At 64.0% G+C, this 54687-nt stretch carries 60 protein-coding genes, 3 tRNA genes and 1 rRNA gene; 7 read left to right on the top strand and 57 right to left on the bottom strand.

What is annotated here, in order from left to right; translation table 11 throughout:
* The first annotated feature begins 160 nt into the window (after positions 1 to 160).
* A complete protein-coding gene (locus HWX08_RS28125) occupies positions 161 to 1294 on the top strand; it encodes a lipid II-degrading bacteriocin (protein WP_174922963.1) in 1134 nt (377 codons plus the stop codon).
* A 76-nt stretch (positions 1295 to 1370) separates the two neighbouring features.
* Positions 1371 to 1754, top strand: a complete 384-nt coding sequence (locus HWX08_RS28120; protein ID WP_069255560.1) for a hypothetical protein — start codon at positions 1371 to 1373, stop codon at positions 1752 to 1754.
* A 72-nt stretch (positions 1755 to 1826) separates the two neighbouring features.
* Here HWX08_RS28120 and HWX08_RS28115 read toward each other — a convergent pair whose 3' ends face one another.
* The 3 genes from HWX08_RS28115 to HWX08_RS28105 all read right to left on the bottom strand — a co-directional run bounded on the left by HWX08_RS28115 (position 1827) and on the right by HWX08_RS28105 (position 9086).
* The gene (locus HWX08_RS28115; RefSeq protein WP_069255559.1) at positions 1827 to 3293 is read right to left on the bottom strand and encodes a glutamate synthase subunit beta; all 1467 of its coding nucleotides are present in this window, start codon (positions 3291 to 3293) and stop codon (positions 1827 to 1829) included.
* A gap of 85 nt (positions 3294 to 3378) precedes the next feature.
* Positions 3379 to 8082 carry a glutamate synthase-related protein gene (locus HWX08_RS28110; protein WP_174922962.1) on the bottom strand — a complete coding sequence of 1568 codons (4704 nt, stop codon included), beginning with the start codon at positions 8080 to 8082 and terminating at the stop codon, positions 3379 to 3381.
* 290 nt (positions 8083 to 8372) lie between these two features.
* The gene (locus HWX08_RS28105; RefSeq protein WP_069255557.1) at positions 8373 to 9086 is read right to left on the bottom strand and encodes a transposase; all 714 of its coding nucleotides are present in this window, start codon (positions 9084 to 9086) and stop codon (positions 8373 to 8375) included.
* 193 nt (positions 9087 to 9279) lie between these two features.
* On the opposite strand from HWX08_RS28105, the gene HWX08_RS28100 reads away from it, so the two are divergent.
* Positions 9280 to 10011, top strand: coding sequence for an OmpW/AlkL family protein (locus HWX08_RS28100; protein WP_069255556.1), 732 nt, complete (start codon positions 9280 to 9282; stop codon positions 10009 to 10011).
* 169 nt (positions 10012 to 10180) lie between these two features.
* Here HWX08_RS28100 and ugpQ read toward each other — a convergent pair whose 3' ends face one another.
* The 12 genes from ugpQ to HWX08_RS28040 form a co-directional block, all read right to left on the bottom strand.
* A complete protein-coding gene (ugpQ, locus tag HWX08_RS28095; RefSeq protein ID WP_174922961.1) occupies positions 10181 to 10951 on the bottom strand; it encodes a glycerophosphodiester phosphodiesterase in 771 nt (256 codons plus the stop codon).
* Positions 10952 to 10978: 27 nt separating this feature from the next.
* Positions 10979 to 12064 carry a sn-glycerol-3-phosphate import ATP-binding protein UgpC gene (locus HWX08_RS28090; RefSeq protein ID WP_069255554.1) on the bottom strand — a complete coding sequence of 362 codons (1086 nt, stop codon included), beginning with the start codon at positions 12062 to 12064 and terminating at the stop codon, positions 10979 to 10981.
* A gap of 32 nt (positions 12065 to 12096) precedes the next feature.
* Positions 12097 to 12942 carry a sn-glycerol-3-phosphate ABC transporter permease UgpE gene (ugpE, locus tag HWX08_RS28085; protein ID WP_069255553.1) on the bottom strand — a complete coding sequence of 282 codons (846 nt, stop codon included), beginning with the start codon at positions 12940 to 12942 and terminating at the stop codon, positions 12097 to 12099.
* Complete coding sequence (ugpA, locus tag HWX08_RS28080; RefSeq protein WP_069255552.1) at positions 12939 to 13823, bottom strand: sn-glycerol-3-phosphate ABC transporter permease UgpA; 885 nt, start codon at positions 13821 to 13823, stop codon at positions 12939 to 12941. The genes ugpE and ugpA overlap by 4 nt, the downstream gene beginning before the upstream one ends.
* Positions 13824 to 13925: 102 nt before the next feature.
* Positions 13926 to 15260, bottom strand: coding sequence for a sn-glycerol-3-phosphate ABC transporter substrate-binding protein UgpB (gene ugpB / locus HWX08_RS28075; protein WP_069255551.1), 1335 nt, complete (start codon positions 15258 to 15260; stop codon positions 13926 to 13928).
* An 88-nt stretch (positions 15261 to 15348) separates the two neighbouring features.
* The gene (locus HWX08_RS28070) at positions 15349 to 16557 is read right to left on the bottom strand and encodes a deoxyguanosinetriphosphate triphosphohydrolase (protein WP_174922960.1); all 1209 of its coding nucleotides are present in this window, start codon (positions 16555 to 16557) and stop codon (positions 15349 to 15351) included.
* A 41-nt stretch (positions 16558 to 16598) separates the two neighbouring features.
* On the bottom strand, positions 16599 to 17678 hold the full coding sequence (gene aroB / locus HWX08_RS28065; protein ID WP_069255549.1) for a 3-dehydroquinate synthase: 1080 nt from the start codon (positions 17676 to 17678) through the stop codon (positions 16599 to 16601).
* The gene (gene aroK, locus HWX08_RS28060; protein WP_069257922.1) at positions 17675 to 18229 is read right to left on the bottom strand and encodes a shikimate kinase AroK; all 555 of its coding nucleotides are present in this window, start codon (positions 18227 to 18229) and stop codon (positions 17675 to 17677) included. The genes aroB and aroK overlap by 4 nt, the downstream gene beginning before the upstream one ends.
* Positions 18230 to 18269: 40 nt before the next feature.
* Positions 18270 to 19919 (bottom strand): type IV pilus secretin PilQ, encoded by a 1650-nt coding sequence (locus HWX08_RS28055; protein WP_174922959.1) that lies wholly within the window; start codon positions 19917 to 19919, stop codon positions 18270 to 18272.
* A complete protein-coding gene (locus HWX08_RS28050; RefSeq protein WP_174922958.1) occupies positions 19916 to 20782 on the bottom strand; it encodes a pilus assembly protein in 867 nt (288 codons plus the stop codon). Before HWX08_RS28050 ends, HWX08_RS28055 begins: the two co-directional genes overlap by 4 nt.
* Positions 20779 to 21387 carry a fimbrial protein gene (locus HWX08_RS28045; protein ID WP_175807107.1) on the bottom strand — a complete coding sequence of 203 codons (609 nt, stop codon included), beginning with the start codon at positions 21385 to 21387 and terminating at the stop codon, positions 20779 to 20781. Before HWX08_RS28045 ends, HWX08_RS28050 begins: the two co-directional genes overlap by 4 nt.
* Positions 21384 to 22307 (bottom strand): type IV pilus biogenesis protein PilM, encoded by a 924-nt coding sequence (locus HWX08_RS28040; RefSeq protein ID WP_069255545.1) that lies wholly within the window; start codon positions 22305 to 22307, stop codon positions 21384 to 21386. Before HWX08_RS28040 ends, HWX08_RS28045 begins: the two co-directional genes overlap by 4 nt.
* A 226-nt stretch (positions 22308 to 22533) precedes the next feature.
* Here HWX08_RS28040 and HWX08_RS28035 point away from each other — a divergent pair, with 226 nt between their 5' ends.
* On the top strand, positions 22534 to 24918 hold the full coding sequence (locus HWX08_RS28035) for a penicillin-binding protein 1A (protein WP_157126705.1): 2385 nt from the start codon (positions 22534 to 22536) through the stop codon (positions 24916 to 24918).
* 91 nt (positions 24919 to 25009) lie between these two features.
* On the opposite strand, the gene cyaY is transcribed toward HWX08_RS28035, so the two are convergent.
* On the bottom strand, positions 25010 to 25339 hold the full coding sequence (cyaY, locus tag HWX08_RS28030; RefSeq protein ID WP_069255543.1) for an iron donor protein CyaY: 330 nt from the start codon (positions 25337 to 25339) through the stop codon (positions 25010 to 25012).
* A 36-nt stretch (positions 25340 to 25375) separates the two neighbouring features.
* Between cyaY and lptM the strand changes: the two genes are divergently transcribed.
* Positions 25376 to 25633, top strand: a complete 258-nt coding sequence (gene lptM / locus HWX08_RS28025) for an LPS translocon maturation chaperone LptM (protein ID WP_174922633.1) — start codon at positions 25376 to 25378, stop codon at positions 25631 to 25633.
* A 97-nt stretch (positions 25634 to 25730) separates the two neighbouring features.
* Here the strand turns inward: lptM and msrQ are convergent, their stop codons facing one another.
* The 5 genes from msrQ to HWX08_RS28000 form a co-directional block, all read right to left on the bottom strand.
* A complete protein-coding gene (gene msrQ / locus HWX08_RS28020; RefSeq protein ID WP_174922634.1) occupies positions 25731 to 26408 on the bottom strand; it encodes a protein-methionine-sulfoxide reductase heme-binding subunit MsrQ in 678 nt (225 codons plus the stop codon).
* Positions 26409 to 26428: 20 nt separating this feature from the next.
* Complete coding sequence (msrP, locus tag HWX08_RS28015; RefSeq protein WP_174922635.1) at positions 26429 to 27424, bottom strand: protein-methionine-sulfoxide reductase catalytic subunit MsrP; 996 nt, start codon at positions 27422 to 27424, stop codon at positions 26429 to 26431.
* Positions 27425 to 27582: 158 nt separating this feature from the next.
* The gene (ccsB, locus tag HWX08_RS28010) at positions 27583 to 28773 is read right to left on the bottom strand and encodes a c-type cytochrome biogenesis protein CcsB (RefSeq protein WP_174922636.1); all 1191 of its coding nucleotides are present in this window, start codon (positions 28771 to 28773) and stop codon (positions 27583 to 27585) included.
* Between the two features lie 4 nt (positions 28774 to 28777).
* Positions 28778 to 30994 carry a cytochrome c biogenesis protein ResB gene (locus HWX08_RS28005; protein ID WP_174922637.1) on the bottom strand — a complete coding sequence of 739 codons (2217 nt, stop codon included), beginning with the start codon at positions 30992 to 30994 and terminating at the stop codon, positions 28778 to 28780.
* A gap of 220 nt (positions 30995 to 31214) precedes the next feature.
* On the bottom strand, positions 31215 to 31868 hold the full coding sequence (locus HWX08_RS28000) for a c-type cytochrome (protein WP_069255537.1): 654 nt from the start codon (positions 31866 to 31868) through the stop codon (positions 31215 to 31217).
* 214 nt (positions 31869 to 32082) lie between these two features.
* Here HWX08_RS28000 and yihA point away from each other — a divergent pair, with 214 nt between their 5' ends.
* Positions 32083 to 32742 carry a ribosome biogenesis GTP-binding protein YihA/YsxC gene (gene yihA / locus HWX08_RS27995; protein ID WP_069255536.1) on the top strand — a complete coding sequence of 220 codons (660 nt, stop codon included), beginning with the start codon at positions 32083 to 32085 and terminating at the stop codon, positions 32740 to 32742.
* Between the two features lie 253 nt (positions 32743 to 32995).
* Positions 32996 to 33994 carry a porphobilinogen synthase gene (hemB, locus tag HWX08_RS27990; RefSeq protein WP_174922638.1) on the top strand — a complete coding sequence of 333 codons (999 nt, stop codon included), beginning with the start codon at positions 32996 to 32998 and terminating at the stop codon, positions 33992 to 33994.
* A gap of 107 nt (positions 33995 to 34101) precedes the next feature.
* On the opposite strand, the gene dsbD is transcribed toward hemB, so the two are convergent.
* The 36 genes from dsbD to rrf all read right to left on the bottom strand — a co-directional run bounded on the left by dsbD (position 34102) and on the right by rrf (position 54672).
* Positions 34102 to 35949 carry a protein-disulfide reductase DsbD gene (gene dsbD / locus HWX08_RS27985; protein ID WP_174922639.1) on the bottom strand — a complete coding sequence of 616 codons (1848 nt, stop codon included), beginning with the start codon at positions 35947 to 35949 and terminating at the stop codon, positions 34102 to 34104.
* Complete coding sequence (gene cutA / locus HWX08_RS27980; protein WP_069255533.1) at positions 35942 to 36268, bottom strand: divalent-cation tolerance protein CutA; 327 nt, start codon at positions 36266 to 36268, stop codon at positions 35942 to 35944. The genes dsbD and cutA overlap by 8 nt, the downstream gene beginning before the upstream one ends.
* Positions 36269 to 36468: 200 nt before the next feature.
* Entirely contained in the window at positions 36469 to 36864 is a 396-nt protein-coding gene (gene rplQ, locus HWX08_RS27975; RefSeq protein ID WP_006477175.1) for a 50S ribosomal protein L17, read from the bottom strand.
* Positions 36865 to 37014: 150 nt separating this feature from the next.
* A complete protein-coding gene (locus HWX08_RS27970) occupies positions 37015 to 37992 on the bottom strand; it encodes a DNA-directed RNA polymerase subunit alpha (RefSeq protein ID WP_006477176.1) in 978 nt (325 codons plus the stop codon).
* A 124-nt stretch (positions 37993 to 38116) separates the two neighbouring features.
* Positions 38117 to 38740: a 30S ribosomal protein S4 gene (gene rpsD, locus HWX08_RS27965; protein ID WP_006477177.1), complete on the bottom strand. Its 624-nt coding sequence runs from the start codon at positions 38738 to 38740 to the stop codon at positions 38117 to 38119.
* 154 nt (positions 38741 to 38894) lie between these two features.
* Positions 38895 to 39296, bottom strand: a complete 402-nt coding sequence (gene rpsK, locus HWX08_RS27960; RefSeq protein WP_004197937.1) for a 30S ribosomal protein S11 — start codon at positions 39294 to 39296, stop codon at positions 38895 to 38897.
* 28 nt (positions 39297 to 39324) lie between these two features.
* Positions 39325 to 39690: a 30S ribosomal protein S13 gene (gene rpsM / locus HWX08_RS27955; protein WP_006477178.1), complete on the bottom strand. Its 366-nt coding sequence runs from the start codon at positions 39688 to 39690 to the stop codon at positions 39325 to 39327.
* Positions 39691 to 39728: 38 nt separating this feature from the next.
* Positions 39729 to 39845 carry a 50S ribosomal protein L36 gene (gene rpmJ, locus HWX08_RS27950; protein WP_004199844.1) on the bottom strand — a complete coding sequence of 39 codons (117 nt, stop codon included), beginning with the start codon at positions 39843 to 39845 and terminating at the stop codon, positions 39729 to 39731.
* 20 nt (positions 39846 to 39865) lie between these two features.
* Positions 39866 to 40084 carry a translation initiation factor IF-1 gene (gene infA / locus HWX08_RS27945; protein WP_004521905.1) on the bottom strand — a complete coding sequence of 73 codons (219 nt, stop codon included), beginning with the start codon at positions 40082 to 40084 and terminating at the stop codon, positions 39866 to 39868.
* 7 nt (positions 40085 to 40091) lie between these two features.
* Positions 40092 to 41441 (bottom strand): preprotein translocase subunit SecY, encoded by a 1350-nt coding sequence (gene secY / locus HWX08_RS27940; RefSeq protein ID WP_006482915.1) that lies wholly within the window; start codon positions 41439 to 41441, stop codon positions 40092 to 40094.
* Between the two features lie 42 nt (positions 41442 to 41483).
* Positions 41484 to 41918, bottom strand: a complete 435-nt coding sequence (gene rplO / locus HWX08_RS27935) for a 50S ribosomal protein L15 (protein WP_006477180.1) — start codon at positions 41916 to 41918, stop codon at positions 41484 to 41486.
* A 26-nt stretch (positions 41919 to 41944) separates the two neighbouring features.
* Positions 41945 to 42127: a 50S ribosomal protein L30 gene (gene rpmD, locus HWX08_RS27930; protein ID WP_006400644.1), complete on the bottom strand. Its 183-nt coding sequence runs from the start codon at positions 42125 to 42127 to the stop codon at positions 41945 to 41947.
* A gap of 15 nt (positions 42128 to 42142) precedes the next feature.
* Positions 42143 to 42661, bottom strand: a complete 519-nt coding sequence (gene rpsE / locus HWX08_RS27925; protein WP_006482895.1) for a 30S ribosomal protein S5 — start codon at positions 42659 to 42661, stop codon at positions 42143 to 42145.
* Positions 42662 to 42675: 14 nt separating this feature from the next.
* A complete protein-coding gene (gene rplR, locus HWX08_RS27920) occupies positions 42676 to 43041 on the bottom strand; it encodes a 50S ribosomal protein L18 (protein ID WP_006477183.1) in 366 nt (121 codons plus the stop codon).
* Between the two features lie 12 nt (positions 43042 to 43053).
* Entirely contained in the window at positions 43054 to 43584 is a 531-nt protein-coding gene (gene rplF / locus HWX08_RS27915) for a 50S ribosomal protein L6 (protein WP_069255532.1), read from the bottom strand.
* 18 nt (positions 43585 to 43602) lie between these two features.
* Positions 43603 to 43998: a 30S ribosomal protein S8 gene (gene rpsH, locus HWX08_RS27910; RefSeq protein ID WP_006477185.1), complete on the bottom strand. Its 396-nt coding sequence runs from the start codon at positions 43996 to 43998 to the stop codon at positions 43603 to 43605.
* A gap of 14 nt (positions 43999 to 44012) precedes the next feature.
* Positions 44013 to 44318 carry a 30S ribosomal protein S14 gene (gene rpsN, locus HWX08_RS27905; protein ID WP_006482884.1) on the bottom strand — a complete coding sequence of 102 codons (306 nt, stop codon included), beginning with the start codon at positions 44316 to 44318 and terminating at the stop codon, positions 44013 to 44015.
* A 7-nt stretch (positions 44319 to 44325) separates the two neighbouring features.
* Entirely contained in the window at positions 44326 to 44865 is a 540-nt protein-coding gene (gene rplE / locus HWX08_RS27900; protein WP_006477186.1) for a 50S ribosomal protein L5, read from the bottom strand.
* A gap of 16 nt (positions 44866 to 44881) precedes the next feature.
* Positions 44882 to 45190, bottom strand: a complete 309-nt coding sequence (gene rplX, locus HWX08_RS27895) for a 50S ribosomal protein L24 (protein WP_006477187.1) — start codon at positions 45188 to 45190, stop codon at positions 44882 to 44884.
* Between the two features lie 9 nt (positions 45191 to 45199).
* Entirely contained in the window at positions 45200 to 45568 is a 369-nt protein-coding gene (gene rplN, locus HWX08_RS27890) for a 50S ribosomal protein L14 (protein ID WP_006482918.1), read from the bottom strand.
* Positions 45569 to 45876: 308 nt separating this feature from the next.
* A complete protein-coding gene (gene rpsQ, locus HWX08_RS27885) occupies positions 45877 to 46149 on the bottom strand; it encodes a 30S ribosomal protein S17 (protein ID WP_006477189.1) in 273 nt (90 codons plus the stop codon).
* Positions 46146 to 46340 carry a 50S ribosomal protein L29 gene (gene rpmC / locus HWX08_RS27880; protein WP_006400652.1) on the bottom strand — a complete coding sequence of 65 codons (195 nt, stop codon included), beginning with the start codon at positions 46338 to 46340 and terminating at the stop codon, positions 46146 to 46148. Before rpmC ends, rpsQ begins: the two co-directional genes overlap by 4 nt.
* A 9-nt stretch (positions 46341 to 46349) precedes the next feature.
* Positions 46350 to 46766: a 50S ribosomal protein L16 gene (gene rplP, locus HWX08_RS27875; RefSeq protein ID WP_006482873.1), complete on the bottom strand. Its 417-nt coding sequence runs from the start codon at positions 46764 to 46766 to the stop codon at positions 46350 to 46352.
* A gap of 2 nt (positions 46767 to 46768) precedes the next feature.
* Entirely contained in the window at positions 46769 to 47569 is an 801-nt protein-coding gene (gene rpsC, locus HWX08_RS27870; protein WP_006482899.1) for a 30S ribosomal protein S3, read from the bottom strand.
* An 11-nt stretch (positions 47570 to 47580) separates the two neighbouring features.
* Complete coding sequence (gene rplV, locus HWX08_RS27865; protein WP_004199272.1) at positions 47581 to 47910, bottom strand: 50S ribosomal protein L22; 330 nt, start codon at positions 47908 to 47910, stop codon at positions 47581 to 47583.
* A 12-nt stretch (positions 47911 to 47922) separates the two neighbouring features.
* Positions 47923 to 48198 (bottom strand): 30S ribosomal protein S19, encoded by a 276-nt coding sequence (gene rpsS, locus HWX08_RS27860; protein WP_004199273.1) that lies wholly within the window; start codon positions 48196 to 48198, stop codon positions 47923 to 47925.
* A gap of 10 nt (positions 48199 to 48208) precedes the next feature.
* Positions 48209 to 49036: a 50S ribosomal protein L2 gene (gene rplB / locus HWX08_RS27855; protein ID WP_006482900.1), complete on the bottom strand. Its 828-nt coding sequence runs from the start codon at positions 49034 to 49036 to the stop codon at positions 48209 to 48211.
* Positions 49037 to 49038: 2 nt separating this feature from the next.
* Positions 49039 to 49353: a 50S ribosomal protein L23 gene (gene rplW, locus HWX08_RS27850; protein ID WP_004199275.1), complete on the bottom strand. Its 315-nt coding sequence runs from the start codon at positions 49351 to 49353 to the stop codon at positions 49039 to 49041.
* Entirely contained in the window at positions 49350 to 49970 is a 621-nt protein-coding gene (rplD, locus tag HWX08_RS27845) for a 50S ribosomal protein L4 (protein ID WP_069255530.1), read from the bottom strand. The genes rplW and rplD overlap by 4 nt, the downstream gene beginning before the upstream one ends.
* A complete protein-coding gene (rplC, locus tag HWX08_RS27840) occupies positions 49970 to 50620 on the bottom strand; it encodes a 50S ribosomal protein L3 (RefSeq protein ID WP_006482922.1) in 651 nt (216 codons plus the stop codon). Before rplC ends, rplD begins: the two co-directional genes overlap by 1 nt.
* Positions 50621 to 50797: 177 nt before the next feature.
* Positions 50798 to 51109 carry a 30S ribosomal protein S10 gene (rpsJ, locus tag HWX08_RS27835; RefSeq protein WP_004199280.1) on the bottom strand — a complete coding sequence of 104 codons (312 nt, stop codon included), beginning with the start codon at positions 51107 to 51109 and terminating at the stop codon, positions 50798 to 50800.
* A gap of 286 nt (positions 51110 to 51395) precedes the next feature.
* Positions 51396 to 52586 (bottom strand): elongation factor Tu, encoded by a 1191-nt coding sequence (tuf, locus tag HWX08_RS27830; protein WP_011350666.1) that lies wholly within the window; start codon positions 52584 to 52586, stop codon positions 51396 to 51398.
* Positions 52587 to 52653: 67 nt separating this feature from the next.
* A tRNA-Thr gene (locus tag HWX08_RS27825) sits at positions 52654 to 52728 on the bottom strand.
* Between the two features lie 24 nt (positions 52729 to 52752).
* Positions 52753 to 52826, bottom strand: a tRNA-Gly gene (locus HWX08_RS27820).
* A 44-nt stretch (positions 52827 to 52870) separates the two neighbouring features.
* A tRNA-Tyr gene (locus tag HWX08_RS27815) sits at positions 52871 to 52956 on the bottom strand.
* A gap of 1603 nt (positions 52957 to 54559) precedes the next feature.
* Positions 54560 to 54672 (bottom strand): 5S ribosomal RNA (gene rrf / locus HWX08_RS27810).
* Positions 54673 to 54687: the final 15 nt, after the last annotated feature.

The following is a 54687-nucleotide window of genomic DNA, read 5'->3' as shown; positions in this document are numbered from 1 at the left end:
CTCGGGAATCTCTTTTGATTTCGCTTCGTAGAAGTGTTCCGGATGACTCCCCCACGAATACGTGCCGGACAAACTCCTTGCAGGCAGCAAAAAAAATATAACCGTCTCATTCTCAGGCATGCGAATCAATCATCGAAATCAACACTGCACGGGATATGAAATGACGAAGCATAACTCTTTGAAACAGACAAGCCACGCCTCTGAAGAAAAGCAACAGCCTTTGATGCGACGACGTCTTCTGGTCGCGTCAACCGTGCTCCCGTTTGGCACGCTGCTGAAGCACGCGACGGCCATGGCTCAGAACAACGTCCTCCCGCCCATCGAGATCACAGCACCGAGGCCGCCCGACTTTAATTTTGGCGATTTCGGTATCAAGGTAAACGAAATTCCCGGCGCCAACCCCGGCGCCGGAATGCCGGCACCTTCAATTTGCTTCAATCAGTACTGCACATCGAATTTCATGTTGCTTTTTGCGAACACGGGCAACATGATCCGCGCCACCGAGATGTTTCTCAAACATCTCCAAGTCTTCGGGGGCAACGACACAAAATTCTGGCGCAATCAATTAATGCTGGTGGGCGGCTTCACTCCTTGGCTGGCCATCGGTGGCTACAAATATTTGCCTGGCGCCAATCAATACGGATTCAATTTTGAACCTGGAACATATGCCAACATCACTGCGCTATTTGGCATCTATATCGGACAATCAAGCGGCATCCCGCCAACGAGCACATTCGCGTCGTACGGCAATCCGCTGATGTTCGTCGAAGCACTCAATCATTGGATACACGGAGACGGAACTCAACGAACCGTTCATATTGAATCACTCAACTTGAAGATGAGCATCCTCGATTTCTCGGAAATATCGAGAGCCATCGAAAATCCCGGGTATGGCCCCGGCATCTACTCGTTCGACACCGGTTTCAGCACCAACATCTTCAATCACGGGACAAAGGATCTCTGGAGTGCCGCAGTCTTTGGGCGAGTATCCGGCAGGGTACGTGGCACGCTTGAAATGCTGGAGGACGATACATATCGATTCGTCGGTTACTACTCACTCAATCCCGACAAGTTCGATGCAGATCCTTCAAACCGACCATTTCTGCAGGAGGCTGCGACGACGTTCCTATCCAAGCTCGGAGCCACCCTGGGACATAAGGACTATCAAATCAACTTTTTCGGTGAAAAAAGTCTCACGTTCTCTGGCCAACGACCTGTCAAGAATGCAGGCACACGCCCCCCGCAGGCAGTCCATAGGCCGTCGTTCGGTGGACTGATGCGACCGACTCGCTAGCAGGCCCCCGGGCGGCTCCGAAAATTCGACTGCCCGGGTCAACCGTCATTTTTTTCATGCCCACGTTGAGCACCTCATGATTTCCAGAGTCATACGCGGAATCCTACGGCTAGTTCTCTGGTTGGTTATCGCAGCGATCGGCACCTATGCGCTACTGTTCGTCGTCGTCGCGACTTCCCGATATGAGCGGACCGAAGGCAGTTGCCCTGACATGTCTCTCGATACGCTACGAAACAAGGTCCTGTTACGTCTCGAGGAACAAGGAATACCGCTGGACAGCATCCGGTTCGACGGAGCGCCGCAGTATCACGCATGGAAACTGGGCATGTGGGAATTCCCCCTGCTCATTGTCGAAACCAGATACATCGCGATGATCGACTGCAACGAACAGCTTTCAAGCTATTGGCAAGTCAAAGATCAGCCGGTCGACAAAACCGGACAAGCTCAGGATCGCCGATAACTTCAGAAATAAAAAAACCGGGCGCCCTTTCGGACGCCCGGTTCTCATCGAAACCCGCTCGCGCTATTCAGCTCAGCGCGGCAGTTCCGAATGCCCCATCAGGTACGCATCGACCGAGCGCGCGCACTGGCGGCCTTCGCGGATCGCCCACACCACGAGCGACTGGCCGCGGCGCATGTCGCCCGCCGCGAACACCTTGTCGACCGACGTGTAGTACGAACGATCGCCTTCGGTCGCCGCACGCGCATTGCCGCGCGCATCCTTCGCGACGCCGAACGCGTCGAGCACCGGCGCCGCCGGCTGCGTGAAGCCCATCGCGAGCAGCACGAGGTCGGCCTTCATCTCGAACTCGGAACCCGGCACTTCCTGCATCTTGCCGTCCTTCCACTCGACGCGCACCGCGATCAGCTTTTCGACCTTGCCGTTCTTGCCTTCGAGGCGCTTCGTCGCGACCGCCCAGTCACGCTCGCAACCTTCCTCGTGCGACGACGACGTGCGCAGCTTGATCGGCCAGTACGGCCACACGAGCGGCTTGTTTTCCTCTTCCGGCGGCTGCGGCAGCAGCTCGAACTGCGTGACCTGCTTCGCGCCGTGACGATTCGACGTGCCGACGCAGTCCGAACCCGTATCGCCGCCGCCGATCACGATCACGTGCTTGCCCTTCGCGAGCAGCTGGTCGGCGAGCTTGTCGCCCGCGTTCACGCGGTTCTGCTGCGGCAGGAAGTCCATCGCGAAATGGACACCCGCGAGTTCGCGGCCCGGCACCGGCAAGTCGCGCGGCGTTTCCGACCCGCCCGCGATCACGACCGCGTCGAATTCTTCCTTCAGCGTGTCCGGCGAGATGGTTTCCTTCGCGAGACTGCCGATCGACTCGGGCAGCGGATCCTTGCCGATGAACACGCTGGTGCGGAACGTCACGCCTTCCGCTTCCATCTGACGCATGCGGCGGTCGATCAGCCACTTCTCGAGCTTGAAGTCGGGGATCCCGTAGCGCAGCAGGCCGCCGACGCGATCGTTCTTCTCGAACACCGTCACGTCGTGGCCCGCACGCGCGAGCTGCTGCGCGGCGGCGAGGCCCGCGGGGCCCGAACCGACGACCGCGACCTTCTTGCCCGTCTTGTGCTCGGCCGGCAGCGGCTTCACCCAGCCTTCCGCCCAGGCCTTGTCGATGATCGCGTGCTCGATCGACTTGATGCCGACCGGGTCGTCGTTGATCCCGAGCGTGCACGCCGCTTCGCACGGCGCCGGGCAGATGCGGCCCGTGAATTCCGGGAAGTTGTTGGTCGAATGCAGGACTTCGATCGCCTGCTGCCAGTCCTGGCGGTAAACGAGATCGTTGAAGTCCGGAATGATGTTGTTGACCGGGCAGCCGTTGTTGCAGAACGGGATGCCGCAATCCATGCAGCGCGCGCCCTGGACCTTCGCGTCCGCGTCGGTCAGTGCCGCGACGAATTCCTTGTAGTGCTTCACGCGCGTGAGCGGTGCTTCGTACGCCTCGTGGCGGCGTTCGAACTCCAGAAAACCGGTTGCCTTGCCCATAAGGTGCTCTTCTGTTCGGTGTATCGGGTGGGGGAGCCGCGCGCGGCCATCAGGCGCGCGCGGCATTCGCTGTGTCGTTCGTCGCTCAGGCGGCCAGTTCTTCCTTCGCCGCCTTCTTCGCACCGATCTCGCCCAGCGCGCGCTTGTATTCGTGCGGGAACACCTTCACGAACTGGCGGCGCGCCGCGTCCCAGTTTTCCAGCAGCGACTTCGCGCGCGGCGAACCCGTGAACTGGAAATGACGCTCGACGAGCCCCTTGAGCAGCGCTTCGTCCGTCGTGCCCGTATGCCAGAGAGCGCGGTCGACCGTACGCTCCTGCTCGGCCTGCTGCAGCACCGGCTCGAGCGCGACCATCGACTTGTTGCACTTCGCCGCGAACGTGCCTTCCGGATCGTAGATGTAGGCGAGACCGCCCGACATGCCGGCCGCGAAGTTGCGCCCCGTCTCGCCGAGCACGACGACCGTGCCGCCCGTCATGTATTCGCAACCGTGGTCGCCCGTGCCTTCGACGACCGCCGTCGCGCCCGAGTTGCGCACGCAGAAGCGCTCGCCCGCGACGCCGCGGAAGAATGCTTCGCCTTCGATCGCGCCGTACATCACCGTGTTGCCGCAGATGATGTTTTCCTCGGACTTGCCGCGGAAGTCGTTGGTCGGACGGATGATGATCCGGCCGCCCGACAGGCCCTTGCCGACGTAGTCGTTGCCGTCGCCGACGAGGTCGAGCGTCACGCCCTTCGCGAGGAACGCGCCGAAGCTCTGGCCGGCCGTGCCCTTCAGCTGGATGTGCACCGCGTCGTCGGCCAGGCCGTCGTGGCCGTGCTTCTTCGCGATCACGCCCGACAGCATCGCGCCGACCGTACGGTTCACGTTGCGCACCGGCTGGATGAACGACACATGCTCGCCGTTCTCGATCGCGGCCTTCGCCTTCTCGATCAGCACGTGGTCGAGCGCGCGCTCGAGGCCGTGATCCTGCACGTCGACGTGACGGCGCGCGACGTCTTCGCACTCTTCCGGCTGGTAGAACACGCGCGAGAAGTCGAGGCCCTTCGCCTTCCAGTGCTCGATGCCCTTGCGGGTGTCGAGCAGGTCGGCGCGGCCGATCAGGTCGTCGAACTTCGCGATGCCGAGCTGCGCCATGATTTCGCGCACTTCCTCGGCGACGAAGAAGAAGTAGTTCACGACGTGCTCGGGCTGGCCCTTGAACTTCGCACGCAGCACCGGATCCTGCGTCGCGACGCCGACCGGGCACGTGTTCAGGTGGCACTTGCGCATCATGATGCAGCCTTCGACGACGAGCGGCGCCGTCGCGAAGCCGAATTCGTCCGCGCCGAGCAGCGCGCCGATCACGACGTCGCGGCCCGTCTTCATCTGGCCGTCGGCCTGCACGCGGATGCGCCCGCGCAGGCGGTTCAGCACCAGCGTCTGCTGCGTTTCGGCGAGGCCCAGCTCCCACGGCGTGCCGGCGTGCTTGACCGACGACAGCGGCGATGCGCCCGTGCCGCCGTCATGGCCGGCGATCACGACGTGATCGGCCTTCGCCTTCGCGACACCGGCCGCGACGGTACCGACACCCACTTCCGACACGAGCTTCACGGAGATGCTCGAGCTCGGGTTCACGTTCTTCAGGTCGTGGATCAGCTGCGCCAGATCCTCGATCGAGTAGATGTCGTGGTGCGGCGGCGGCGAGATCAGGCCGACGCCCGGCACCGAGTAACGCAGCTTGCCGATGTATTCGGACACCTTGTGGCCCGGCAGCTGGCCGCCTTCGCCCGGCTTCGCGCCCTGCGCCATCTTGATCTGGATCTGGTCGGCCGACGCGAGGTACTCGGCGGTGACGCCGAAGCGGCCCGATGCGACCTGCTTGATCTTCGAGCGCAGCGAATCGCCGTCCTTCAGCGGAATGTCGCTGACGATCTCGTCGCCGATCACCGACTTCAGCGTCTCGCCAGACTTGATCGGAATGCCGCGCAGTTCGTTGCGATAGCGCTTTTCGTCCTCGCCGCCTTCGCCGGTGTTCGACTTGCCGCCGATCCGGTTCATTGCGATCGCGAGCGTCGCGTGCGCTTCGGTGCTGATCGAACCGAGCGACATCGCGCCCGTCGCAAAACGCTTGACGATGTCCTTCGCCGGCTCGACGTCGTCGATCGGGATCGCCTTGGTCGGCTCGACCTTGAACTCGAACAGGCCACGGAACGTCATGTGCCGCTTGGTCTGGTCGTTGATCAGGTGCGCGTATTCCTTGTACGTCTGGTACGAGTTGCTGCGCGTCGCATGCTGGAGCTTCGCGATCGAATCCGGCGTCCACATGTGGTCTTCGCCGCGCACGCGGTACGCGTACTCGCCGCCCGCGTCGAGCATGTCGCGCAGGACCGGGCTGTCGCCGAACGCGTCGCGGTGCAGGCGGATCGCCTCTTCCGCGACTTCGAACAGCCCGATGCCGCCGACCTTCGACGCCGTGCCCTTGAAGTACTTCTCGACGAGGTCGCTCGACAGGCCGAGCGCTTCGAAGATCTGCGCGCCCGTGTACGACATGTAGGTCGAGATGCCCATCTTCGACATCACTTTCTGCAGGCCCTTGCCGACCGCCTTCGTGAAGTTGTAGACGGCCTTCTCCGGCGACAGGTCGCCCGGCAGCCCTTCGGCCATCTTCGCGAGCGTTTCCATCGCGAGATACGGGTGCACGGCTTCCGCGCCGTAGCCCGCGAGCAGCGCGAAGTGGTGCGTTTCGCGCGCGGAGCCCGTCTCGACGACGAGGCCCGTGCTCGTGCGCAGCCCTTGCTGGACGAGGTGCGTGTGGATCGCCGACGTGGCGAGCAGCGCCGGAATCGCGACGTGCTCGGCGTCCGTCTTGCGGTCCGACACGATCAGCATGTTGTAGCCCGACTTCACCGCGTCGACGGCTTCCGCGCACAGCGACGCGAGGCGCGCCTCGATGCCTTCCTTGCCCCACGCGACCGGGTAGCAGATGTTCAGTTCGTACGCGCTGAACTTGCCGCCCGTGTACTGGTCGATCGCGCGGATCTTCGCGATGTCCTTGAAGTCGAGCACCGGCTGCGACACTTCGAGACGCATCGGCGGGTTGATGTTGTTCGTGTCGAGCAGGTTCGGCTTCGGGCCGATGAACGACACGAGCGACATGACCATGTTCTCGCGGATCGGGTCGATCGGCGGGTTCGTGACCTGCGCGAACAGCTGCTTGAAGTAGTGATAGAGCGTCTTGTTCTTGTTCGACATCACCGCGAGCGGCGAGTCGTTGCCCATCGAGCCGACCGCTTCCTCGCCCTGCTGCGCCATCGGCGCCATCAGGAACTTCAGGTCTTCCTGCGTATAGCCGAACGCCTGCTGGCGGTCGAGCAGCGCGGCGCCCTGCGTACGGCCGGCCGCGACGTCCTCGGCCTTCGGCTCGATCTCGTCGAGCTTGATGCGCACGGCGTCGATCCAGCTCTTGTACGGCTTCGCGTTCGCGAGGTTGTCCTTCAGTTCCTTGTCGTCGATGATGCGGCCGTGTTCCATGTCGATCAGGAACATCTTGCCCGGCTGCAGGCGCCACTTCTTGACGATCTTCGATTCGGGAATCGGCAGCGTGCCGGCTTCCGACGCCATGATGACGAGGTCGTCGTCGGTCACGATGTAGCGCGCCGGACGCAGGCCGTTACGGTCGAGCGTCGCGCCGATCTGGCGGCCGTCGGTGAAGGCGATCGCGGCCGGGCCGTCCCACGGCTCCATCATCGCGGCGTGGTATTCGTAGAACGCGCGGCGGTTCTCGTCCATCAGCGTGTGCTGTTCCCACGCTTCCGGGATCATCATCATCACGGCGTGCACGAGCGGGTAGCCGGCCATCACCAGCAGTTCGAGACAGTTGTCGAACGACGCGGTGTCGGACTGGCCCGGATAGATCAGCGGCCACAGCTTCGGAAGGTCGTCGGCCAGCACGTGCGACGCAATCGCGCCGGTACGCGCGTTCAGCCAGTTCACGTTGCCCTTCACGGTGTTGATCTCGCCGTTGTGCGCGATCATCCGGTACGGGTGAGCCAGCTCCCACGCCGGGAACGTGTTGGTCGAGAAGCGCTGGTGCACGAGCGCGAGCGCCGACACGACGCGCGGGTCCTGCAGGTCGCGGTAGTACACGCCGACCTGGCCCGCGAGCAGCAGCCCCTTGTAGACGATCGTGCGCGCCGACATCGACGGCACGAAGTATTCCTTGCCGTGCTTGAGCTTCAGCGCCTGGATGCGGTGGCTCGCGGTCTTGCGGATCACGTACAGCTTCCGCTCGAGCGCGTCGGTCACCATGATGTCCTTGCCGCGGCCGATGAAGATCTGGCGGATCAGCGGCTCGCTCGCCTTCACGGTCGGCGAAATCGGCATCGCATGGTCGACCGGCACGTCGCGCCAGCCGAGCACGACCTGACCTTCCGCCCGCACCGTCCGCTCGAGCTCCTGCTCGCACGCGAGACGCGATGCGTTTTCCTTCGGCAGGAAGATCATCCCAACCCCGTATTCGCCGGCCGGCGGCAGCGTCACGCCCTGCTTCGACATTTCCTCGCGATAGAACGCGTCCGGAATCTGGATCAGGATGCCCGCGCCGTCGCCCATCAGCGGATCGGCGCCGACCGCGCCGCGGTGATCGAGGTTCTCGAGGATCTTCAGACCCTGCTGAATGATCTCGTGGCTCTTCTTGCCCTTGATGTGAGCGACGAAGCCGACGCCGCAGGCGTCGTGTTCGTTTTGCGGGTCGTACAGACCTTGTGCGGCGGGCACCGCGGCGAGCGGCTGCTGGTGGTCGTTCATGGGGACACCGTCGTAAAGGGGGCCTGGAGGCCGTTGAACCATTTTCTTGTTGCCGTCGATCCCGCTCCCGACAGGAGACGGCACGGCCGACAGTGGATGGGCATGCTTCGCCCGGGCCACCGGAATTCGGAATATACGCGACGAATCAAAGGAATAGCAACAAAAACCGCTTGATCGAACCCCAATTAAATCAATGCCTTTATCTGGTGCCGTTTTATTGGGTCCGTATCGATTTGGTGCAAAAAAAGAAGCGGCGCCCGCTGCGCCGCTTCCTGATTCGCCTTTCCGTATTACTGCTGGGCCGGCGGTGTGTTTTCACGCACCTTTCTGGGGCGTCCGCGCGGCAGCGGCGATACGCGCCGGTTCGCGGTACGCGCCGCCCACTCGCGGTAATTCTCGCCGCCGAGCACCCAGCCCTTCAGCGTCGCCTGTTGCAACTGGTCGGCCTGCCGCTCGTCGAGCGGCTGCTCGCACAGCTCCTTGTACGCACGCTGGCGGTCGAACGGCGTATTGCCGAGCGCCCAGTAGAGCGGATGGTCGGTGATCAGGCTGTCGACGGTGAGCCCGACGTGGTGCCGGTAGCTCGACCAGCGATAGGCCTCGGGCGTCGCGACGAGCTGCGCGCGCACCGGACTCATCTCGACCACGCGGCTCGCGAGCAGGAAATAGCGCTCGCCTTCGATCACGGTCGCGCGATAGCGGCCTTCCCACAGGGTGCCGCGCCGCGAATAGCGCCGATTGAAATGGGCGACGTAGCGGCGGCCGACGGCCTGCATCGCTTTCGGCAGGCTCGCCTCGTCGCTCGGCGTCACGAGGAGTTGCACCTGGCGCGGCAGCAGCACGTAGGCGTGCACCGACAGGTGATGATCGCGCGCGGCGGCCTTCAGGCAATCGATGAAGAGTTCGTAGTCCTGGTCGTCGACGAACGCGGGTTGCTGATCCAGGCCGCGCAGTATCACGTGCTGCGGCTGGTCGGGAACGTAGAGTCGTGCTAACCGTGCCATGCTGAATGTCCGTTTGAACGCGTTAGGAAATACCCGGAGGTCCGAAAATGCGCACCTGCATAGAATGCCTGTCCCCGCGGGGCGTGAAAGCGTACGGTCGTACGAAACCTAGGGAGAAAACTCTAACTTACGAGCTTGTTTGGTTTTAAACGCTGTCGTCATAATGAGCACGCCTTTGATCGGAGGAGACACAATGAAACGAAAACTGGCCATTACGGGGGCCGCAGCGCTCGCATTTGCTTTCGCGGGCGGTACGGCACATGCACAATCCGCAGGTGATTTCTACGTCAGCACCGGCTGGCTCCACCTGGCCCCGCAAGACAAGAGCGACCCGCTCTACGTGTACGGCGTCGGCGGTACGCCCATCAATCAGTCCATTCCCAATACCGGCGCGGGGATCACCGATGCCGACACGCTCGGCCTCGCAACCGGATACTTCATTACCGACCACCTCTCCACCGAGCTCGTCATGGGGATACCGCCGAAGTTCGACATTACCGGCAAGGGTCAGTTCGACAAGTTCGGCGTGCTCGGCCGCGCGTATCAGTGGAGCCCTGCCGTCCTGCTTCGCTACCACTTCAACGACGCCAACGCGAAGTTCCGTCCGTATGTCGGCATCGGCGCGACGTATGTGTGGTTCACCGGCGCGAAGATCACGAACAGCAGCTTCGAGAACGGCGTGCTCGGCGGCCCGACCAGCGCGACGACCAGCAACCAGTGGGCGCCCGTCTTCAACGCCGGCTTCACGTACAACTTCACGAAACACTGGTTCGCCGGCCTGTCGCTTTCGTACATCCCGGTCAGCGTGACCGCGACCTTCACGACGGCCCGCCGCACGCCGGTCGGTACGCTGACGGAAACGTCGAAGGCCCACATCTCGCTGAACCCGATCGTGACGTACCTGAACGTCGGCTACCGCTTCTAAGCGTAGTCGAATATTTGGGGAATGGTTAATCCTGCTGCAATTTGTAGCGGAATTTTCGTGACGTAACGTCTCCACGATCCAAAACGCCCCGGCGGAAATCCCGTCGGGGCGTTGCTTTTTCGCGTCAGGACCGTTCGGATGCCGGCTTTGCCGGCCGCCGTGGCAATCGTCAGACGATGTCGATGTCGTCCAGCGCGGCGGGCCCGATCAGGTCGATCCGGTCCGTGCAGACCGCGTCGACGCCCCAGCGCGCGAGTTCGCGCGCCCGTTCGAGGTCGTTCACCGTGTAAACCAGGATGCGCAGCCCCGCCGCCTTGATCGCGCGCACCAGCGGTTCGTCGAGCCGTTTGTGGTCTGCATGCAACGAAACGCAGTCGAGCGCACCGACCACCTGCGCATGCCAGTCGTCCGGCACGGCCTCATAGAGCATCCCGAGCGGCAGCGCCGGCGCCGTCGCGCGCGCCGCTTGCATCGCATCGAACGAGAACGACGACAGCAACGGCGCAATGGCCGCATCGCGCCAGTACGCGGCCGCATCGGCCGCCACGCGCTGCCCGGTCTCGTGCTCGCGCCCCGGACACGGCTTGATCTCGACGTTCGCGGCCAGCCCGTGCGCGATGCAGCGCGCCGCCGCCGCGTCGAGCGTCGGCATCCGCTCGCCCGCGAAGCGCGCATCGCGCCACGCGCCCGCGTCGAGCGCGGCCAGCGCCGCATAACGCATGCCCGCCGCCGCACCCGTGCCGTTCGACGTGCGGTCGACCGTGTCGTCGTGTAGCAGGAACGTCACGTCGTCGGCCGACAGCTTCGCGTCGAACTCGACCATCCGGTGGCCGCGCCGCGCGGCCTCGTCGAGCCCGGCAAGCGTGTTCTCCGGCGCGAGCGTGCCGCCGCCGCGATGGGCGACGACGCGCGGATAGGGCCAGTCGGTGCGAAGGGTCATCGTCGGTCTCTCGGCGGATGCAACAGGTCAGCCGGCGCGCTTGCCGGTCTCGGGATCGAAGAAATGCAGCCGGTGCGCGGGCAGCGCGGCCGCCAGCGGCGTGCCCCGCGCGGGTCGGTCCGCATGCGGCAGGCGCACCGCGACGTCGTGATTGCCCCAGCGGCCGTGCGCGAGGTTGTCCGCGCCGAGCAGCTCGCACGAATCGACCGGCAGCGCGGCCTGCGCGACGCCCGGCTGCGGCGTCATGTGCTCGGGCCGCACGCCGAGCACCCAGTCGCGCCCGGTGGCGATCTCGGTGCCGATGCCGGGCGCGCCGGCCACCGGCAGCGCGGGGCCGCCGCCCGCGACCGTGAAGGTCGCGCCGTCTTCCGACAGCCGGCCGTGCATCAGGTTCATCGCGGGCGAGCCGATGAAGCCCGCGACAAACACCGTCGCCGGCTTCTCGTACACGTCGACCGGCGCGCCGATCTGCTCCGCGTAGCCGCGGTTCATCACGATCACGCGCTGCGCGAGCGTCATCGCCTCGATCTGGTCGTGCGTCACGTAAACGCTCGTCGTCGCGAGCCGCGCATGCAGCCGCTGGATCTCGAGCCGCATCTGCACGCGCAGCTTCGCGTCGAGGTTCGACAACGGCTCGTCGAACAGGAACACCGCCGGCTCGCGCACGATCGCGCGCCCCATCGCGACGCGCTGCCGCTGGCCGCCCGACAGCTCGCGCGGCCGCCGCGCGAGCAGCGGCTCGAGTTCGAGGATCTTCGCGGCTGCGGCGACCCGCGAATCGATCGTTGCGCGGTCGATCCCGCGGATCTTCAGCCCGTAGCCCATGTTCTGCGCGACCGTCATGTGCGGGTACAGCGCATAGTTCTGGAACACCATCGCGATGTCGCGGTCCTTCGGCTCCAGCGCGTTGACCACGCGATCGCCGATCGCGATCTCGCCGTCGGTCACGGTCTCGAGCCCCGCGATCATCCGCAGCAACGTCGACTTGCCGCAGCCCGACGGCCCGACCAGCACGACGAATTCGCCGTCGGCGATCTCCACGTCGATGCCGTGCAGCACGTGCTGCTTGCCGTCGTAGGATTTCCTGACGCCCTTCAAGCTCAGCGCAGCCATTCTTGGTCTTTCTCCCGGTTGCCGTCCGTCATTCATTTCTCGGAATCGACGAGGCCGCGCACGAACCAGCGCTGCATCGCCAGCACGACGACGAGCGGCGGGATCATGCCCAGCAGCGTCGCCGCCATCACGTATTGCCATTCGGTCGCGGCGTCGCCGCTCGCGATCATCGTCTTGATGCCCACCACCGCCGTCGACAGCGACGCTTCCGTCGTGATCAGGATCGGCCATAGATACTGGTTCCAGCCGTAGATGAACGTGATCACGAACAGCGCCGCGATGCTCGTCTTCGACAGCGGCAGCACGACGTCCCAGAAGAACCGCAGCGGCCCAGCGCCGTCGATGCGCGCGGCATCCATCAGCTCGTCAGGCAGCGTCATGAAGAACTGGCGGAACAGGAACGTCGCGGTTGCCGACGCGATCAGCGGCAGCGTGAGCCCCGCGTAGGTGTTCGTCAGATGCAGCGTCGACACGACCTGCACGGTCGGGAAGATCCGCACCTCGACCGGCAGCATCAGCGTGATGAAGATCAGCCAGAACGCCGTGTTGCGGAACGGGAAGCGGAAATAGACGATCGCGTAGGCGGACAGGATCGACACGGCGATCTTGCCCACCGCGATCCCGAGCGCCATCACGAAGCTGTTCACGAGCAGGCGGCCGAACGGCGCGGTCGTGCCGCCGCTGCCGTGCCCCCAGATGTACGCGACGTTCTCGAACAGGTGCGTGCTCGGCACGAGCGACAGCGGCACCGTGAACACTTCCTGCGCGTTCATCGTCGCCGCGCAGAACGCGACGTAGACGGGAAACACGATCAGCACGACGCCCGCGACCAGCACCGCGTGGCAGAACAGGTCGAAGCCCTTGCGATTTTCGATCATGCGTATTGCACCCTGCGTTCGACGAAGCGGAACTGGATCACCGTGAGCCCGACGACGATGATCATCAGCACGACCGATTGCGCGCCCGAGCTGCCGATGTCGAGCCCCTGAAAGCCCTCCGCGAAGATCTTGTAGATCAGCGTCTTCGTGCTCTGCGCCGGGCCGCCGCCGGTGGCCGCGTCGATCACCGGGAACGTGTCGAAGAATGCGTAGACGAGGTTCACGACCAGCAGGAAGAAGCTGGTGGGCGACAGCAGCGGCAGCACGATGTTGAAGAAGCGCCGCACGGGCCCCGCACCGTCGATCGCGGCCGCCTCGATCAGCGAGCGCGGGATCGCCTGCAGGCCCGCGTAGAAGAACAGGAAGTTGTAGCTCACCTGCTTCCACACCGACGCGAGCACGACCAGGAACATCGCCTGGCCGCCGTTCAGCGCGTGGTTCCACACGATGCCGTTCTTCGCGAGCGCATACGTGATCAGGCCGATGCTCGGGTTGAACAGGAACGCCCACAGCACGGCGGCGATCGTCGGGGCGACCGCGTACGGCCAGATCAGCAGCGTGCGGTACACGCGCGCGCCGCGGATCACGCGGTCCGCGCACGCGGCGAGCAGCAGCGACACGACGAGCCCGCTCACGGTGACGAGCGAACTGAACACGAGCGTCGTGCGAAACGAATCGAGATACAGCGGATCGGCGAACAGGTGCGTGAAGTTCGCGAGGCCGACGAATTCGCTCGACGTGCCGAACGCATCCTGCGTCTGCGTCGACTGCCACAGCGCGACGCCGGCCGGCCACAGGAAGAACACGGCGGTGATCGCGAGCTGCGGCGCGATCAGCAGGTACGGCAACAGGCTCGTACCGAAACGGGAACGGGATTGCATCGCGGATATCCGGTCAGGCGCAACGGAAAGGGGCCGCGCCGCCGGCCCGCGCGTGCATCCGTACCGGATGCGACGCGGCCGGCGGCGCGAAGCGATGCGAGCTCAGCCGCCCGACTTCTCGAAGCGGCGCAGCAGCTCGTCGCCGCGCGACGCAGCCGAATCGAGCGCGTCCTTCGGCGACTTCTTCTGCGCCCAGACCTGCTCGAACTCCTCGTCGACCACCGTGCGGATCTGCGGCATGTTGCCCAGGCGCAGCCCCTTCGTGTACGGCAGCGGCGGCTTGTTCAGCATCTGCTTGATCGCGGTTTCGGCGCTCGGGTTCTTCGCGTAGAAGCCCTGCTGGCGCGTCAGGTCGTACGCGGCCGTCGTGACCGGCAGGTAGCCTGTGTCCTGGTGCCACTTCGCGGCGACGGCAGGCGACGCCAGATACGCGAGGAATTTCGCGACGCCCTTGTAGGTCGCCGGATCCTTGCCGGCCAGCACCCACAGGCTCGCGCCGCCGATGATCGCGTTCTGCGGCGCGCCCTTCACGTTCGCGTCGTACGGCATCATGCCGGTGCCGTAGCTGAACTTCGCGAACTTCTGCACGTTCGCGAGCGCGCCCGACGACGTCGTCATGATCCCGCAGTCACCGCTGTAGAACTTCGCCGACGCTTCGTCCTTGCGGCCCGCGTACGTGAACGTGCCGTCCTTCGCCATCTGCTGCAGGAACGAGACGTGTGCGATCTGCTGCGGCTTGTTGAATTCGAGCACCGCGTCGGACCCGTCGAAGCCGTTGTTGCGGCTCGCGAACGGCAGCCCGTGCCAGGCGCTGTAGTTTTCGAGTTGGATCCAGCCCTGCCAGCCGGTCGTGAAGCCGCACGCCATCCCCGACTTGCGCAGCTTCTCCGCATCGGCCTTCACGTCGGCCCACGTCTTCGGCGGCTGGTTCGGATCGAGGCCGGCCTTCTTGAACGCGTCCTTGTTGTAGTACAGCACCGGCGTCGAGCTGTTGAACGGCATCGACACGAGATGGCCCGTCTTCGCGTCGCTGTAGTAACTCGCGATGGTCGGCACGAACCCCTTTTCGTCGAGCGGCACGCCGGCCTGCTTGAACACGTCGTAGACGGGCACGACGGCCTTCTTCGCCTGCATCATCGTCGCGGTGCCGACTTCATAGACCTGGAGGATCGCCGGCGCGTTGCCGCTGCGATAGGCCGCGATGCCGGCCGCGAGCGCCTGGTCGTAGGTGCCCTTGAACACCGGCACGATCTTGTAGTCGCTCTGCGACGCATTGAACTGGTCGGCTATCGCGTTGACCCGCTCGCCGAGCGCGGCCTCCATCGCGTGCCAGAACTGGATTTCCGTCGCGGCGAGCGCCACGTGCTGCACCCCGAACATCAGCGCGCCGCCCAGCGCGATCGAACGAACCAGTGTCCCCGCAGGCTTATTCTTCATCGACCTCTCCTATGAAAACGTTACCAACAGCGTGTGCAACATTCCCGTCGCCATTGAACCGGCGAAGTCTAGTGATCGTTTGTGACAGTCAGTTGTCGTTGATGACGAACAGGCGCTGATACTCCTTCAGCGCGAAGCGGTCGGTCATGCCGGCGATATAGTGCGCGACGAGACGCGGCTGATGCGCGGCATCGTCGGACTGGTACGGCGGCGGCAGCAGCCGCGGATCGTCGATGAACGCATCGAACAGCCCGGTGACGACGCGCTGGGCCTTGCTCGCCATGCGCATCACCTTGTAATGGCGGTAGAGGTTCTTGAAGAGGAACCGCTTGAGGGCGGCCGCCTGCGCGGCCACCGTTTCGCTGTGCGACACGAGCGGCGGCGCGGCGCGCACGTCGTCGAGCGACGCGGGGGCGACGCGCGCGAGATTGCGCGTCGTCTCGTCGATCAGGTCGACGATCAGCGTGTTGATGATGCGGCGCACCGTTTCGTGCACGAGCCGGCGGCCTTCGAGATGCGGGAATTCGGCGAGCGCCGCCTCGTAATGGCGCTGCCACAGCTCGACTTCGGCGAGCTGTTCGATCGTGATCAGGCCGGAGCGTAGGCCGTCGTCGACGTCGTGGTTGTTGTACGCGATTTCGTCGGCGATGTTCGCGAGCTGCGCTTCGAGCGACGGCTGGCGGCCCTGCAGGAAGCGCTCGCCGAGCGCGCCGAGCTTACGCGCATTCTCGCGCGAGCAGTGCTTCAGGATGCCTTCGCGCGTCTCGAAGCACAGGTTCAGCCCGTTGAACGCACCGTAATGCTCCTCGAGCTCGTCGACGACCGCGAGGCTCTGCAGGTTGTGCTCGAAGCCGCCGTGCTCGCGCATGCACGCATTCAGCGCGTCCTGCCCGGCATGGCCGAACGGCGTATGGCCGAGATCGTGCGCGAGCGAGATCGCCTCGACGAGATCCTCGCTCAGCCGCAGGTTGCGCGCGACCGAACGCGCGATCTGCGCGACTTCGAGGCTGTGCGTGAGGCGCGTGCGGAACAGGTCGCCTTCGTGATTGACGAAGACCTGCGTCTTGTATTCGAGCCGCCGAAACGCGGTCGAATGGACGATGCGGTCGCGGTCGCGCTGGAATTCGGTGCGTGCCGCCGGCGGCGTTTCCGGATGGCGACGGCCGCGCGACTGCGACGCGTGGGCGGCATACGGAGCGAGATGGGCTTCCAGCGCCGCCAGCGTCGGCGGCTCGGCCACCGGCGCAGCGGATGCGCGGCCGGCTTCGGGCAATGTGCTGCTGGATGTCTCGCTCACGTCTCCTCCATGTCTGGGGCGCCGGGGCGTCCGGGCCGCCGTTAGCGGGTCGTCTGTGCCAGTGTAGCGAACACGGCTTCGTCCGGCGCCTGCGTGATCACCGTATCGCCGAATCGCTTCAGCAGGATGAACTTGATCGCGCCGGCCTCGGCCTTCTTGTCGACGCGCATCAGGTCCATGTAGCGTGCGTCGCCGAGCGCGGGCGCGCGGGTCGGCAGGTGCGCGGCCGCAATCACCGCGTCGAGGCGCCGCCGCGACGCTTCGTCGAACAGGCCGAGCCGCACCGACAGGTCGCCGGCCATCACCATCCCGCAGCCGACTGCCTCGCCGTGCAGCCACTCGCCGTAGCCGAGCCCCGCCTCGATCGCGTGGCCGAACGTGTGGCCGAAGTTCAGGATCGCGCGCAGGCCGCCTTCGCGTTCGTCGGCCGCCACCACGCTCGCCTTGATCTCGCACGAGCGCTTCACCGCGTGCGCGAGCGCGGCCGGTTCGCGGCGGTTCAGCGCGTCGACGTTCGCCTCGATCCAGTCGAAGAATTCCGCATCGGCGATCGCGCCGGTCTTGATGATCTCGGCCACGCCGGCCGCCAGCTCGCGATCGGGCAGCGTGGTCAGCGCGCCGATGTCCGCGATCACGGCCTGCGGCTGGTAGAACGCGCCGATCATGTTCTTGCCGAGCGGATGGTTGATGCCCGTCTTTCCGCCGACCGACGAATCGACCTGCGACAGCAGCGTCGTCGGCACCTGGATGAACGGCACGCCGCGCATATAGCACGCGGCGGCAAAGCCCGTCATGTCGCCGACCACGCCGCCGCCGAGCGCGACGAGCGTCGTCTTGCGATCCGCGTGATCGGTCAGCAGGCCGTCGAAGATCAGGTTCAGCGTTTCCCAGTTCTTGTACGCCTCGCCGTCGGGCAGCACGACCGTCGACACGCGCTTGCCGAGCGGCGCGAGCGCCGCGCGCAGCACGTCGCCGTAGAGCGGATCGACCGTCGTGTTCGTGACGATCGTGACGGACGAGCCCTTGATGTGAGGCGCGAACAGCTCGGTGCGCCCGATCAGGCCGGCACCAATGTGAATCGGATAGGCGCGCTCGCCCAGGTCGACGTTGACAGTAATCATGCTTGTAGCGGCTTGGCGATGACGCCTGCCAGTTCGAGTTGCATCAGCACCATGTTGACGAGACCGTTGACCGACGGACGGCCGGTCTCGATGACGAAATCCGCGCATTCGCGGTACAGCGGGTCGCGCACTTCGTACAGCGCTTCGAGACGCCCCTTCGGGTCGTCGGTCTGCAACAGTGGGCGGTTCTTGTCCTTGCGCGTGCGCAGCCACAGATCGTGCGGATTGGCGCGCAGGTACACGACGACGCCGTTGCTTTTCAGGCAGTCGCGATTTTCCGGGCGCAGCACCGCGCCGCCGCCCGTCGCGAGCACGATGTTCTCGCGCTGCGTGAGATCGGCAATCACCTGCGTTTCGCGATCGCGAAATCCGGCCTCGCCCTCCAGCTCGAAGATCACCGGAATGCGCGCGCCCGTGCGGGCCTCGATTTCGTGGTCGGAGTCGAAGAACGTCCTGTCGAGACGACGCGCGACCGCACGGCCCACGGTGGTCTTACCCGCTCCCATAAGGCCGACGAAAAATACGTTTGCATGTGGGTCCCGCGCTTGCAACGGCTTCCTCTGCTTCAATCTTGCTGGTGTGTGGCGCAGCTTACTGGCAAAGCGGCTGCCTTGTCGAGCCTGCGCCGGCGGCTTCCGGCCCCGTTTTATCGGCATCCGTGCCGCCCGTGCCGCGTGCATCGCAGCGCGCATCGACGACGGTCGGCGTGATGAAGACGACCAGTTCGCTGCGGTGGTCGCGCTGCGCACGATGCCGGAAAAGCGCGCCCAGAATCGGTATTTTGCCCAAGAGCGGCACGCGCGTCACATCGTTCCGGTTCAGTTGTTCATAGATCCCGCCGATCGCGACCGTCCCGCCATTCTCGACCTCGACGCGCGTCTGCACGTGCTTCGTATGAATCGCCGGGCCGGCCGCCGTCGGCTCGCCGATGCTGTCCTTCGTCACGTCCAGGTCCAGCACCACGCGCCCGTCCGGCGTGATCTGCGGCTCGACCTCGAGCTTGAGCGTCGCGCGGCGGAACTGCACGCCGCTCACGCCGTTGCCGACCTTCGCCTGGTACGGCAGCTCCGAACCCTGTTCGACGATGGCCTTGACGCGATCGGCGGTCACCACGCGCGGGCTCGAAACGATCTGGCCCCGCCCCTGCGCCTCGAGCGCGCTCAGTTCGACGTCGAGCACGCGGCTGAGCGGCGCGGCGAACAGCGTGAAACCGGCGGTCGCCGCTTCGAAGCCGCCGAGCGGCCGCGCAGCAAGGTCGAGCGCGTTGTGCGCGCCGGCGGTGAACGCGGCGCCCTCGCCCGACGGCGGCCGCTGCTGCGCCCGCAGCGCGACGCGGGCGCCGAGATTGCGTGAAAACCCCTGCTCGCCCTCGACGATGCGGGCCTCGATCCGGACCTGCCGCGACGGCCGGTCGATCGCATCGATCAGGCTCGCGATCTGGTCGACGCGCGGCGCGAGATCGGTGACGAACAGCAGGTTCGTGCGCGGATCGGCCGCCGCCGCACCGCGCTTCGACAGCAGGCGCTGGCCGGTCGCGCCGGCCAGCAGGCGTTGCACGTCCTGCGCGCGCGGATAATGCAGCGCGAACGTCCGGCTCGCCAGCGGCTCCAGATCGGCGGCTCGCGCGTGCATTTCGAAGCGCTCGCGTTCGCGCGCAGCCAGCTCGGCCGCCGGCGTGACCCAGATCACGTCGCCCCGCCGGGACATCGCGAGCCCGTGCGTGTCGAGCAGCGTGTCGAAGGCATCGCGCCAGCGCACATTATTCAGACGTAACGTGACCGTGCCGCGCACCTGCTCGCCGACGACGATATTGAGCCCGGTGAACCGCGCGAACGCGTCGAACGCGGCCGCGAGCCCCGCGCCCTGCAGATTCAGCGAGATCCGCCGCGCATCGTCCGCGTCGCCCGGGTGCCGGGCAGCGGCGTCGCCCATCCGGGCCGGCGGCGCCAACGGGATCGGCGGCCCTTCCAGCCCGGGTGCGGTGGCGGCCGCAGGCTGAAGCGCCGCGCGAGCCGCCTGATCGAACGGCGGCGGGCCCGCGTCCGACCCTCCGGCGTTGTCCGCCCCGTCCCGCGCGCCTTCGGGGATCGGCAGGCCCGGCACCGACATATCCATCGATGCAGCGGCAGGCCAGACGGCCGGCAGCGGCGGCAGCGACGCGTTTGCACCGGGCGCCGTCAGCGCCGTGAACACCGTCAATCCTGCCCAGACAGCAAGCGCCCGACATCCGTGCTTCGTCATGGCCGCCCCCCGTCGTCCAGCGTGACCCGATACACGCCGTCCGCCGTCGCGAGCGTCACGGCGACGGGATCGACCCGCACCACCCGCGCGGCCCCGAGGCTTTCGCCAGGCGCCACGGCCGTGAACGCGCCGCCGCCGTCACCGAACAGCGCGAGCCCGGCGCGCCCGTCGCGAATCGTGCCGGCCAGGCGCGCGGCCGGCCCCTGCGCGTCGGACGAGCCGGCGTCACCGAACGGATCGGCGCCGGGCGCGTCGGCCAGCACCGGCGCCGATCCGCCGGTGGACGTTGCCGCCGGCAACGCCGGAAACACGTCGACGGACATTTCCACGCGCGCGGCCTCGTTGCTCCGTTCGACGCGCAAGGCGGTCGGCACCGCGAGCACCGGGAAGTGAGCCAGTCCGCCGACCATCCGCAGCAACGCGCGAAATCCGCCAGCCGCGACGATGCGCACCGTGCGCCGGCCGTCCGGCATCGCACCGTCGGCGCGCAGCGGTTCGATCGATACGCGGTGCAGCCCGCTCGACGCGGCGCGATCCGCCAGCTCCAGCATCAACGCGGCCCATTCCGGCGCGTGCGGCAAGCGATCGCCGTGCGCGGCCGCCGGATGCACGTCGCGCTGCCGCGAAGCGGCCGCCAGCACACGATGCGCGTCGGCCTCACGCCCCTGCGCCGCGGCGAGCAGCACGCGGCTGTGCGCGAGCCCGCTCCAGTCGGCCGCATTGGCCAGATGAATGCCGCCCGCCAGCACGGCCGTGAAAGCGACCACGCAGCTCGCGCCATGCGCGAGCGCCGGCGACACGCGTCGCATGCCGCGCCGCCGGCCGGTGCTTCGCAGTGCGAGTCGATGTGCAAGCGCCGTCATGCGCCATCTCCGGACGTTTTCCGGGACGGCACCGCATCGTGCCAGCGCATTTGAACCGAGAACCGCAACGGCATCCCGCCCGGGACGACCGGCGCCTCCGACGCAGAGTTCAACGTGTCGATATCGATCCGCCAGCCACGCTGCTCGCGCGCGATCCCCGCGAGCCATCGCGCGGCCGCCCGGTAGCTCGCTGCGCGCACATCGAGCACGGCGCCGGCTGACGTCGTGCGCAGCGCGTCGAGCCGGACGGTGCCGTCGCGCACCTGCGCCAGTGCGGCCAGCAGCCCCGCGACGTACCGGGATGGCGCGGCAAGCGCGGCCGCCCGCGCGTCGCGCTGCGCGGCGGCCGCCGCGGCACTGGCGGCGCGCGTCGCGGCCCCCACCTGCGGCTGCAACTGCAGCAGTCGCGCCTCCACGTTTGCACGCTCGGCATCCACCCGCCACCGCGCGCCGGTGGCGGCGCCCGTCCACAGGCCGGCGCACAGCATGCCGGCCACTATCGCCGTACCGCACTGCACGGCCCGACGACGTCGCAACGCCTGCGCCCGCCGCTCGCGATGCGGCAGCAGGTTGAAGCCGGCCGGCTCCGCGCGGCAGGCCGTCATTCCCACACCCCGCGCAATGCCAGCCCGAACGCGACCGCCATTGCCGGGTCGCCCGGCAGCCCGGCCGGGCACGGCTGCCCGCTCCAGCTCGTGCAGTCGAACGGCACCGCGACCGCGCCGAGCACGTCGCCGATCTCGGCCACGGACGTATCGAAGCGGGCGATACATCGCGCGCTCCCGGCCACGAGTATGCAACTCACGGCCCCGAGCGCGCGCCGGCGCAATGCGTCGGAAAACGCCCCCGGCATCGCGCCCGGCAGCGTCAGCACCGGCGCGGCCAACGGACCGTCGATGCGCCAGCCCTGCACGCCCGCGTCATGGAACCAGAACGCCGCGTACGCGCCCGCGTGCACGTCGACTTCGAATTGCGCGGCATAGCGCAACGCGCGCAGCGCCGCGGCCGACTCGCCGTCGACCACCGTCAGATCGACACCCGCCTGCGCGGCCACGTCGATCCGCCGTTCGAGCAGCGCAAGCGGTGCCACGGCGACCTCGACCTCGTCCGCCACCGCGCCGCCGTCCTGCCGCCAGTCGAACGCGAGACTGTCCGGCGCCAGCCCCGAGATGCGTTCGGCCGCCTGCCGCGCGGCGTCTTCGACATCGTCCCGCCCCGCCAGGTCGAGCGTCGCGATGCGCATCTCGTCGTCGTGCAACGCCATCACGCCGCATGTGTCGCACCGCACGCCGGCCGCCGACAGCCTCGACACGGCGGCGGCCAGTGCACGTGCGACCGCCGCCCAGCGCGCATCCTCCGGCCCGTCCGCCAACCCGACCGGCTCCCGATCGAGCCCCTCGACGCACACCTGAGCGCTCCGGCCGCGCCGGCTCAGCACGACCACCCTCACCTCGTCCGCGCCGACGTCGATTCCCGTCGACCGGTGCCCGCCCTGCGCAAACCGCCCTGCCCATCGTCCCGTCATTCCAACCTCCCGAAATCGTCGCGGACCACGCCGCGTTTCCGAGACCTGATTCTGCAAAGCGGCGCGGGAGACCGACAGTCGGCCGAATGGCCAGCAACCGCTCGCGACGGCCGCGCGCGGGCTATGCTGCAAGCATGCCGGCCGCACCTTCGCGGTGGGTAGCCGCCCGCGTCAGGACCGGTCTTACCGGGCAGCTATAATCGCGGGACTGTTTTCCGGTATGCCTATGCAATCCACGACTCCTACGTCCCCGCCTCCTGCCCCGGAGCCGAAGAAGCGGCCCTGGTGGCAAAAAGCCCTGCTCGGATTCGCCACGATGTGTGTGGCGCTCGTCGTGGCCGGCGGCCTCGTACTCGGTTACGCACTCGTCGTCGCGTGGCCGAACATGCCGTCGCTCGACGCGCTGACCGACTATCGGCCGAAGGTGCCGCTGCGCATCTATACGTCCGATCACGTGCTGATCGGCGAATTCGGCGAAGAGCGCCGCGACGTCGTCCATTTCAAGGACGTGCCCGACTCGCTGAAGAAGGCGATCCTCGCGATCGAGGACGCACGCTTCTACGATCACGGCGGGGTCGACCTCACCGGCATCGTCCGCGCCGGCTTCGTCGCGCTGACGAACGGCCATGCGTCGCAGGGCGCGAGCACGATCACGATGCAGGTCGCGCGCAACTTCTTCCTGTCGAGCGAGAAGACCTACACGCGCAAGATCTACGAGATGCTGCTCGCGTACCGGATCGAGCGTGCGCTGACGAAGGATCAGATTCTCGAGGTCTACATGAATCAGATCTATCTCGGCCAGCGCGCGTACGGCTTCGCGAGCGCCGCGCGGGTCTACTTCGGCAAGGACCTGAAGGACATCTCGCTTGCCGAGGCCGCGATGCTCGCCGGGCTGCCGAAGGCGCCGTCCGCGTACAACCCGGTCGTGAACCCGAAGCGCGCGAAGGTGCGCCAGGAGTACATCCTGCAACGGATGCTCGAGCTGAACTTCATCACGCGCGAACAGTACGACGAGGCCGTCGCCCAGCCGCTCGTCGTCAAGGGGCCGGGCCGCGATTTCAGCGTACACGCCGAGTACGTCGCGGAAATGGTCCGACAAATGATGTACGCGCAGTACCGTGAGGAAACCTACACACGCGGCTTCAACGTCGTCACGACGATCGACTCCGCGGACCAGCAGGTCGCGTACACCGCGCTGCGCAAGGGCATCATGGATTACGAACGCCGGCACGGCTACCGGGGGCCGGAAGGCTTCATCGAGCTGCCGGCCGGCGCCGACGATCGCGAACAGGCGATCGACGATGCGCTGCTCGAACACCCCGACAACGGCGAACTGATCGCTGCAGTCGTCACGGCCGCCAGTCCGCGCCAGATCACGGTTGCGTTCATCGACGGCAGCAGCGCGACGATCGAGGGCGACAACCTGCGCTTCGCGTCGGGCGCGCTGTCGGCCAATGCGCAGCCGAATCGACGCATCCGCCCGGGCGCGATCGTCCGCGTCGTGAAGAACGACGCAGGCAAATGGTCGATCACGCAGTTGCCGCAGGTCGAGGGGGCGTTCCTGTCGATCGTCCCGCAGGACGGTGCGATCCGCTCGCTCGTCGGCGGCTTCGACTACAACAAGAACAAGTTCAACCACGTCACGCAGGCGTGGCGGCAGCCGGGTTCGTCGTTCAAGCCGTTCATCTACTCGGCGTCGCTCGACAAGGGCCTCGGGCCGGCAACCGTGATCAACGACGGTCCGCTGTATTTCAGCGCAGCCGAAACGGGCGGCCAGCCTTGGGAGCCGAAGAACTACGGCGGCGGCTTCGAAGGCCCGATGTCGATGCGCACCGCGCTGCAGCGCTCGCGCAACCTCGTGTCGATCCGGATCCTGAACCATATCGGCACGAAGTACGCACAGCAGTACATCACGCGCTTCGGCTTCGACGCCGAACGCCATCCGGCCTACCTGCCGATGGCGCTCGGCGCGGGCCAGGTCACGCCGCTGCAAATGGCAGGCGCGTACTCGGTATTCGCGAACGGCGGCTACCGCGTCAATCCGTACCTGATCGCCGAAGTCACCGATCCGAACGGCGCGATCGTCACGCGCGCGCAGCCGCTCATCGCCGAGCAGAATGCGCCGCGCGCGATCGACGCACGCAACGCGTACGTGATGAACAGCCTGCTGCAAAGCGTCGCGCAGCGCGGCACGGGCGCACGCACCAACGTGCTGAAGCGCACCGATCTCGCGGGCAAGACCGGTACGACGAACGACTCGCACGACGCGTGGTTCGCCGGCTACCAGCACACGCTCGCCGCGATCGCGTGGATCGGCTACGACAATCCGCGCAGCCTCGGCGATCGCGAAACGGGCGGCGGCCTGTCGCTGCCCGTGTGGATCGACTACATGAGCGCCGCGCTGAAGGGCGTGCCCGAATTCAAGCCGACGGCGCCGGACGGCGTCGAAACGCTCGGCGGCGAGCTGTACTTCACCGAGTTCACACCCGGTCACGGTTTCGTGTCGACGGTCGGCGTGCCGCAGGCGCCGGCCGCGCAGAACGTCGACGCAACCGTGCCGCATGTCGACGAGCAGGAAAAGCAGGACATCATGAACCTGTTCGCGCACTGACCACCGGTCCGGACATGAAAAAAGCGCCCCGCGGGGCGCTTTTTCTTTGGCACGACGCGTCGCGGCGCGGCCCCGGCTTCAGCCCGAAACGTTACGGCGCGCTGAACGTGATCGGCAGGCCGGCCTGCTGTGTCGCGTACTCCGTGAGCGCCGAGAAAAACTCGGTGCCCGTGCGCGTATCGCGCCACGCGCCGTCGATGAAACGGTAGTGGAAACCGCCCGCTTTCGCGGCGATCCACACTTCCTTCATCGGCGGCTGCAGGTTGACGATAATCTTCGAGCCGTTCTCGAACGTCAGCGTCAGGACGCTGCCGTTGCGCTCCAGATCGATGTCGTGATCGCCGTCGTTGGCGTCGTCGACGGTACGCTCGACGGCCGCCAGCACGGCCTCGGCACGGGTCAGGTATTCGGTATCGGACATGCTAAACTCTATCGGTTCAATTGTTCAGGGACGATCATGCGAGTCGTTTTCCGGATGAGCGCGATTGTAGCGGCTTTGGCGATTCTTGCCGGCTGCGGTCAAAGCGGCGCGCTCTATCTGCCCACCGTGCCTCCGATGCCCAAGCCACTCCAGCAGCAGGACACGCCGCCGTCGGACGTGACGCCGACCGATGAAAACGCGTCGTCCGACAGTGTGCCCGATTCGTCCGGCACACCGCTCACGCTGTCGCCGGAATTGTCGAGCGGGGCATCGAGCCCGGCCGTCGCGAAGTAACGACATGACGAAATAACGGCGCGCCGCCGCCAGCACGGCTCGCGAAACGAGGCGATGACTCCCCGGTCATCGCCTTTTGTTTTTCCAGCCTGCGCCGTCATGCGCGCACGCGCCGCCATCCCCACGCAAGCAGCCGCCAGCCGAGCAGCGCGGCGACGATCGCCGCATACAGCTTCGGCTGCGCGAGATTGTGCTTGCCGGCCCGCATCCACCAGAAGTGCAGCACGCCGAACAGCGCGATCGCGTAGATCGCGCTGTGCAGCGTCGCCCAGTGCCGGCCGAGCCGGCGCACCATCGCGCGCGGCGACGTGGCCGCGAGCGGGATCAGCAGCACGAACGCGGCGAAACCGACCGTGATGAACGGGCGCTTGCCGACGTCCTTCAGGATCGCGACGACGTCGAACCACTTGTCGAACCAGAGGTAGGTCGTGAAGTGCAGCGTCGCGTAGAAGAACGCGAACAGCCCGATCATCCGCCGAAAACGCAGCAGCGCGGCGAACCCCGTCATGCGCCGAAGCGGCGTGACGGCGAGCGTGACGCAGAGCAGAACGAGCGTCCAGAGGCCCGTCGAGCGCGTGATGAACTCGATCGGATTCGCGCCGAGCCGGTCGGTCAGCCCGAACAGCACGAGACGCGCGAGCGGATAAAGGCCAGCCGCAAACACCAGACCCTTGGCCGGCGCGAGCCAGCGCGGCGCGGCCGGCCGGCGCGCCCCGGCCCGCGCAGCGGGCTCGGCGCCGGCGGCGCGCGGCGGTGTCAGCGTCGAAGGAGGCATGTCGTTTCTCACCGGCGCGCTCAGAAATTCTTCTTCAGGTCCATGCCCTGATACATCGACGCGACGAGATCGCCGTAGCCGTTGAACATCAGGGTCTTGCGCTTCGGCGTGAAGAAGCCGTCCTCGCCGATGCGCCGCTCGGTCGCCTGGCTCCAGCGCGGATGATCGACGTTCGGGTTCACGTTCGAATAAAAGCCGTACTCGTTCGACGCGTACGTGTTCCAGCTCGTCTTCGGCTGCCTGTCGACAAAGCGGATCTTCACGAGCGATTTCGCGCTCTTGAAGCCGTACTTCCACGGCACGACGATGCGCACCGGCGCGCCGTTCTGGTTCGGCAGCACCTGCCCGTAGACGCCCATCGTCAGCAGCGTCAGCGGGTTCATCGCCTCGTCCATCCGCAGCCCTTCCGAGTACGGCCAGTCGAGCACCGGCGTCGACAGGCCGGGCATCTGCGACGGATCGGCGAGCGTGACGAACTGCACGTATTTCGCGTTGCCGGTCGGCTGCACGCGCTTGATCAGCTCAGACAACGGCACGCCGATCCACGGGATCACCATCGACCATCCCTCGACGCAGCGCAGCCGGTATACGCGCTCTTCGAGCGGCGCGAGCTTGAGCAGCTCGTCGAGATCGAACACCTTCGGATGCAGCACCTCGCCCTCGACGCTCACGCGCCACGGACGCGGCCGCAACGTGCCGGCGTTCTGCGCGGGGTCGCTCTTGTCGGTGCCGAATTCGTAGAAGTTGTTGTAGGACGTAATGTCCTTGAACGGCGTCACCTTGTCGGCCGCGACGAACTTCGGGTTCGTCTTGGCCGCCAGCTTCGCGGCCCGCGCATCGGGCGACGCATAAGCGGCCCATGCTGCGCCGCTGCCGCCGAGCAGCCCGCCCGCCGCCGCAAGGCCGGCCGCCTGCAATACGCGCCGCCGGTTCTCGAAGACGGCGCGCGGCGTAATCTCGCCCGGCGCAATATCCGCGCCGGTCAGGACGTTCCGCAAAGGGCGTTTGATCCACATCGTGTTGCTCCTCGTGCCTGCGCGGCGCGCAGCTTCATGAGCGTTCGACCCGACCCGTCTTGCGCCGTTCGACGCCCGGACCGCTCGCCCGTTACAAAAGAAAACCGCCGGGCACGCAGTGCGCCGGCGGTCTCATAGTCGGACGAGCAGCGGAAATCTTACAGCTTGCCGTAGCTGTGCAGCCCGGACAGGAACATGTTGACACCGAGGAACGCGAAGGTCGTCACGAGCAGGCCGGTGAGCGCCCACCATGCGGCCACCGTGCCGCGCAGGCCTTTCATCAGGCGCATGTGCAGCCATGCCGCGTAGTTGAGCCACACGATCAGCGCCCAGGTTTCCTTCGGGTCCCAGCTCCAGTAGCCGCCCCACGCTTCGGCGGCCCACAGTGCGCCGAGGATCGTCGCGATCGTGAAGAACGCGAAACCAACCGCGATCGACTTGTACATCACGTCGTCGAGCACTTCGAGCGTCGGCAGGCGATCGGCGAGGACCCCGCGCTCCTTCATCAGATACGCGACCGACACCATCGCCGACAGCGCGAAGCTGCCGTAGCCGATGAAGTTGGCCGGCACGTGGATCTTCATCCACCAGCTCTGCAGCGCCGGCACGAGCGGCTGGATCTGCTGCGCATCGCGCGCGACCGAATACCACATCAGGAAGCCCACCGCCGCGCTGATCACCAGCAGCACGAACGCGCCGAGCGAACGCGTGCCGTAGTGGCCCTCGTAATACAGATAGAGCAGCGCGGTGATCAGGCTGAACAGCACGAACACTTCATACAGGTTCGACACGGGGATGTGGCCGACGTCCGCGCCGATCAGGTAGGACTCGTACCAGCGCACCATCAGGCCGGTGAAGCCCATCAGCACGGCGACCCACGTGAGCTTCTGCCCGATCGCGGAACCCGACTCCGAGCGCGCGAGCAGCCCGATCCAGTAGAAGATCGTCGCGAGCACGAACAGCGCGCTCATCCACAGGATCGCCGACTGGCTCGACAGGAAGTACTTGAGGAAGAACGCGGAATCGGCGCGCGCAAGATCGCCCTCGTAGATCTGAATCGACAGCAGCGCCAGCACGGCGATCGACGCCATCATCAGCCGCGCGGGCTTCCAGCGCCAGCCGAGCGCGATGAGCGCCGGCACGGTGCCGATCATCACCGCCTTGTCGTAGTAATCCATGTGCGCGTTGTAGTGCACGAGCGCATAGCCCGCGCCCGCCACGAGCGCCAGTGCGAACAGCCAGTCGAGCAGCGACAGGCGCGCGAGGAACGGACGGTCGTCGAACAGCGGCGCCGTGGCCGGAGCCTGGGCCGACGCCCGCTGGGAAGAGGAAACGTGTGTGAGATCCATGATGTTACCGGGTGGAATTCTCGGAATCGGAACCGCCGCCGGCAGGCGTACGGGCCGTCGATGCCGCACCGGCCGGCGCGGCGTCGCGAGGTGCGGCACGCAGGGCGGCACCGGCCGCGTCGCGCGTCTGCACGAATTCTTTCTCGAAATCGAAGGTCTTGCGGGCCGTGGACATTGCCATCACCACATCGACGCCCGAACCGGCGTCCTTCAGCCAGAACCAGAGGCGCCGCTCGCGCACGTAGAACATCGAGAAGATGCCGGCGACCAGCAGCAGGCTGCCAAGATACACCAGATTCTTGCCGGGTGCGCGCGTCAACTGAAATACCGAAGCTTGCACCTGCTTGAATGAGTCAAGCTGCAAATAGACCGGCGATCCATACAAAAAGCTGTCGGATAGCGCGTTGATCGCGTTCTGCACGAAGCGGATCGTGTCGGTGCCCTGCTGCGCGGCCGGCTCGCCCGCACGCTCGCGCGCGATCTGCCAGACCTCCCACATCGAGCCTTCGAGCATCCGCAGTAGCAGGCTCGCGGCCTTCTCCTGCTCGGCCTTCGGCACCGAACGGTCGATGAACGTCGCGACGGCCTGGAAGCCGCCGATCGGCTGGCCGTCCGCGCCGCGACCGACGCTGTCGTCGCTTGCCGCAAAAAGGGTCAGCACCTTCGATGCGCTGTCCTGGAGGCGGCTGCGCAGCGATGCGTCGGTGCCCGGCAGCGAACGCTGCGCAAAGCGCGCGGCGGCTTCGGCGCGCACGGACGGATCCTCGAGCGCGGCGCGCAGATGCATCCATTCGCCGATCGAATCCTGGCTGTCGGCCGGAATCCGCATGTAGCGGAACGGGTCGTTCGGGCTCGCGCGCACGCCGGCGAGGAACACGCGCTCGCCGTTCATGTCGACGGGCAGCATGTAGTTGTTGAATTCGCGCGCCTGGCCGTCCTTGCCGCGGATCTTGTACTGCACGGACGGGCCGATGTTGTGGAGCTGCGTCGGCTTCGACGTCTTCGCGCCGGAGCCGAGCCGCTCGTCGAACACTTCCTTCAGCGAGCTCGTCGTCGCGACACCGCGCACGTCCGGCTTGCCGTTCGCGTCGGCCATGTTCTCGACGTTGATCGCGCGGAAATCGGAGAACTCAATCGTGTCGCCGTCGGCGCCCGGCATCTGCAGCGGCGCCGAACTGCCGATCGTGCCCTTCACGGGGAAGGTCTTCGCGTTGCCGCCCGTCATCGGGTAGGCCGTCATCTGCATTTGCGAGCCGCCATCCTGGAAGCTCGACTGGTAGATCGACACGCCCTTGTACGTGAACGGCTTGTTGACCTCGACACGCGCCGGAATCTTCTGGCCGGTCTCGCGATCGATCACGACGATGTCGCTCGCGAACAGCTTCGGCATGCCCGTCGTGTAGTAGTCGACGATGAACTTGTTGAGCTGGATCGAGAACGGCAGATCCTGGATCAGCGAGCCGCTCGGCTGGTTCAGGATCGCGGTCGACACGAACTGCCCCTCGGGCACCCACGCATAGCCGCGGAACGTCGGGTTCGACGCGGACAGGCGATGGTCGGGCGCGATCTCGCTGATCGTCGCGCTCGTGTTGACCGGGCTCTTGCCGAACATCCACATCTGGAATTTGATCGGCAGGTTGCTGTCGAGCAGGCCGCCGATACAGATCACGACGATCGCGAGGTGTGCGGAGATGTAGCCCCACCGGGTCATCGCGCCGCGCTTCGCGGAAATCAGCGTCGCACCGTCGTTTTCACGCACGACGTGCTTGTAGCCGGCCTTGGTGACGAACGTGGCGAGCGTCGCCGCGACCGTCGCGCGCGTACCGGCAGCCGTGTACTCGGCCTTGTGGTGGAACGCGCGCAGGCTGCCTTCGCGAACCTTGTCCTTCCAGCTCTTCGCGTCGGCGAGCATCTTCGGCGCGTTGCGGATCACGCACAGCGAGATCGACACGACGAGGAAGATCAGGATCAGCATGAACCACCATGCGCTGTACACGTTGTACAGGCCGAGCGAGCGGAAGATGTCCGCCCAGAACGGCCCGAACTGGTTCACGTAGTTCGGATACGGATCGTCCTGGGTCAGCACCGTGCCGATGATGCTCGCGATCGACAGCACGACCAGCAACGCAATCGCGAAGCGCATCGAGCTCAGCAGCTCGACCGCGCGCTTCGACGCACCCTGACCCGACTTCGACTGCAACCCCGACGTGGTAACGCTCATTCAAACTCCGACTTAGGGGGAAACCGCCCCCGACACTTACTTGGTTCGCCTGGGGGCGCAGCCCCCCCTCTCCGGCAAGCCCTTCCATCCTGGCCTGGCCCGGCGAGTGCCGACAAAAAAGAAGGGCGAGGCAACCGCGACGATGCGGCGCCCCACCCTTTTCTTGTTCTGACTCCGGCCGCCCTTCGGGCGCCCGGTCATGCCATTCGCGGCCGACCGCTCAACGCAGGCCCGCGATGTAATCCGCGACGGCCTTGATCTCGTTGTCCGACAGCCGCGTCGCGATCTGATGCATCGCCTCGTTGTTGTTGCGCGCACCGGCACCCTGCTGGAACGCGGTCAACTGCGCGACCGTGTAATCGGCCCATTGCCCGGACAGCCGCGGATACTGGACCGGAATCCCCTGCCCTGTCGGCCCGTGACAGCTCGCGCAGGCGGGAACGCCCTTCTCCGCGATGCCGCCGCGATAGATCTTCTGGCCGATCGGCACGGTGGCCGCATCGCGCGCGGTACCGAGCTTCGTCGTCTGCGACCCGTAGTACGCGGCGACGTTGCGCATGTCGTCCGCGCTCAACGCGCTCGCGAATCCGACCATCACCGCGTTGTTACGCACCGGCCCCTTCGCGCCCGGCTGCGTCTTGAAGTCGTTCAACTGCTTGACCAGATATTCGGGATGCTGGCCGGCGAGCTTCGGGAAACTGCCCGACGCGCTATTGCCGTCGGCGCCGTGACACGACGCGCATACTTGCCCGGCAATTGCCTTGCCGCGGTCGAGATCCGGCTTGGCCGCATCTGCCGCGTTTGCCTCCGCTACGAAACCTACGAACCCTGCTGCAACCTGAAGCACCATCAGAGACTTGCACAGTCGATTCATTCGCACACCCTGTTTCGTCTTGTGGGAATTTGAGGTTCTGCAAAAAACGACGGCGTTCAGTCTACCGCAGAAGCCACATAAAAGCGCGAGGCAGGCGCCCGGTGGCCTTCGGTAAAACCGCCGTATTGTACAATATCGTGTTGAAAGCTCCCGCGCCTATCGGGGCTACCCCGCCTCCACCAAGCGGCTTGCGCCGCCCGTCCTTCCGGTTCCCATGGCCTTTCTGCTCCATCAAGCCCGCTTCTACACGACCGTCAACCATCTGCGCGACCTGCCGCCGACGGTCCAGCCGGAAATCGCGTTCGCGGGCCGCTCGAATGCCGGCAAGTCGACGGCGATCAACGTGCTGTGCAACCAGAAGCGGCTCGCCTTCGCGTCGAAGACGCCCGGCCGCACGCAGCATATCAACTACTTCTCCGTCGGCCCGGCCGCCGAGCCCGTCGCGAATCTCGTCGACCTGCCCGGCTACGGCTACGCGGAGGTGCCCGGCGCCGCCAAGGCGCACTGGGAAATGCTGCTGTCGTCCTATCTCGCGACGCGCTCGCAGTTGTGCGGCCTGATCCTGATGATGGATTCGCGCCGTCCACTGACCGATCTCGATCGCCGGATGATCGAGTGGTTCGTGCCGACCGGCAAGCCGATCCACACGTTGCTGACGAAGTGCGACAAATTGACGCGGCAGGAAAGCATCAATGCGCTGCGCACCACGCAAAAGGGGCTCGATGCCTATCGTGACCAGGGCGTGCAGGGCAAGCTGACGGTCCAGCTGTTCTCCGCGCTGAAGCGCACGGGGCTCGACGAAGCGCACGAGCTGATCGAGAGCTGGGTGCGGCCGTCCGTCGCCGACGAAAAAAGCGAGCCTGTAGCACAATGAGCGGGCAACGCGCGGCCGGGATCGGCGGCGCGCACCTGACGGCGTCTGCGATTTCGGCCGGCTCATAAAAAAACCCGCCGTTGAACGGCGGGTCAAACAGCCTAATCGAAAAACGACAGGCACCCGCTCAGGGAGGAGAAGCGGGGAGCTGCACGCTACGCGTGCCGCTCGATCGCTATCATATACCAACGATCTCGAAAATGACCTAAGGGTTCCGCAAGGCCCTTACTGCCCTGATTTCCATTCAATCGCCATGAGCTTTCATCCGCTTCATCGTCCGCGCCGGATGCGCCGCGACGACTTCTCCCGGCGCCTGATGCGCGAAAACCGCCTGACCACGGACGACCTGATCTATCCGGTGTTCGTCGTCGATGGCACCAACGAACGCCAGAGCATCCCGTCGATGCCCGGTGTCGAGCGCGTGTCGGTCGATCTGCTGATGCACGTCGCCGAGCAATGCGTCGAACTCGGCGTGCCCGTGCTGTCGCTGTTCCCGGCCATCGAGCCGTCGCTGAAGACGCCCGACGGCCGCGAAGCGGCCAATCCGGACGGCCTGATCCCGCGTGCGGTGCGCGAGCTGAAAAAGCGCTTCCCCGAACTCGGCGTACTGACCGACGTAGCACTCGATCCGTACACGAGCCACGGCCAGGACGGCGTGCTCGACGAGAACGGCTACGTGATCAACGACGACACGATCGAGATCCTGATCGATCAGGCGCGTGCGCAGGCGGAAGCCGGCGTCGACATCGTCGCACCGTCGGACATGATGGACGGCCGCATCGGCGCGATCCGCGAAATGCTGGAAAGCGACGGCCATATCCACACGCGGATCATGGCGTACTCGGCCAAGTTTGCATCGGCGTTCTACGGTCCGTTCCGCGATGCGGTCGGCTCGGCGTCGAATCTGGGCAAGGGCAACAAGATGACCTACCAGATGGATCCGGCGAACAGCGACGAAGCGCTGCGCGAGGTGCGTCTCGACATCGACGAAGGCGCCGACATGGTGATGGTCAAGCCCGGCATGCCGTACCTCGACATCGTGCGCCGCGTGAAGGACGAGTTCCGCTTCCCGACCTACGTGTACCAGGTGAGCGGCGAATACGCGATGCTGAAGGCAGCGGCGATGAACGGCTGGCTCGACCATGACAAGGTCGTGCTCGAATCGCTGCTCGCGTTCAAGCGCGCAGGCGCCGATGGCGTGCTCACGTACTTCGCGCTCGATGCCGCACGTCTGCTGAAGGCGCAGCGCTGAGCCGCACGACTGCCGGCATCAAGCGAAACGGCGGGACACTTCGGTGTCCCGCCGTTTTTTTCATGAAGTCGACGCGGAAGCGGCCGACGTGCGCACGCGAATCTGCGTTAAACCGTCGGTACCGCCGCACGATCGAGACTACGCAGGAACGTCTCGGCCGCCTGATAGCCGACCACCCGGCCGATCTCGTTGCCGTTGCGATCGAAGAAGATGATCCCCGGCGGCCCGAACAGGTTGAAACGCTTCAGCAGCGCCTGATCGTCCGCGTTGTTCGCCGTGACGTCCGCACGCACGAGGTGAAGCTGCGCGAGCCGCTTCTGCACGCGCGCGTCGGTGAACGTCAAATGCTCCATCTCCTTGCAACTCACGCACCAGTCTGCGTAGAAATCGAGCATCACGGGCCGTCCCGACGTCTTCAGCAACGCGTCGAGTTCGCCGCTGGAACGCACCGGTGCGAACGCGGCCTCTCCCTGCGCGGAAGGCGCACCGACGGCCGATGCACCGCCCGACGCAACCGTGCGTGCCGCGAGGATGGCCAGCGGCTTGACGGGGTCGTTGGAGCCGGCGGCAAGACCGACGAGCAGCGTCGCCGCCCAGATCGCGAGCGCGGCGCCGAGGCCGCGGCCGAGGCGGCGCCAGATCGACGCGGCACCTGCATGCGGCGTAAACAGGCCGAGCGCCGCGGCCGCGACGAGCAGCCACAGCGCGGCGAGCACCATCTTCACGCCGCCCGCGAGCACCGGCCACACGATCCATAGCGCGGCAGCGAGCAGCACGATCCCGAAGAACACCTTCACGCCGTCCATCCATGCGCCGGCCCGCGGCAGGACCGTGCCCGCGCCGACGCCGACGACGAGCAGCGGCACGCCGAGCCCGAGACCCATCGCGAACAGCGCGGCACCGCCGAGCAGCGCATTGCCGGTGTGCGCGATGAACGCGAGCACCGCAAACAGCGGCGCCGTCATGCACGCTCCGACGACCAGCGCCGACAGCGCGCCCATCGCGGCGACCGCGACGAAGTGGCCGCCCTGGCGCGCGCTCGACGCGTCGGCCGCGCCGTTCTGCCAGCGCGCGGGCAGCGCGATGTCCTTGCCCGAGATCAGCGAAATCGCGAACGCGGTGAGCAGCACGCCGAATGCGCCGAGCACCCACGGGTTCTGCAGCCACGCGCCGAGGCTCTGGCCAACCAGCGCGGCCGCGATGCCCAGCACCGTATAGACGAGCGCCATGCCGACCACGTACGTGAGCGACAGCGCAAAGCCGCGCGCATGCGTCGCGCGCGTGCCCTGGCCGATGATGATCGCCGACACGATGGGAATCATCGGATACGAACACGGCAAGAGACTCAGCACGACGCCAGCGACGAAATACAGCGCGACGATCGTGAAGAAGCCGTGCCCCTCCAGCAGCGACTGCGCGAAATCGGCGCTCGTCACCTTGTCGAACCAGCTGCCCGAAGCCGCGGCGCCATCGGCCGGCGCGACCGCGCCCAGGGCCGCGCCGTCGACCTTCACGACGTGCTCGGCAGGCGGATAGCAGATGCCTTCGTCGGCGCACCCCTGCGACGTGACCGCGAGCTCGAACGGCCCCGCCGCCTGCTTGACCGGCACGTGGATCACGACCTCGTCGCGATAGGTCTCGACTTCCTTCTGGAACGTCTGGTCGAACTTCACGTGACCGGCGGGAAATTGCGGATCGCCGAGCGTCGCCTGGCCGCTCTTCACTGCGAACGCGAACCGCTCGCGGTACAGGTAGTAGCCGTTGGCGACCTTGAAGCGGACATCCACCTGCCCCGGCGCTTCGTTCGCGCTGAACTTGAACGCGACCGACGGATCGAGGAAATCGTCCGCCGCGCGCGCGGCCGACAGGCTGCCCAGCACGACCATGAACGACAACAGGACTGCGAGGAACCGCAGCGCACGCACGCGCACGGAAAGCACCATACCGTTAAACATGAAATAGACGTTGAGTTTCGCTGGTCACCCACTGGCCGTACGCGGCCGAGGCCGTCGCCTGCCACGAGACGATTTCGGGCGTCTCGTACGGATGATGCGCGAGAATAAATCGCTCCAGTTCGAGCGCCCGCACGGGGCTCGTCTTGAACAGCAACTGGATCTCGTCGGCCGTTTCGACCTTGCCCTGCCAGTGATAGCGCGACTTGATCGCGCCGAGCTCCGACACGCACGCGGCGAACCGCGCATCGAGCGCGCCGTCGGCCAGTGCCTGGGCCGTCGCCGCATCGGGCACCGTCGTCAGCATCAGCACCACTATCATCCGCGCCCTCCTGGCTGGTGTATCGACTCCTGCCGACGCGGATTGCCTACCTGGGATCACGCCGGCTGCCCGTATCGTAGCGCAGCCCGCGCAACGCTGCCGGCGTCGTCCTGCGACAATCGATCGCAGCCGGCGCAGGACAAACAAAAAGGGCCAAGCAATTGCTCGGCCCTTTTCAGATCCTGCTACGTACGGGAAGCTTACTCAGCTTCTTGCACGTTTTCCGTTTCGTCGACTTCCGGACGATCGAGCAGTTCGACCAGTGCCATCGGTGCGTTGTCGCCGACGCGGAAGCCGAACTTCAGCACGCGCAGGTAGCCGCCCGGACGGTTCGCGAAACGCGGACCGAGCACGTCGAACAGCTTCGCCACCGAGTCACGATCGCGCAGGCGGTTGAACGCCAGGCGACGGTTTGCCAGCGACGGCTTCTTGCCGAGCGTGATCAGCGGCTCGACAACTTTACGGAGTTCCTTCGCCTTCGGCAGCGTCGTCTTGATGACTTCGTGCTCGATCAGCGAGTTGGACATGTTACGGAGCATAGCCAGACGGTGGCTGCTCGTGCGGTTCAGTTTCCGCAGACCATGACGATGGCGCATTTCAGTTTCCTTGATTCAAAGTTTTGATCCAGCTCTTCTATCGCACCTCGAACGGTGCACGGGCCGGTAACGAAAAAAAAGCAAGATGCGGATTTTAAAGGAAAATCCGCATCTTTGCCAACTCCAGCTACAGCGGTGCTACAAGCAGGCTTACTTGTCGAGACCAGCCGGCGGCCAGTTCTCGAGCTTCATGCCCAGCGTGAGACCGCGCGAAGCGAGCACTTCCTTGATCTCGTTGAGCGACTTGCGACCGAGGTTCGGCGTCTTCAGCAGCTCGTTTTCCGTGCGCTGGATCAGGTCGCCGATGTAGTAGATGTTCTCGGCCTTCAGGCAGTTCGCCGAACGAACCGTCAGCTCGAGATCGTCCACCGGACGCAGCAGGATCGGATCGATCTGCGGTGCACGCGACGGCGCTTCGGCTGCCGTTTCCGTGCCTTCCAGCGCCGCGAACACGGACAACTGGTCGACCAGGATGCGGGCCGATTGACGGATCGCTTCTTCCGGCGTGATCACGCCGCTCGTTTCGATGTTCATCACGAGCTTGTCGAGGTCGGTACGCTGCTCGACACGCGCGCTTTCAACAGCGTAGCTCACGCGGCGAACCGGCGAGAACGATGCGTCGAGCACGATGCGGCCGATGATCTTGGCCGTGTCTTCGCCGTAGCGACGGACGTTGCCGGGCACATAGCCGCGACCCTTCTCGATCTTGATCTGAACGTCGAGCTTGCCGCCCTTCGACAGATGCGCAATCACGTGATTCGGGTTGATGACTTCGCAGTCGTGGGCCAGCTCGATATCGCCGGCCGTGACAACACCTTCACCTTCCTTGCGCAGCGTAACCGTCACTTCGTCACGGTTATGCAGCTTGAACACCACGCCCTTCAGGTTCAGCAGCAGGTTGACGACGTCTTCCTGCACGCCATCCAGCGTCGAGTACTCGTGCACCACGCCCGCGATCGTCACTTCGGTCGGCGCGTAGCCAACCATCGACGACAGCAGCACGCGGCGAAGCGCATTGCCCAAGGTGTGGCCGTAACCGCGTTCGAACGGTTCCATGACCACCCTCGCGTGGTTCTCGCCCAGCGATTCCACGGCGATGATCTTGGGTTTCAGCAAACTGGTTTGCATGGGCTTTCCTTTTCAATACCCTCGGCTCGTTACACCGATAAGGCTGACCGGTAACAACCAGAAAATAAACAGCCGAGGCCCCTCCTTGCATGACGCAATCGGGATACCTCGGCCGTCAATCGGATTAACGCGAATACAATTCGACGATCAGGCTTTCGTTGATGTCGCCTGCGATTTCAGCGCGTTCCGGCATTTGCTTGAACGTGCCTTCGAACTTCTTCGCATCGACTGCAACCCAGCTCGGCATGCCGCCTTGCTCAGCCAGCGACAGCGCTTCGACGATACGCGCCTGCTTCTTCGCCTTTTCGCGGATCGCGACGACGTCACCTGCCTTCACTTGTTGCGACGGGACGTTCGCGACGACGCCGTTCACGGTGATCGACTTGTGGCTCACCAGCTGACGCGCTTCAGCGCGGGTCGAGCCGAAGCCCATGCGATACACGACGTTGTCGAGGCGCGACTCGAGCAGTTGCAGCAGGTTTTCACCCGTGTTGCCCTTGCGGCGGTCGGCTTCAGCGAAGTAGCGGCGGAACTGACGCTCCAGCACGCCGTAGATACGCTTGACCTTCTGCTTTTCGCGCAGCTGCGTACCGTAGTCGGACGTACGTGCGCCCGAGGTACGGCCGTGCTGACCCGGCTTGCTGTCGAGCTTGCACTTGTCGGCGAGCGAGCGGCGTGCGCTCTTCAGGAACAGGTCGGTGCCTTCACGGCGGGACAGCTTGGCTTTGGGGCCGATATAACGTGCCACTTTGCATTCCTTTATCAATCAGTCACGCGGATCGAAATCCGCGCTAGTCCGCTCCCTTTGGGGCGAACGGTGGGCTTAGTCAATCAAAAAAGCAACGCCCGTCGACGCTACGCGGCGACAGGCAATGCGCCAGCACGAACGTGCCAGCACATCTTTAGATACGACGACGCTTCGGCGGACGGCAGCCGTTGTGCGGAATCGGGGTGACGTCCGAAATCGCGGTGATCTTGATGCCGAGGCCGTGCAGTGCGCGCACTGCCGACTCGCGGCCCGGGCCCGGGCCCTTGATCCGCACTTCCAGATTCTTCACGCCGTATTCCATCGCGACGCGGCCAGCCGACTCGGCTGCGACCTGAGCAGCGAACGGCGTCGATTTGCGCGAGCCCTTGAAGCCCTGACCGCCCGACGTCGCCCATGCCAGAGCGTTGCCTTGGCGATCGGTGATCGTGATGATCGTGTTGTTGAACGACGCGTGAACGTGAACCACGCCTTCAGCGACGTTCTTCTTAACCTTCTTGCGAACGCGTTGCGCCGCGGTGTTCGAAGCCTTAGCCATTACGTTTTCCTGTAACTGTCAGTTCCGCTTACTTCTTCAGCGCTTGCGCTGCACGACGCGGACCCTTACGGGTACGTGCGTTCGTACGCGTACGCTGACCGCGCATCGGCAGGCCCTTGCGATGACGGACACCGCGGTAGCAACCGAGGTCCATCAGGCGCTTGATGTTCATCGTCACTTCACGGCGCAGATCGCCTTCGACGACAAACTTGCCCACTTCTTCACGCAGCTTTTCCAGGTCTGCGTCGGTCAAATCCTTGACCTTCTTCGAAAAATCGACGCCAGCTGCCACGCAGATGCTGCGCGAACGGGTGCGGCCGACACCGAAGATCGCCGTCAGGCCAATTTCGGTGTGCTGGTGATTCGGGATGTTAACCCCTGCGATACGAGCCATTGTTTTTCCTCAAACAAAAAGCGCAAACAAACGCGCGGTCAGCCTTGGCGCTGCTTGTGGCGCGGATCCGAGCTGCAGATCACGCGAACGACGCCTTTGCGCTTGATGATCTTGCAATTGCGGCAAATGCGCTTAACCGATGCCATCACTTTCATGATAATACCCTTTTTTCAAATCACTTCGCCCGGAACACGATCCGCGCACGAGACAGATCGTAAGGCGTCAATTCAACCGTCACCTTGTCGCCCGGCAGGATGCGGATGTAGTGCATCCGCATCTTTCCGGAAATATGCCCCAACACGACATGGCCGTTTTCCAGCTTCACGCGGAAGGTCGCATTCGGGAGGTTTTCAATCACCTCACCCTGCATCTGGATTACATCGTCTTTGGCCATAGTCCTTTCAACGCATCGGGATGTTGCCGCCCTTGAAGTTAGCCTTCTTGAGCAGCGACTCATACTGTTGCGACATAACGTACGACTGCACCTGCGCCATGAAGTCCATCGTGACGACGACAATGATCAGCAGCGACGTTCCACCAAAATAAAACGGCACGTTCCAGCGCAGCACCAGAAACTCCGGCAGCAGACACACGAAGACGATGTAGATCGCACCGGCCAGCGTCAGACGCGTGAGGATGCGGTCGATATATCGTGCGGTCTGATCGCCCGGACGGATGCCCGGAACAAACGCGCCGCTCTTCTTCAGGTTGTCCGCGGTTTCCCTGCTGTTGAACACCAGTGCGGTGTAGAAGAAGCAGAAAAACACGATTGCCAGCGTGTACAGCAGCACATAGACCGGCTGGCCCGGCTTAAGCGCTTCCGCTACGTTATGCAACGTATTGGAAATCCAGCTTCCCGTCGGCTGACCGGTACTGAACCAGCCGAGAATCGTTGCCGGGAACAGAATGATCGACGATGCAAAGATCGGCGGAATCACACCCGACATGTTCAGCTTCAGCGGCAGATGCGACGACTGCCCACCGTAGATCTTGTTGCCGACCTGGCGTTTCGCGTAGTTCACGAGGATCTTGCGCTGACCGCGTTCGATGAACACGACCAGGTAAGTCACCGCGGCAATCAGAACGACGATGATGATCGCCGAAATGATGCTCATCGAACCCGTACGCACCAGTTCGAACAACCCACCGACGGCGTTCGGGAACCCTGCTGCGATCCCGCCGAAGATGATGATCGAGATACCGTTGCCCAGACCACGCTCGGTAATCTGCTCGCCGAGCCACATCAGGAACATCGTGCCCGTCACCAGCGTCACGACCGTCGTCAGACGGAACAGCATGCCGGGATCGGTGACGAGGCCCGGCTGGTTTTCCAGCGCGGCCGCGATACCGAACGCCTGGAAGGTCGCGAGCACCACGGTGAAATACCGCGTGTACTGCGTGATCTTCCGTTGCCCAGCCTGCCCTTCCTTCTTCAGCGCCTCGAGCTGCGGCGAGACGATCGCCAGCAACTGCATGATGATCGACGCCGAGATGTACGGCATGATCCCCAGCGCAAAGATCGTGAAGCGGGAAAGCGCGCCACCCGAGAACATGTTGAACATGCCCAGGATGCCGCCCGCCTGGCTCTGGAACAGCTTAGCCAGTTGATCCGGATCGATGCCCGGCACGGGAATGTGCGCGCCGATGCGATAGACGATCAGCGCCAGGAGCAGGAACATCGCTCGCCGGCGCAGATCGCCGAATTTCGCCGTGCTTCGACCGGGTTTTGCAAGACTCGGGCTGTTAGCCAAGTACCTTCTCCGATGAATGCAAGTGACGACGCGCTACGCGTGTCACTCGGCGAACGAACCGCCAGCCGCTTCGATCGCAGCGCGCGCACCCTTGGTGGCACCGAGACCCTTCACGACGATCTTGCGCTTCAGTTCGCCCGTCGCGATGATCTTTGCGCTCTTCGTCAGCTCGCCGACCAGGCCGGCTTGCTTCAGTGCGAGCAGATCGATCTCGTCGACCGGCAGCTTCTCGAGGTCGCTCAGGCGCACTTCACCGACGAATTCCTTCGTCAGCGACGTGAAGCCGCGCTTCGGCAGACGACGTTGCAGCGGCATCTGACCGCCTTCGAAACCGACTTTGTGGAAGCCGCCCGAACGCGATTTCTGACCCTTGTGACCACGGCCAGCCGTCTTGCCGAGGCCCGAACCGATGCCACGGCCGACGCGACGCTTGGCGTGCTTGGCGCCAGCGGCCGGCTTCAGGTTATTCAATTCCATATCAACTCCTTGATCCGTAGGGCCGCTTACGCGATGACCTTAACGAGGTACGAGACCTTGTTGATCATGCCGCGGACCGCCGGCGTGTCCTGAAGCTCGCTGACCGAGTTGAGTCGGCGCAGGCCCAGGCCACGCACGGTCGCGCGGTGCGATTCGCGGGTCCCGATCAGGCTCTTAACGAGCTGAACCTTGACAGTTTTTTCAGACATGGTGACCACCCGGGCTTAGCCCAAAATTTCTTCGACGGACTTGCCGCGCTTCGCCGCGATGTCTGCCGGGGTGGACTGCTTGCGCAGACCGTCCAGCGTGGCGCGAACGAGGTTGTACGGGTTCGTCGAACCGTGGCTCTTCGCCACAACGTTCTGAACGCCCATCACGTCGAACACTGCGCGCATCGGGCCGCCGGCGATCACGCCCGTACCTGCCTTCGCCGGAGCGAGGAGGACAGCCGACGCGCCATGCTTGCCGTGCACTTCGTGTTGCAGCGTGCCGTTCTTGAGCGGCACCTTGAACATGTTGCGGCGAGCTTGTTCCATTGCCTTCTGGACAGCGACCGGCACTTCCTTCGCCTTGCCCTTGCCCATACCGATGCGGCCATCGCCGTCGCCAACCACGGTCAGTGCGGCGAAGCCGAGAATACGGCCACCCTTCACGACCTTGGTCACGCGGTTGACCGAAATCATCTTTTCGCGAAGGCCGTCGTCGCGCTCGTCAGCCTGAACTTTCGCTTGCATCTTTGCCATGACGAATTCCTTCCTTAGAACTTGAGCCCAGCTTCGCGAGCTGCCTCAGCCAGCGCCTTGACGCGGCCGTGGTAGCGGAAGCCCGAGCGATCGAAGGCGACGGATTCGATGCCGGCGGCCTTGGCCTTCTCGGCAATACGCTTGCCGATCAGCGTCGCAGCATTAACGTTGCCACCCTTGCCCGACTTGTCGGCGAGCTCGGCGCGCACTTCAGCTTCGAGCGTCGACGCGCTGGCGAGCACCTTGGTGCCGCACGGCGAGAACACTTGAGCGTAGATGTGCGTGTTCGTGCGATGCACGGCGAGACGCGCGACCTGCAGCTCAGCGATCTTGATACGCGTCTGGCGAGCGCGGCGCAGGCGAGATTGAGTCTTATCCATGATTGCGCACCCTTACTTCTTCTTCGTTTCTTTGAGGATCACAACCTCGTCGGAATAGCGCACGCCCTTGCCCTTGTAGGGCTCCGGCGGACGGTAACCGCGAACTTCCGCAGCTACTTGACCGACTTGTTGCTTGTTGATCCCCTTGATCACGATTTCGGTTTGCGTCGGGGTTTCTGCCTTGACGCCTTCCGGCATCTGGTGCACCACCGGGTGCGAGAAACCCAGCGACAGGTTCAGCTTGTCGCCTTGCGCTTGCGCACGATAACCGACGCCAACCAGCGTCAGCTTGCGCTCGAAACCCTTGGTCACGCCGTGCACGGCATTCGCGATGATCGCGCGCATCGTGCCCGACAGTGCATTTGCTTCGCGGCTTTCGTCCACCGGCGACAGGTTCAGCGTGCCGTCGTTGTTCGCCACGTTCACGAGCGGATTGACCGCTTGCGTGATGGTGCCCAGCGGACCCTTGACGGTAATCGTACCGTCGGCCAGCTTGACTTCCGCGCCTTGCAGCGCGATCGGGCTCTTACCTACTCGAGACATGTTTCTCTCTCCTCGGCTTTAAGCGACGTAGCAGATGACTTCGCCGCCGACGCCGGTAGCGCGCGCCTTGCGGTCGGTCATCACGCCCTTCGGCGTCGACACGATTGCCACACCGAGGCCGTTCATGACCTGCGGAATGTCGTTACGGCCACGGTACACGCGCAGACCAGGCTTCGACACGCGCTCGAGGCGTTCGATGACCGGGCGGCCCGCGTAGTACTTCAGCGCGATATTCAGTTCGGACTTCGCACCTTCCGCCTTGACGGCGAAATCGTCGATGTAACCTTCGTCCTTCAGGACTTGCGCGATTGCAACCTTGACCTTCGACGAGGGCATCGCAACCGATACCTTCTCGACCATCTGCGCGTTGCGGATGCGAGTCAGCATATCGGCGATAGGATCACTCATGCTCATTTACGTTTCTCCTATTACCAGCTCGCCTTGGTCAGGCCAGGAATCTCGCCACGGAATGCGATTTCACGAATCTTGTTACGCGCGAGGCCGAATTTGCGGAACGTGCCACGCGGACGGCCCGTGATCGCGCAGCGGTTACGCTGGCGGGTCGGGTTTGCGTTGCGGGGCAGTTGCTGCAGCTCCAGGCGTGCTTCGTAGCGCTCTTCTTCCGACTTGCTTTGGTCTTCGACGATCGCCTTCAGCGCTTCGCGCTTTGCTGCGAACTTCGCGACCAGGCGGGCGCGCTTCTTTTCACGTTCGATCAGTGCCAGTTTAGCCACGGTAACCTCAGTTTCTGAACGGGAACTTGAAGCTGGCGAGCAGAGCCTTTGCTTCGTCGTCGGTCTTCGCAGTGGTCGTGATGCTGATGTTCAGCCCACGCAGTGCGTCGATCTTGTCGTAGTCGATTTCGGGGAAAATGATCTGCTCTTTCACACCGATGTTGTAGTTGCCACGGCCATCGAAAGCACGACCCGACACGCCGCGGAAGTCACGCACGCGGGGCAGGGCAACCGTCACGAAACGGTCGAGGAATTCGTACATCGCCTGGCCACGCAGCGTCACCATCGCGCCGATCGGGTAACCCTGGCGGATCTTGAAGCCTGCGATTGCCTTGCGAGCCTTCGTGACGACCGGCTTCTGGCCGGCGATCTTCGTGAGGTCGCCAACGGCGTTCTCGATGATCTTCTTGTCAGCGATCGCTTCGCCAAGACCCATGTTCAGCGTGATCTTGGTGATGCGCGGCACTTCCATGACCGACTTGTAACCGAACTTCTCGATCAGGCCGGGCACAACCTTTTCTTTGTAAAACTCTTGAAAACGAGCCATTTTTTACTCCGCTGCGTCAGGCGCTCAGTACGGCACCGGTCGTTTTCAGGAAGCGAACCTTCTTGCCTTCCTCGACCTTGATGCCAACACGCGACGCCTTGCCATTCGCGTCGACCAGTGCGACGTTCGAAATATGCAGGGGCATCGTCTTCGCTTCCACGCCGCCCGTCGTACCCTTCATCGGGTTCGGCTTCACATGCTTCTTGACGAGGTTGATACCTTCAACCGTCACATGTTCTGCACCGACAGCCAGCACGACGCCGCGCTTGCCCTTGTCTTTGCCAGTGACGACGATGACTTCGTCACCTTTGCGAATCTTGTTCATCGCGACTCCTTACAGCACTTCCGGCGCCAGCGAAACGATCTTCATGAATCGTTCGCTACGCAGCTCACGCGTAACCGGCCCGAAGATACGGGTGCCGATCGGCTCGAGCTTGTTATTCAAAAGCACAGCGGCGTTGCCGTCGAACTTGATCAGCGAGCCGTCTTGACGGCGCACGCCCTTGGCGGTGCGGACCACCACGGCGTTGTAAATTTCGCCTTTCTTCACGCGCCCGCGCGGCGTTGCCTCTTTGACGCTCACCTTGATGATGTCGCCAATGCCGGCATAACGACGCTTCGAGCCGCCGAGCACCTTGATGCACAGGACTTCACGTGCACCCGTGTTGTCGGCTACTTCGAGCCGAGATTCGGTCTGGATCATGGTTTGTCTTTCCCAACTTAATCCGGATGCACCACCATGATGCATTCGGTCAGTCTTGGTCCCGTCAGCCAATCGGCTGCTTGGGTTGGAACAGCAGCGACGGCAAACGAAACCCGCCATCGCAATTCGGTGAATCTTTCGGACAGGCAGGCGCCAGTCCGCTTCCCCCACCAACTTCGCCCGCGACGGGGCTCCCATAAAGAGGGAAGACCGGGATTATAACAAATAATCCCGGTCACGCAAGCAAAAACTTTGCGATTTCAAGCACTTCGTGGAGAAGTGCCTGTTACTGCCTACTGCACTGCCGCTTAGATGACGCGAGCGGCTTCGACGAGGCGCGACACCGTCCAGGCCTTCGTCTTCGAAACAGGACGCGTTTCCTGGATTTCGACGAGATCGCCTTCGTTGTAGGTGTTCGCTTCATCGTGCGCGTGGTACTTCTTCGAGCGCACGACATACTTGCCGTAGATCGGATGCTTGACGCGGTGCTCGATCAGCACGGTGACGGTCTTGTCCATCTTGTTGCTGACGACCCGACCGACCAGCGTCCGCTTCAGCGAGGTTTTCACGCTATCGTTCATTTCTGGTTCGCCTTCTGAGTCATGACGGTCCGCACACGTGCGATGTCGCGACGAACCTTCTTCAGCTGGCTCGTGTTCGTGAGCTGCTGGGTCGCGAGTTGCATGCGCAGGCCGAATTGCGCCTTCAGCAGGTCCGCCAGCTCCTTGTTGAGCGCGGCCTGGTCTTTCTGGAGAAGTTCGGAAGCCTTCATGTTTTCTCCTTAGGCGCCGAGCTGGCGCACGATGAATGCCGTCTTCAGCGGCAGCTTGGCTGCAGCCAGACGGAACGCTTCGCGTGCCAGTTCTTCGGTTACGCCGTCCATTTCATAGAGCATCTTGCCCGGCTGAATCTCGGCGACGTAGTACTCCGGGTTACCCTTACCGTTACCCATACGCACTTCCGCCGGCTTCTGCGAAATCGGCTTGTCCGGGAAGATCCGGATCCAGATGCGGCCGCCACGCTTGATGTGACGCGTCATTGCACGACGCGCCGCTTCAATCTGACGTGCGGTCAGGCGACCGCGACCGATAGCCTTCAGGCCGAATTCACCGAACGACACTGCGTTGCCGCGCGTCGCCTTGCCGGTGTTACGACCCTTCTGCTCTTTACGATACTTTCTGCGTTTCGGTTGCAGCATCGTTATTCTCCAGTCTTGCCGTCTTCGGGCTTGCCGGCGCCGCGGCGCGGTGCGCCACGACGAGCACCCGGAGCGCCGCCTTCGCCGTCACGGCGCGGACGACGGTCGCCCGGACGCGCATTGCGACGCGGACGCTTGTCTTCGGCTACTTCTTCCACCACCGGTGCGTCGTTGCGGCCGAGCGTATCGCCCTTGTAGACCCACACCTTGACGCCGATGATCCCGTAAGTCGTCTTCGCTTCCGAGGTCGCGTAGTCGATATCAGCACGCAGCGTGTGAAGGGGCACGCGACCTTCGCGATACCACTCCGTACGAGCGATTTCGATACCGTTCAGACGGCCTGCGCTCATGATCTTGATGCCCTGGGCACCCAGACGCATCGCGTTCTGCATCGCACGCTTCATCGCGCGACGGAACATGATCCGGCGCTCGAGCTGTTGCGTGATCGAGTCAGCGATCAGCTGAGCATCGGTTTCCGGCTTGCGGATTTCTTCGATGTTGACGTGAACCGGAACGCCCATGCGGCGTTGCAGTTCCGTCTTCAGCTGCTCGATATCCTCGCCCTTCTTGCCGATGACCACACCCGGACGCGAGCTGTAAATCGTGATGCGCGCGTTCTTGGCCGGACGCTCGATGACGACCCGACCGACCGAAGCGTTCTTCAGCTTCTTCTTCAGGTACTCACGAACACCGATGTCTTCCTGCAGCATCGCCGCGAAATTGTTGTTGTTCGCGTACCAACGCGAAGCCCAATTGCGGCTGACAGCCAGGCGGAAGCCAGTCGGATGAATTTTCTGTCCCATCGTATGGCTCCTTAATTCCCGACCGTCACAGTGATGTGACAGGATTGCTTCTCGATGCGGTTACCGCGGCCCTTGGCGCGCGCGGTGAAACGCTTGAGCGATGCAGCCTTGTCGACGTAGATGCTCTTGATCTTGAGCTCGTCGATATCGGCGCCTTCGTTGTGCTCCGCATTCGCGATTGCCGACAGCACAACCTTCTTCACGATGCCAGCCGCCTTCTTCGGCGAGAACGTCAGAACGTTCAGCGCCTTGTCGACCGGCAAACCGCGGATCTGGTCAGCCACAAGGCGCGTTTTTTGCGCCGAGATGCGGGCACCGCGATGAATTGCTTTCACTTCCATCTTGATTGCCCCTTATTTCTTGGCCTTCTTGTCGGCTGCGTGACCCTTGAACGTACGGGTCAGTGCGAACTCGCCAAGCTTGTGGCCGACCATGTTTTCCGAGATGTACACCGGAACGTGTTGACGGCCGTTGTGAACAGCGATCGTCAGGCCGATGAAATCCGGCAGAATCGTCGAGCGACGCGACCAGGTCTTGATCGGCTTTTTGTCGCGCGAAGCTGCAGCCGCCTCAACTTTCTTCAGCAAATGGGCGTCGCAGAACGGACCTTTTTTTACAGAACGTGCCATTGCCTACTCCTTAACGCTTGTGACGGCGCTGGACGATCATCGTCGTCGTGCGCTTGTTGCTACGGGTGCGATAACCCTTAGCCGGCGTACCCCACGGGCTGACCGGATCGCGACCTGCAGCCGTCTTGCCCTCACCACCACCGTGCGGGTGATCAACCGGGTTCATCGCAACGCCACGCACCGTCGGGCGGATACCGCGCCAGCGGTTCGCGCCAGCCTTGCCGATCTGGCGCAGGCTATGCTCTTCGTTGCCGACTTCACCGATCGTTGCACGGCACTCGATGTGCACGCGGCGGATTTCGCCCGAACGCAGACGAACCTGCGCGTAGACGCCTTCACGTGCGAGCAGCATGGCCGACGTACCTGCCGAACGCGCCATTTGCGCGCCCTTGCCCGGCAGCATCTCGATGCAGTGGATCGTCGTACCGACCGGAATGTTGCGGATCGGCAGCGTGTTGCCTGCGCGGATCGGCGCTTCCGAACCCGACATCAGCTGTTGGCCGACCGTCAGGCCCTTCGGGGCGATGATGTAGCGACGCTCGCCGTCTGCGTAGAGCACCAGCGCGATGTTCGCGCTACGGTTCGGGTCGTACTCGAGACGCTCGACCTTTGCCGGGATGCCATCCTTCGTGCGACGGAAATCGACGATACGATAGTGCTGCTTGTGACCACCACCCTTGTGACGCGTGGTGATACGACCGTTGTTGTTACGGCCGGCGGTCGAGCTCTGCGAGTCGAGCAGTGCCGCGAACGGCTTGCCCTGGTGCAGATTCTTGTTGACCACCTTGACCATCGCGCGGCGACCCGGCGACGTCGGCTTAACTTTAACGATTGCCATGATTACTTGGCCTCCGCTTCAAAGTTGATTTCCTGGCCGGGCTTCAGGCAGACGTACGCCTTCTTCACGTCCTTGCGGCGGCCCATCGAACGGCCAAAGCGCTTCTGCTTGCCCTTCTGAACCAGCACGTTGACGGAATCAACTTCAACCTTGAACAGCAGCTCGACAGCCGCCTTCACTTCCTGCTTCGTGGCATCCGGTGCGACTTCGAACACGACTTGCTCGTTCTTGTCGGCAACCAGCGTCGCCTTTTCCGAGATCACCGGTGCGAGCAGGACCTGCATCAAACGATGATCGTTCTTGCGAATCTCGCTCATGACAGCAACTCCTCGATCTGGGCGACCGCAGCCTTCGTGACCAGCACTTTCTTGAAGTAGATCAGCGACAGCGGGTCAGCGTAGCGCGGCTCGACAATCGCCACGTGCGGCAGGTTGCGCGATGCCAGGTACAGGTTCTCGTCGACCGTATCCGTGATGATCAGGACGGAGTCGAGACCCATGGTCTTGAATTTTTCGGCCAGCAGCTTGGTCTTCGGCGCTTCGAGAACGATGTCCTCGACGACCGACAGACGGCCTTCACGGGCCAGCTGCGAGAAGATCGAGCAGAGACCTGCGCGATGCATCTTCTTGTTGACCTTGTGCGAGAAGTTTTCTTCCGGCGAATTCGGGAAGATACGACCACCGCCACGCCACAACGGGCTCGACGACATACCGGCACGAGCGCGGCCCGTACCCTTCTGGCGCCACGGCTTCTTCGTCGTGTGCTTGACTTGCTCGCGGTCCTTCTGTGCGCGGTTACCCTGGCGAGCATTCGCCTGGTAAGCGACGACGACCTGGTGGATCAGCGCTTCGTTGTAGTCACGACCGAACACGACGTCCGATGCGTTGACCACTGCACCTTCCTGACCATTTTCGTTCAGGAGCTTGAGTTCCATTATTTCGCCCCCTTGGTCTTGACGGCCGGCGTCACGAAGACCTTGCCGCCCTTCGCGCCCGGAATCGCACCCTTCACGAGCAGCAGCTTGCGCTCTGCGTCGATACGGGCGATTTCGAGGTTCTGCACCGTCACCGTCACGTCACCCATGTGACCCGTCATGCGTTTACCCGGGAAAACACGACCCGGATCCTGCGCCATACCGATCGAGCCCGGCACGTTGTGCGAGCGCGAGTTACCGTGCGTGGCACGGCCGGAGGAGAAGTTGTAACGCTTGATCGTACCGGCGTAGCCCTTACCGATCGACACGCCTTGCACGTCGACCTTCTGGCCCACTTCGAAAAGATCGGCACCGACCACGGCGCCATTCGACAGCTCGGCTGCCTTGGCCGCGTCAATGCGGAATTCCTTGAGGATTTCACCGGCTTCGACACCGGCTTTGGCGAGATGACCTGCCAGCGGCTTCGTCACGCGCGAGGCACGACGGGAGCCGAATGCAACCTGCACGGCCGTGTAGCCGTCGGTTTCAACAGTCTTGATCTGCGTCACGCGGTTGTCCGACACGTCCAGCACGGTGACGGGAATCGAATCCCCTTCAGCCGTGAAGATACGGGTCATGCCAACCTTGCGACCTACGAGTCCAAGGCTCATCATTTTCTCCATTCCCGACTGCGATTGGTCGGGGCTGATTTACAAAATGCCGGGCACGCAAGGCCCAACTTTTTTACGCGAATACGCGAAAAGCCAAGCAGTATAGCCCGACTTCTCGATTTTCGCAAGCAATCAAAGACTTAGCGCCGCCCGGCAAGCCGATCGGCGCTGGAAGCCTTACTGCAGCTTGATTTCCACGTCGACGCCAGCCGGCAGATCGAGCTTCATCAGCGCGTCGACGGTCTTGTCCGTCGGGTCGACGATGTCCATCAGGCGCTGGTGGGTACGGATTTCGAGCTGATCGCGCGACGTCTTGTTGACGTGCGGCGAACGCAGGATGTCAAAACGCTGAATGCGCGTCGGCAGCGGCACCGGGCCACGGACGATTGCGCCAGTCCGCTTCGCGGTATCGACGATTTCGGCAGCCGATTGATCGATCAGACGATAGTCGAAAGCCTTCAGGCGAATGCGGATTTTCTGTTGCTGCATGACGATTCCTTGAAAAGAGCGAGGCGATGTTGCATCGCCGGACACTAAAAGAACGCGAAACATGACACCTGCGGGGCGCGAAGCATCAGGTTCCGAACGGCACTTCCACTGCTAAGCCCGCGATTCTACACGAAAAATCGCGGCGGTGGCGTGCGTTTTTCGATGCAGCGATCGGGACGCCACAAAGAAAAACCGGGTGCCAGAACAAACTGGACACCCGGTTTCGACGGTGCAACCGCGCACCGCGGGAATCGCGGACCCCGTCGGGATCCGCGGATCGCCGATATTACTCGATGATCTTGGCGACGACGCCGGCGCCGACCGTACGGCCGCCTTCGCGGATTGCGAAGCGCAGACCTTCTTCCATCGCGATCGGAGCGATCAGCTTCACCGTGATCGACACGTTGTCGCCCGGCATCACCATTTCCTTGTCCTTCGGCAGCTCGATCGAGCCCGTCACGTCCGTCGTACGGAAGTAGAACTGCGGACGGTAGTTGTTGAAGAACGGCGTGTGACGGCCGCCTTCGTCCTTGCTCAGCACGTACACTTCAGCCGTGAAGTGCGTGTGCGGCGTGATCGAACCCGGCTTCGCCAGAACCTGGCCACGCTCCACGTCTTCACGCTTCGTGCCGCGCAGCAGGATACCGACGTTGTCGCCTGCCTGACCTTGGTCCAGCAGCTTGCGGAACATTTCAACGCCCGTGCAGGTCGTCTTCACCGTCGGCTTGATACCGACGATTTCGATTTCCTCGCCGACCTTCACGATGCCGCGCTCGACACGACCCGTCACCACCGTACCACGGCCCGAGATCGAGAACACGTCTTCCACCGGCATCAGGAACGCACCATCAACCGCGCGCTCCGGCGTCGGGATGTACGTGTCCAGCGCGTCTGCCAGGCTCATGATCGCCACTTCGCCCAGCTCGCCCGTGTCGCCTTCCAGCGCCAGCTTGGCCGAACCCTTCACGATCGGCGTGTCGTCGCCCGGGAAGTCGTACTTCGACAGGAGTTCGCGAACTTCCATCTCGACCAGCTCGAGCAGTTCCGCGTCGTCCACCATGTCGCACTTGTTCAGGAACACGATGATGTACGGAACGCCAACCTGACGCGCCAGCAGGATGTGCTCACGCGTTTGCGGCATCGGGCCGTCTGCTGCCGAGCAAACCAGGATCGCGCCGTCCATCTGCGCCGCGCCCGTGATCATGTTCTTCACATAGTCAGCGTGGCCCGGGCAGTCGACGTGTGCGTAGTGGCGGTTAGCCGTTTCGTACTCGACGTGTGCCGTGTTGATCGTGATGCCGCGCGCCTTTTCTTCCGGTGCCGCGTCGATCTGGTCGTACGCCTTCGCTTCGCCGCCGAACTTCTTCGTCAGAACCGTCGTGATCGCTGCCGTCAGCGTCGTCTTGCCGTGGTCAACGTGACCAATCGTACCAACGTTCACGTGCGGCTTGGTCCGCTCAAATTTACCCTTGGCCATTTTCCACTCCCAAAAGGAATTTCACAGGTTGCGCCGCGCGCAAACAAGACACTGACTTTTTTACTGCTGGTGCCCATGGGCAGGATCGAACTGCCGACCTCTCCCTTACCAAGGGAGTGCTCTACCACTGAGCCACATGGGCGCTTTACGCTTCAACTTCGCGGTCTGGAGCGGGTGAAGGGAATCGAACCCTCGTCGTAAGCTTGGAAGGCTTCTGCTCTACCATTGAGCTACACCCGCACGGGCCACAAACGATTCCTTACCACTCACTGCGCCGGTAATCTTGGTGGAGGAGGTTGGATTCGAACCAACGTAGGCGTAAGCCAACAGATTTACAGTCTGCCCCCTTTAGCCACTCGGGCACCCCTCCGTAGAGAACTGACGATTATGGGGGTGCATCGCACATCTGTCAAGCAAATCCGGAAGATTATTTTCACTCTCTTCCGACGCCTCGCTTGACCACCGATCTCCCGCGCTTGCCCGGCTAAGGCCAGCATGGTTGCTACCGATCGGTGCCACATCTTCGTCAGACTTCGCCCTCAACGTCGATCTGCATCCACGCTGAAAACGAAAGACCGCCATCATACGACCTCTTGAGCGCCCTGCCAAGCGGGTAGATGCAAAATTTCCGCAAATTTCGTGCCGGGCAGATTCGTTGATCGGTTTTCGGTAGTTTTCGGCGCCATTCCGGGTGCCCGGAGCCGCTTGATTCGCCCCGCCGGCGGGATGGGTGCGAGATTGGGCCTGTGAGCGTTTGCGGCAGCTCTCTCGGGCCTTTGGGCCCCAAGGCATTTAACGAGAAAGCACGGTGCGGCGCCGGTCTTTGCAGACCTCAACGGAAGGCGCGGTTCTATCGGGGTCTCTCGAACCTTAGCCGGGTCGGGCTCTCCCGTGCCCGCGGTAGCCCTCTGATGGCCATCGTGGCATCAACCGCCCGGGCACCCGTATCGCCGGATGCCTGGCTTCGCTCGAACACGGTCGTCAGGGTTTCGCCAACAGGTCCCGGCTAGCATGTGCCGAGGACGCCTGGCGGTGACCTCAGCGCTCGGCGTCGCGACATTCACCGCACGAGATCCGTGCCAAGCGCTCGTGCCAGCCGGAGCGCAGCGTCCGACCTTCAACGTCCAGCGCTCGCTATCCGGCGCGGCGCGTGTGATTCGAGATCCATCCACCAGCTTTCGATCGGCGATTGCGCTGCGCCAGACGATCGGAGGACTGGACTCTACGGGCTAAGAGACGAAGCCCCTGCTCGACAAAAGGACCGCCGCAGTATTTCCGATGCCATCAGACCAACGAGCTCAACGTGACGCGATTCGTGCCAAGCGCAGCGCGCTCCCATGCAGCAAGCGCTCTCGCTTCCTCACGGTCATCGATTTCAGGGAGGAAGCGGTGGGTTGAGCCCGAAAAATCCGGATGGCCACACGAAGCAATCTGAACGCAGGCCGCCTCGCAATCTCGATCGGCCGCCACGGTTCAGCGCTTGCGATTGGGCCGCGCCAAACGCGGGATAGGCCCGGCTCATGGCCTAGGTCATGTTGACTGCGCGTGTCGTGACCGAGACTGCGGCGCGAAAGAGCTGTTTTGATCTTTGGCCGAGAATGAGCGCGATACGTCGACGAACGGAACACGTTAGCCGGCAATCGGCCGTTGGCGAACTCCCTTTCGGTTCGCGACCGGCGATATTCAAATCTGCGATGAGGGGTGGATGAGCCACTGTTCGGCCCAGTTGCGCTCGCGGCGAGGAGCAGATAGGGAGAGTTTGCGTGGCGGGTCTCGGTCGGCGTCGCTCGTTGGCGCGGGGCTAGCTCGCCCGGTCTTCGCGACTTTCGCGTCAGTCGATGCAAGCGACAAGAATCGATACGCCGTTTCCGGCTTGAGCTGCGACCAGGCTATTCGTCCCGATCGCGCATGCATTTCCGCCGCACCAATGCAAAAACCCCCGCCTGTTCGAGCGGGGGTTTCTGGCTTAGGGAGCCTGACGATTACCTACTTTCACACGGGAATCCGCACTATCATCGGCGTAGAGTCGTTTCACGGTCCTGTTCGGGATGGGAAGGGGTGGGACCGACTCGCTATGGTCATCAGGCAAAGAGGGTTGTTG

It is taken from the genome of Burkholderia metallica, assembly GCF_902832845.1.
GTDB classification, from domain to species: Bacteria; Pseudomonadota; Gammaproteobacteria; order Burkholderiales; family Burkholderiaceae; genus Burkholderia; species Burkholderia metallica.
The sequence above is the reverse complement of the archived record's forward strand: the minus strand, read 5'-3'. Positions and strand labels throughout refer to the sequence as shown.

Bases quoted from the DNA above. Each gene is read 5' to 3' on its own strand.
- HWX08_RS28125 (WP_174922963.1), top strand. From the start codon at position 161: ATGACGAAGCATAACTCTTTGAAACAGACAAGCCACGCCTCTGAAGAA.
- HWX08_RS28120 (WP_069255560.1), top strand. From the start codon at position 1,371: ATGATTTCCAGAGTCATACGCGGAATCCTACGGCTAGTTCTCTGGTTG.
- HWX08_RS28115 (WP_069255559.1), bottom strand. From the start codon at position 3,293: ATGGGCAAGGCAACCGGTTTTCTGGAGTTCGAACGCCGCCACGAGGCG.
- HWX08_RS28110 (WP_174922962.1), bottom strand. From the start codon at position 8,082: ATGAACGACCACCAGCAGCCGCTCGCCGCGGTGCCCGCCGCACAAGGT.
- HWX08_RS28105 (WP_069255557.1), bottom strand. From the start codon at position 9,086: ATGGCACGGTTAGCACGACTCTACGTTCCCGACCAGCCGCAGCACGTG.
- HWX08_RS28100 (WP_069255556.1), top strand. From the start codon at position 9,280: ATGAAACGAAAACTGGCCATTACGGGGGCCGCAGCGCTCGCATTTGCT.
- ugpQ (WP_174922961.1), bottom strand. From the start codon at position 10,951: ATGACCCTTCGCACCGACTGGCCCTATCCGCGCGTCGTCGCCCATCGC.
- HWX08_RS28090 (WP_069255554.1), bottom strand. From the start codon at position 12,064: ATGGCTGCGCTGAGCTTGAAGGGCGTCAGGAAATCCTACGACGGCAAG.
- ugpE (WP_069255553.1), bottom strand. From the start codon at position 12,942: ATGATCGAAAATCGCAAGGGCTTCGACCTGTTCTGCCACGCGGTGCTG.
- ugpA (WP_069255552.1), bottom strand. From the start codon at position 13,823: ATGCAATCCCGTTCCCGTTTCGGTACGAGCCTGTTGCCGTACCTGCTG.
- ugpB (WP_069255551.1), bottom strand. From the start codon at position 15,260: ATGAAGAATAAGCCTGCGGGGACACTGGTTCGTTCGATCGCGCTGGGC.
- aroB (WP_069255549.1), bottom strand. From the start codon at position 17,678: ATGATTACTGTCAACGTCGACCTGGGCGAGCGCGCCTATCCGATTCAC.
- HWX08_RS28055 (WP_174922959.1), bottom strand. From the start codon at position 19,919: ATGACGAAGCACGGATGTCGGGCGCTTGCTGTCTGGGCAGGATTGACG.
- HWX08_RS28050 (WP_174922958.1), bottom strand. From the start codon at position 20,782: ATGACGGCGCTTGCACATCGACTCGCACTGCGAAGCACCGGCCGGCGG.
- HWX08_RS28045 (WP_175807107.1), bottom strand. From the start codon at position 21,387: ATGACGGCCTGCCGCGCGGAGCCGGCCGGCTTCAACCTGCTGCCGCAT.
- HWX08_RS28040 (WP_069255545.1), bottom strand. From the start codon at position 22,307: ATGACGGGACGATGGGCAGGGCGGTTTGCGCAGGGCGGGCACCGGTCG.
- HWX08_RS28035 (WP_157126705.1), top strand. From the start codon at position 22,534: ATGCAATCCACGACTCCTACGTCCCCGCCTCCTGCCCCGGAGCCGAAG.
- cyaY (WP_069255543.1), bottom strand. From the start codon at position 25,339: ATGTCCGATACCGAATACCTGACCCGTGCCGAGGCCGTGCTGGCGGCC.
- lptM (WP_174922633.1), top strand. From the start codon at position 25,376: ATGCGAGTCGTTTTCCGGATGAGCGCGATTGTAGCGGCTTTGGCGATT.
- msrQ (WP_174922634.1), bottom strand. From the start codon at position 26,408: ATGCCTCCTTCGACGCTGACACCGCCGCGCGCCGCCGGCGCCGAGCCC.
- msrP (WP_174922635.1), bottom strand. From the start codon at position 27,424: ATGTGGATCAAACGCCCTTTGCGGAACGTCCTGACCGGCGCGGATATT.
- ccsB (WP_174922636.1), bottom strand. From the start codon at position 28,773: ATGGATCTCACACACGTTTCCTCTTCCCAGCGGGCGTCGGCCCAGGCT.
- HWX08_RS28005 (WP_174922637.1), bottom strand. From the start codon at position 30,994: ATGAGCGTTACCACGTCGGGGTTGCAGTCGAAGTCGGGTCAGGGTGCG.
- HWX08_RS28000 (WP_069255537.1), bottom strand. From the start codon at position 31,868: ATGAATCGACTGTGCAAGTCTCTGATGGTGCTTCAGGTTGCAGCAGGG.
- yihA (WP_069255536.1), top strand. From the start codon at position 32,083: ATGGCCTTTCTGCTCCATCAAGCCCGCTTCTACACGACCGTCAACCAT.
- hemB (WP_174922638.1), top strand. From the start codon at position 32,996: ATGAGCTTTCATCCGCTTCATCGTCCGCGCCGGATGCGCCGCGACGAC.
- dsbD (WP_174922639.1), bottom strand. From the start codon at position 35,949: ATGTTTAACGGTATGGTGCTTTCCGTGCGCGTGCGTGCGCTGCGGTTC.
- cutA (WP_069255533.1), bottom strand. From the start codon at position 36,268: ATGATAGTGGTGCTGATGCTGACGACGGTGCCCGATGCGGCGACGGCC.
- rplQ (WP_006477175.1), bottom strand. From the start codon at position 36,864: ATGCGCCATCGTCATGGTCTGCGGAAACTGAACCGCACGAGCAGCCAC.
- HWX08_RS27970 (WP_006477176.1), bottom strand. From the start codon at position 37,992: ATGCAAACCAGTTTGCTGAAACCCAAGATCATCGCCGTGGAATCGCTG.
- rpsK (WP_004197937.1), bottom strand. From the start codon at position 39,296: ATGGCTAAGGCTTCGAACACCGCGGCGCAACGCGTTCGCAAGAAGGTT.
- rpsM (WP_006477178.1), bottom strand. From the start codon at position 39,690: ATGGCTCGTATCGCAGGGGTTAACATCCCGAATCACCAGCACACCGAA.
- rpmJ (WP_004199844.1), bottom strand. From the start codon at position 39,845: ATGAAAGTGATGGCATCGGTTAAGCGCATTTGCCGCAATTGCAAGATC.
- infA (WP_004521905.1), bottom strand. From the start codon at position 40,084: ATGGCCAAAGACGATGTAATCCAGATGCAGGGTGAGGTGATTGAAAAC.
- rplO (WP_006477180.1), bottom strand. From the start codon at position 41,918: ATGGAATTGAATAACCTGAAGCCGGCCGCTGGCGCCAAGCACGCCAAG.
- rpmD (WP_006400644.1), bottom strand. From the start codon at position 42,127: ATGTCTGAAAAAACTGTCAAGGTTCAGCTCGTTAAGAGCCTGATCGGG.
- rpsE (WP_006482895.1), bottom strand. From the start codon at position 42,661: ATGGCAAAGATGCAAGCGAAAGTTCAGGCTGACGAGCGCGACGACGGC.
- rplR (WP_006477183.1), bottom strand. From the start codon at position 43,041: ATGGATAAGACTCAATCTCGCCTGCGCCGCGCTCGCCAGACGCGTATC.
- rplF (WP_069255532.1), bottom strand. From the start codon at position 43,584: ATGTCTCGAGTAGGTAAGAGCCCGATCGCGCTGCAAGGCGCGGAAGTC.
- rpsH (WP_006477185.1), bottom strand. From the start codon at position 43,998: ATGAGCATGAGTGATCCTATCGCCGATATGCTGACTCGCATCCGCAAC.
- rplE (WP_006477186.1), bottom strand. From the start codon at position 44,865: ATGGCTCGTTTTCAAGAGTTTTACAAAGAAAAGGTTGTGCCCGGCCTG.
- rplX (WP_006477187.1), bottom strand. From the start codon at position 45,190: ATGAACAAGATTCGCAAAGGTGACGAAGTCATCGTCGTCACTGGCAAA.
- rplN (WP_006482918.1), bottom strand. From the start codon at position 45,568: ATGATCCAGACCGAATCTCGGCTCGAAGTAGCCGACAACACGGGTGCA.
- rpsQ (WP_006477189.1), bottom strand. From the start codon at position 46,149: ATGAACGATAGCGTGAAAACCTCGCTGAAGCGGACGCTGGTCGGTCGG.
- rpmC (WP_006400652.1), bottom strand. From the start codon at position 46,340: ATGAAGGCTTCCGAACTTCTCCAGAAAGACCAGGCCGCGCTCAACAAG.
- rplP (WP_006482873.1), bottom strand. From the start codon at position 46,766: ATGCTGCAACCGAAACGCAGAAAGTATCGTAAAGAGCAGAAGGGTCGT.
- rpsC (WP_006482899.1), bottom strand. From the start codon at position 47,569: ATGGGACAGAAAATTCATCCGACTGGCTTCCGCCTGGCTGTCAGCCGC.
- rplV (WP_004199272.1), bottom strand. From the start codon at position 47,910: ATGGAAGTGAAAGCAATTCATCGCGGTGCCCGCATCTCGGCGCAAAAA.
- rpsS (WP_004199273.1), bottom strand. From the start codon at position 48,198: ATGGCACGTTCTGTAAAAAAAGGTCCGTTCTGCGACGCCCATTTGCTG.
- rplB (WP_006482900.1), bottom strand. From the start codon at position 49,036: ATGGCAATCGTTAAAGTTAAGCCGACGTCGCCGGGTCGCCGCGCGATG.
- rplW (WP_004199275.1), bottom strand. From the start codon at position 49,353: ATGAGCGAGATTCGCAAGAACGATCATCGTTTGATGCAGGTCCTGCTC.
- rplD (WP_069255530.1), bottom strand. From the start codon at position 49,970: ATGGAACTCAAGCTCCTGAACGAAAATGGTCAGGAAGGTGCAGTGGTC.
- rplC (WP_006482922.1), bottom strand. From the start codon at position 50,620: ATGAGCCTTGGACTCGTAGGTCGCAAGGTTGGCATGACCCGTATCTTC.
- rpsJ (WP_004199280.1), bottom strand. From the start codon at position 51,109: ATGCAGCAACAGAAAATCCGCATTCGCCTGAAGGCTTTCGACTATCGT.
- tuf (WP_011350666.1), bottom strand. From the start codon at position 52,586: ATGGCCAAGGGTAAATTTGAGCGGACCAAGCCGCACGTGAACGTTGGT.